60 protein-coding genes and 1 riboswitch (2 of these 61 only partly in view) are annotated in these 56,448 nt (G+C 71.0%); of the genes, 5 read left to right on the top strand and 55 right to left on the bottom strand.

Going from position 1 to position 56,448, the window contains the following annotated elements:
• The 5 genes from pheS to infC all read right to left on the bottom strand — a co-directional run.
• Positions 1–822, bottom strand: partial view of a phenylalanine--tRNA ligase subunit alpha gene (gene pheS, locus HZF19_RS06010; protein ID WP_307781151.1) — the 5' portion only. The gene continues 225 nt to the left of window position 1, outside the view; 822 of the gene's 1,047 nt are visible here — the first part of the coding sequence; the start codon lies at positions 820–822; its stop codon lies off the left edge, out of view.
• A 56-nt stretch (positions 823–878) separates the two neighbouring features.
• Positions 879–1,745, bottom strand: a complete 867-nt coding sequence (locus HZF19_RS06005; RefSeq protein WP_208027846.1) for a TrmH family RNA methyltransferase — start codon at positions 1,743–1,745, stop codon at positions 879–881.
• Between the two features lie 20 nt (positions 1,746–1,765).
• Complete coding sequence (gene rplT / locus HZF19_RS06000) at positions 1,766–2,128, bottom strand: 50S ribosomal protein L20 (RefSeq protein WP_208027845.1); 363 nt, start codon at positions 2,126–2,128, stop codon at positions 1,766–1,768.
• Positions 2,129–2,205: 77 nt separating this feature from the next.
• On the bottom strand, positions 2,206–2,400 hold the full coding sequence (gene rpmI / locus HZF19_RS05995; protein WP_208027844.1) for a 50S ribosomal protein L35: 195 nt from the start codon (positions 2,398–2,400) through the stop codon (positions 2,206–2,208).
• A 101-nt stretch (positions 2,401–2,501) separates the two neighbouring features.
• The gene (gene infC, locus HZF19_RS05990) at positions 2,502–3,113 is read right to left on the bottom strand and encodes a translation initiation factor IF-3 (RefSeq protein ID WP_208027868.1); all 612 of its coding nucleotides are present in this window, start codon (positions 3,111–3,113) and stop codon (positions 2,502–2,504) included.
• 371 nt (positions 3,114–3,484) lie between these two features.
• Between infC and HZF19_RS05985 the strand changes: the two genes are divergently transcribed.
• Positions 3,485–3,901: a hypothetical protein gene (locus HZF19_RS05985; protein WP_208027843.1), complete on the top strand. Its 417-nt coding sequence runs from the start codon at positions 3,485–3,487 to the stop codon at positions 3,899–3,901.
• A gap of 39 nt (positions 3,902–3,940) precedes the next feature.
• On the opposite strand, the gene HZF19_RS05980 is transcribed toward HZF19_RS05985, so the two are convergent.
• The 4 genes from HZF19_RS05980 to hisG are packed head-to-tail and all read right to left on the bottom strand — an operon-like array spanning position 3,941 to position 6,789.
• Positions 3,941–4,756, bottom strand: coding sequence for a DUF2705 family protein (locus HZF19_RS05980; protein ID WP_208027842.1), 816 nt, complete (start codon positions 4,754–4,756; stop codon positions 3,941–3,943).
• On the bottom strand, positions 4,756–5,679 hold the full coding sequence (locus HZF19_RS05975) for an ABC transporter ATP-binding protein (protein WP_208027841.1): 924 nt from the start codon (positions 5,677–5,679) through the stop codon (positions 4,756–4,758). Before HZF19_RS05975 ends, HZF19_RS05980 begins: the two co-directional genes overlap by 1 nt.
• Before the next feature lie 5 nt (positions 5,680–5,684).
• The gene (locus HZF19_RS05970; protein ID WP_208027840.1) at positions 5,685–5,912 is read right to left on the bottom strand and encodes a cold shock domain-containing protein; all 228 of its coding nucleotides are present in this window, start codon (positions 5,910–5,912) and stop codon (positions 5,685–5,687) included.
• 1 nt (position 5,913) lies between these two features.
• A complete protein-coding gene (hisG, locus tag HZF19_RS05965) occupies positions 5,914–6,789 on the bottom strand; it encodes an ATP phosphoribosyltransferase (RefSeq protein WP_208027839.1) in 876 nt (291 codons plus the stop codon).
• 59 nt (positions 6,790–6,848) lie between these two features.
• Here hisG and HZF19_RS05960 point away from each other — a divergent pair, with 59 nt between their 5' ends.
• On the top strand, positions 6,849–7,541 hold the full coding sequence (locus tag HZF19_RS05960) for a VIT1/CCC1 transporter family protein (protein WP_208027838.1): 693 nt from the start codon (positions 6,849–6,851) through the stop codon (positions 7,539–7,541).
• An 8-nt stretch (positions 7,542–7,549) separates the two neighbouring features.
• Here HZF19_RS05960 and ribH read toward each other — a convergent pair whose 3' ends face one another.
• From ribH to def, 8 genes are all read right to left on the bottom strand, one after another.
• Positions 7,550–8,038, bottom strand: coding sequence for a 6,7-dimethyl-8-ribityllumazine synthase (ribH, locus tag HZF19_RS05955; protein WP_208027837.1), 489 nt, complete (start codon positions 8,036–8,038; stop codon positions 7,550–7,552).
• On the bottom strand, positions 8,028–9,326 hold the full coding sequence (locus HZF19_RS05950; RefSeq protein WP_208027836.1) for a bifunctional 3,4-dihydroxy-2-butanone-4-phosphate synthase/GTP cyclohydrolase II: 1,299 nt from the start codon (positions 9,324–9,326) through the stop codon (positions 8,028–8,030). The genes ribH and HZF19_RS05950 overlap by 11 nt, the downstream gene beginning before the upstream one ends.
• Positions 9,323–9,961 carry a riboflavin synthase gene (locus HZF19_RS05945; RefSeq protein WP_208027835.1) on the bottom strand — a complete coding sequence of 213 codons (639 nt, stop codon included), beginning with the start codon at positions 9,959–9,961 and terminating at the stop codon, positions 9,323–9,325. The genes HZF19_RS05950 and HZF19_RS05945 overlap by 4 nt, the downstream gene beginning before the upstream one ends.
• Complete coding sequence (ribD, locus tag HZF19_RS05940; RefSeq protein ID WP_307781150.1) at positions 9,962–11,002, bottom strand: bifunctional diaminohydroxyphosphoribosylaminopyrimidine deaminase/5-amino-6-(5-phosphoribosylamino)uracil reductase RibD; 1,041 nt, start codon at positions 11,000–11,002, stop codon at positions 9,962–9,964.
• 61 nt (positions 11,003–11,063) lie between these two features.
• Positions 11,064–11,193: riboswitch (FMN riboswitch) on the bottom strand.
• 70 nt (positions 11,194–11,263) lie between these two features.
• A complete protein-coding gene (locus tag HZF19_RS05935) occupies positions 11,264–11,770 on the bottom strand; it encodes a MogA/MoaB family molybdenum cofactor biosynthesis protein (RefSeq protein WP_208027834.1) in 507 nt (168 codons plus the stop codon).
• A gap of 14 nt (positions 11,771–11,784) precedes the next feature.
• Positions 11,785–12,933 carry a transcription antitermination factor NusB gene (locus HZF19_RS05930; RefSeq protein WP_208027833.1) on the bottom strand — a complete coding sequence of 383 codons (1,149 nt, stop codon included), beginning with the start codon at positions 12,931–12,933 and terminating at the stop codon, positions 11,785–11,787.
• Complete coding sequence (locus tag HZF19_RS05925; RefSeq protein WP_208027832.1) at positions 12,933–13,868, bottom strand: methionyl-tRNA formyltransferase; 936 nt, start codon at positions 13,866–13,868, stop codon at positions 12,933–12,935. The genes HZF19_RS05930 and HZF19_RS05925 overlap by 1 nt, the downstream gene beginning before the upstream one ends.
• Positions 13,869–13,874: 6 nt before the next feature.
• Complete coding sequence (def, locus tag HZF19_RS05920) at positions 13,875–14,414, bottom strand: peptide deformylase (RefSeq protein ID WP_208027831.1); 540 nt, start codon at positions 14,412–14,414, stop codon at positions 13,875–13,877.
• A gap of 37 nt (positions 14,415–14,451) precedes the next feature.
• On the opposite strand from def, the gene HZF19_RS05915 reads away from it, so the two are divergent.
• Together HZF19_RS05915 and HZF19_RS05910 are read left to right on the top strand one after the other, a co-directional pair.
• Entirely contained in the window at positions 14,452–15,075 is a 624-nt protein-coding gene (locus HZF19_RS05915) for a class I SAM-dependent methyltransferase (RefSeq protein ID WP_208027830.1), read from the top strand.
• Positions 15,072–15,608 (top strand): TrmH family RNA methyltransferase, encoded by a 537-nt coding sequence (locus HZF19_RS05910; RefSeq protein WP_208027829.1) that lies wholly within the window; start codon positions 15,072–15,074, stop codon positions 15,606–15,608. The genes HZF19_RS05915 and HZF19_RS05910 overlap by 4 nt, the downstream gene beginning before the upstream one ends.
• 181 nt (positions 15,609–15,789) lie before the next feature.
• On the opposite strand, the gene HZF19_RS05905 is transcribed toward HZF19_RS05910, so the two are convergent.
• The 29 genes from HZF19_RS05905 to HZF19_RS05765 all read right to left on the bottom strand — a co-directional run bounded on the left by HZF19_RS05905 (position 15,790) and on the right by HZF19_RS05765 (position 44,775).
• Complete coding sequence (locus HZF19_RS05905; protein ID WP_208027828.1) at positions 15,790–17,520, bottom strand: primosomal protein N' family DNA-binding protein; 1,731 nt, start codon at positions 17,518–17,520, stop codon at positions 15,790–15,792.
• A 15-nt stretch (positions 17,521–17,535) separates the two neighbouring features.
• A complete protein-coding gene (gene metK / locus HZF19_RS05900; protein ID WP_208027827.1) occupies positions 17,536–18,729 on the bottom strand; it encodes a methionine adenosyltransferase in 1,194 nt (397 codons plus the stop codon).
• Positions 18,730–18,784: 55 nt separating this feature from the next.
• A complete protein-coding gene (gene coaBC, locus HZF19_RS05895; protein WP_208027826.1) occupies positions 18,785–19,999 on the bottom strand; it encodes a bifunctional phosphopantothenoylcysteine decarboxylase/phosphopantothenate--cysteine ligase CoaBC in 1,215 nt (404 codons plus the stop codon).
• Positions 20,000–20,024: 25 nt separating this feature from the next.
• Positions 20,025–20,312 carry a DNA-directed RNA polymerase subunit omega gene (gene rpoZ / locus HZF19_RS05890; protein ID WP_208027825.1) on the bottom strand — a complete coding sequence of 96 codons (288 nt, stop codon included), beginning with the start codon at positions 20,310–20,312 and terminating at the stop codon, positions 20,025–20,027.
• 90 nt (positions 20,313–20,402) lie between these two features.
• Positions 20,403–20,963, bottom strand: coding sequence for a guanylate kinase (locus HZF19_RS05885; RefSeq protein WP_208027824.1), 561 nt, complete (start codon positions 20,961–20,963; stop codon positions 20,403–20,405).
• Between the two features lie 17 nt (positions 20,964–20,980).
• A complete protein-coding gene (gene mihF / locus HZF19_RS05880; protein ID WP_208027823.1) occupies positions 20,981–21,298 on the bottom strand; it encodes an integration host factor, actinobacterial type in 318 nt (105 codons plus the stop codon).
• Positions 21,299–21,308: 10 nt separating this feature from the next.
• Entirely contained in the window at positions 21,309–22,043 is a 735-nt protein-coding gene (pyrF, locus tag HZF19_RS05875; RefSeq protein ID WP_208027822.1) for an orotidine-5'-phosphate decarboxylase, read from the bottom strand.
• Positions 22,033–22,971 (bottom strand): dihydroorotate dehydrogenase, encoded by a 939-nt coding sequence (locus HZF19_RS05870; protein WP_307781149.1) that lies wholly within the window; start codon positions 22,969–22,971, stop codon positions 22,033–22,035. The genes pyrF and HZF19_RS05870 overlap by 11 nt, the downstream gene beginning before the upstream one ends.
• 86 nt (positions 22,972–23,057) lie before the next feature.
• The gene (gene carB / locus HZF19_RS05865; RefSeq protein WP_208027820.1) at positions 23,058–26,351 is read right to left on the bottom strand and encodes a carbamoyl-phosphate synthase large subunit; all 3,294 of its coding nucleotides are present in this window, start codon (positions 26,349–26,351) and stop codon (positions 23,058–23,060) included.
• On the bottom strand, positions 26,351–27,454 hold the full coding sequence (gene carA / locus HZF19_RS05860) for a glutamine-hydrolyzing carbamoyl-phosphate synthase small subunit (RefSeq protein ID WP_208027819.1): 1,104 nt from the start codon (positions 27,452–27,454) through the stop codon (positions 26,351–26,353). Before carA ends, carB begins: the two co-directional genes overlap by 1 nt.
• Positions 27,451–28,743 (bottom strand): dihydroorotase, encoded by a 1,293-nt coding sequence (locus HZF19_RS05855; protein ID WP_208027818.1) that lies wholly within the window; start codon positions 28,741–28,743, stop codon positions 27,451–27,453. The genes carA and HZF19_RS05855 overlap by 4 nt, the downstream gene beginning before the upstream one ends.
• Positions 28,736–29,671 (bottom strand): aspartate carbamoyltransferase catalytic subunit, encoded by a 936-nt coding sequence (locus HZF19_RS05850; protein WP_208027817.1) that lies wholly within the window; start codon positions 29,669–29,671, stop codon positions 28,736–28,738. Before HZF19_RS05850 ends, HZF19_RS05855 begins: the two co-directional genes overlap by 8 nt.
• Complete coding sequence (pyrR, locus tag HZF19_RS05845; protein ID WP_208027866.1) at positions 29,668–30,168, bottom strand: bifunctional pyr operon transcriptional regulator/uracil phosphoribosyltransferase PyrR; 501 nt, start codon at positions 30,166–30,168, stop codon at positions 29,668–29,670. Before pyrR ends, HZF19_RS05850 begins: the two co-directional genes overlap by 4 nt.
• A 201-nt stretch (positions 30,169–30,369) precedes the next feature.
• On the bottom strand, positions 30,370–30,789 hold the full coding sequence (gene nusB, locus HZF19_RS05840; RefSeq protein ID WP_208027816.1) for a transcription antitermination factor NusB: 420 nt from the start codon (positions 30,787–30,789) through the stop codon (positions 30,370–30,372).
• The gene (gene efp / locus HZF19_RS05835) at positions 30,786–31,349 is read right to left on the bottom strand and encodes an elongation factor P (protein WP_208027815.1); all 564 of its coding nucleotides are present in this window, start codon (positions 31,347–31,349) and stop codon (positions 30,786–30,788) included. The genes nusB and efp overlap by 4 nt, the downstream gene beginning before the upstream one ends.
• A gap of 39 nt (positions 31,350–31,388) precedes the next feature.
• A complete protein-coding gene (locus HZF19_RS05830; RefSeq protein WP_208027814.1) occupies positions 31,389–32,468 on the bottom strand; it encodes a M24 family metallopeptidase in 1,080 nt (359 codons plus the stop codon).
• Between the two features lie 41 nt (positions 32,469–32,509).
• Positions 32,510–32,953, bottom strand: coding sequence for a type II 3-dehydroquinate dehydratase (locus tag HZF19_RS05825; RefSeq protein ID WP_208027813.1), 444 nt, complete (start codon positions 32,951–32,953; stop codon positions 32,510–32,512).
• Positions 32,950–33,972 (bottom strand): 3-dehydroquinate synthase family protein, encoded by a 1,023-nt coding sequence (locus HZF19_RS05820; protein ID WP_307781147.1) that lies wholly within the window; start codon positions 33,970–33,972, stop codon positions 32,950–32,952. The genes HZF19_RS05825 and HZF19_RS05820 overlap by 4 nt, the downstream gene beginning before the upstream one ends.
• On the bottom strand, positions 33,969–34,484 hold the full coding sequence (locus HZF19_RS05815) for a shikimate kinase (RefSeq protein ID WP_208027812.1): 516 nt from the start codon (positions 34,482–34,484) through the stop codon (positions 33,969–33,971). Before HZF19_RS05815 ends, HZF19_RS05820 begins: the two co-directional genes overlap by 4 nt.
• Positions 34,481–35,722, bottom strand: coding sequence for a chorismate synthase (aroC, locus tag HZF19_RS05810; RefSeq protein WP_307781146.1), 1,242 nt, complete (start codon positions 35,720–35,722; stop codon positions 34,481–34,483). The genes HZF19_RS05815 and aroC overlap by 4 nt, the downstream gene beginning before the upstream one ends.
• Before the next feature lie 48 nt (positions 35,723–35,770).
• Positions 35,771–36,457, bottom strand: a complete 687-nt coding sequence (locus tag HZF19_RS05805; protein WP_208027811.1) for a prepilin peptidase — start codon at positions 36,455–36,457, stop codon at positions 35,771–35,773.
• Positions 36,458–36,584: 127 nt separating this feature from the next.
• Complete coding sequence (locus tag HZF19_RS05800; RefSeq protein ID WP_208027810.1) at positions 36,585–37,628, bottom strand: DUF4388 domain-containing protein; 1,044 nt, start codon at positions 37,626–37,628, stop codon at positions 36,585–36,587.
• A 115-nt stretch (positions 37,629–37,743) separates the two neighbouring features.
• Entirely contained in the window at positions 37,744–38,586 is an 843-nt protein-coding gene (locus HZF19_RS05795; protein ID WP_208027809.1) for a shikimate dehydrogenase, read from the bottom strand.
• A complete protein-coding gene (gene mltG, locus HZF19_RS05790; protein WP_208027808.1) occupies positions 38,586–39,707 on the bottom strand; it encodes an endolytic transglycosylase MltG in 1,122 nt (373 codons plus the stop codon). Before mltG ends, HZF19_RS05795 begins: the two co-directional genes overlap by 1 nt.
• On the bottom strand, positions 39,704–40,135 hold the full coding sequence (ruvX, locus tag HZF19_RS05785; RefSeq protein WP_208027807.1) for a Holliday junction resolvase RuvX: 432 nt from the start codon (positions 40,133–40,135) through the stop codon (positions 39,704–39,706). The genes mltG and ruvX overlap by 4 nt, the downstream gene beginning before the upstream one ends.
• Positions 40,132–42,729 carry an alanine--tRNA ligase gene (alaS, locus tag HZF19_RS05780; protein ID WP_208027806.1) on the bottom strand — a complete coding sequence of 866 codons (2,598 nt, stop codon included), beginning with the start codon at positions 42,727–42,729 and terminating at the stop codon, positions 40,132–40,134. The genes ruvX and alaS overlap by 4 nt, the downstream gene beginning before the upstream one ends.
• Before the next feature lie 47 nt (positions 42,730–42,776).
• Positions 42,777–43,028 (bottom strand): hypothetical protein, encoded by a 252-nt coding sequence (locus HZF19_RS05775; protein ID WP_208027805.1) that lies wholly within the window; start codon positions 43,026–43,028, stop codon positions 42,777–42,779.
• A complete protein-coding gene (locus tag HZF19_RS05770; protein WP_208027804.1) occupies positions 43,025–43,441 on the bottom strand; it encodes a DUF948 domain-containing protein in 417 nt (138 codons plus the stop codon). Before HZF19_RS05770 ends, HZF19_RS05775 begins: the two co-directional genes overlap by 4 nt.
• Positions 43,438–44,775 (bottom strand): replication-associated recombination protein A, encoded by a 1,338-nt coding sequence (locus tag HZF19_RS05765; protein ID WP_208027803.1) that lies wholly within the window; start codon positions 44,773–44,775, stop codon positions 43,438–43,440. The genes HZF19_RS05770 and HZF19_RS05765 overlap by 4 nt, the downstream gene beginning before the upstream one ends.
• Positions 44,776–44,813: 38 nt before the next feature.
• Between HZF19_RS05765 and HZF19_RS05760 the strand changes: the two genes are divergently transcribed.
• Complete coding sequence (locus HZF19_RS05760) at positions 44,814–45,524, top strand: hypothetical protein (protein WP_208027802.1); 711 nt, start codon at positions 44,814–44,816, stop codon at positions 45,522–45,524.
• A 5-nt stretch (positions 45,525–45,529) separates the two neighbouring features.
• On the opposite strand, the gene aspS is transcribed toward HZF19_RS05760, so the two are convergent.
• The 9 genes from aspS to queA form a co-directional block, all read right to left on the bottom strand.
• Entirely contained in the window at positions 45,530–47,263 is a 1,734-nt protein-coding gene (gene aspS / locus HZF19_RS05755) for an aspartate--tRNA ligase (RefSeq protein WP_208027863.1), read from the bottom strand.
• 46 nt (positions 47,264–47,309) lie between these two features.
• Positions 47,310–48,605 (bottom strand): histidine--tRNA ligase, encoded by a 1,296-nt coding sequence (gene hisS, locus HZF19_RS05750; protein WP_208027801.1) that lies wholly within the window; start codon positions 48,603–48,605, stop codon positions 47,310–47,312.
• 47 nt (positions 48,606–48,652) lie between these two features.
• A complete protein-coding gene (locus HZF19_RS05745) occupies positions 48,653–48,928 on the bottom strand; it encodes a hypothetical protein (protein WP_208027800.1) in 276 nt (91 codons plus the stop codon).
• 44 nt (positions 48,929–48,972) lie between these two features.
• Positions 48,973–51,195: a RelA/SpoT family protein gene (locus HZF19_RS05740; protein ID WP_208027799.1), complete on the bottom strand. Its 2,223-nt coding sequence runs from the start codon at positions 51,193–51,195 to the stop codon at positions 48,973–48,975.
• 132 nt (positions 51,196–51,327) lie between these two features.
• The gene (gene secF / locus HZF19_RS05735; protein WP_208027798.1) at positions 51,328–52,449 is read right to left on the bottom strand and encodes a protein translocase subunit SecF; all 1,122 of its coding nucleotides are present in this window, start codon (positions 52,447–52,449) and stop codon (positions 51,328–51,330) included.
• Complete coding sequence (gene secD / locus HZF19_RS05730; RefSeq protein ID WP_208027797.1) at positions 52,446–54,281, bottom strand: protein translocase subunit SecD; 1,836 nt, start codon at positions 54,279–54,281, stop codon at positions 52,446–52,448. The genes secF and secD overlap by 4 nt, the downstream gene beginning before the upstream one ends.
• Before the next feature lie 4 nt (positions 54,282–54,285).
• On the bottom strand, positions 54,286–54,615 hold the full coding sequence (gene yajC, locus HZF19_RS05725) for a preprotein translocase subunit YajC (protein ID WP_208027796.1): 330 nt from the start codon (positions 54,613–54,615) through the stop codon (positions 54,286–54,288).
• Positions 54,616–54,708: 93 nt separating this feature from the next.
• Positions 54,709–55,815, bottom strand: a complete 1,107-nt coding sequence (gene tgt, locus HZF19_RS05720) for a tRNA guanosine(34) transglycosylase Tgt (RefSeq protein WP_208027795.1) — start codon at positions 55,813–55,815, stop codon at positions 54,709–54,711.
• Positions 55,812–56,448, bottom strand: partial view of a tRNA preQ1(34) S-adenosylmethionine ribosyltransferase-isomerase QueA gene (gene queA / locus HZF19_RS05715; RefSeq protein WP_208027794.1) — the 3' portion only. 404 nt of this gene lie beyond the right edge of the window; the window shows 637 of its 1,041 coding nt (coding positions 405–1,041); the start codon falls outside the window, past its right edge; it ends in the stop codon at positions 55,812–55,814. The genes tgt and queA overlap by 4 nt, the downstream gene beginning before the upstream one ends.

Genomic DNA, 56,448 nt, shown 5'->3' with positions numbered 1-56,448 from the left:
GATGATGCAGTTGATGTCGTACTCGGCGGAGGGCTCCGTGAACGGGAAGTAGGAGGGGCGCAGCCGCGAGTGGATCGCGCCACCGAAGTACGCGGTGGTGAAGGCCTCGAGCGTGCCCGCCAGGTCACCGAAGGTCACCTCGCGGTCGACGACCAGGCCTTCGATCTGATGGAACACGGGTAGGTGGCTGGCATCCGCCGTGTCGCGCCGGTAGACGCGTCCGGGCGCGACAACGGCGATCGGGGGTGACGCAGCCTGCATGACCCGGATCTGCACCGGCGAGGTGTGGGTGCGCAGCAGCACCGTCTCCGGCTCACCGAGGTCGACGTAGAGCGTGTCCCACATGCCCCGGGCCGGGTGGGCCGCGGGGATGTTGAGGGCCTCGAAGTTGTAGAAGTCGGTCTCGACCTCGGGCCCCTCGGCGACGGTGAACCCCATCCCCACGAACACGTCCTCGAGCCGGTCACGGGTCTGGGTCACCAGGTGGTGATGGCCCCGGCGAGCCGGGTCACGGCTCTCGGTGAGATCGAGGCGCTCCTGCTCCAGGCGCTCCGCCCGGGCGAGCGCGTCGAGCTCGGATCGACGGTCGGCGAGCGCGGCCTCCAACGCGCGGCGGGCCTCGTTGAGCGTCTGGCCGGCCACCCGGCGCTGGTCGGGGCCGAGCGCTCCCAGCGCCTTCTTCACGGTCGTGAGTCGGGCCTTCTTGCCCAGCACCTCGATCTCCACCGACCGCAGTTCGTCCAGCGTTCGGGCAGCGGTGATGCGAGCCACGCCATCTCGCGTGGTGTCCTCGATCTCGCTGATCAGGTCCCGGTCGCTCACGCCGTTCACCCTGCCGTCACGGGCTCGGCCCATCCAAATCCGTCGATCGCCGCAGGCTAGGTCAACGGGGTGGAGGTGCGAGCTGGAAATCGGGCCGAGTCGTAGCCCCAGGCGCTGCGCCGCCTCGCCCACTCGAAGCACAGCAGCGAGCCCGCCACCGCGACGTTCAGGCTCTCGACCTGTCCTGCCATCGGGATGCTCACCACCACGTCCGCGGGCCCGAGCAGGCCCGGCGGCAGACCCTGGGCCTCACCGCCCAGCACCAAGGCCACATCGTCGGGCCACGGGTAGCGGTCGAAGGGCCGGTCGCCTGACTGGGTGGCGCCGACGATCGTGAGACCCGCATCCCGCAGCACGGCGACGGCGGTGGCGGGATCGGGCGAGGTGGCGACCGGTACCCGGAACAGCGACCCTGCGGAGGAGCGGATGGTCTTCGGCGAGAGCGGGTCGACCGAGGCTCCGCCGAACACCACCCCGCTTGCACCGACCGCCTCCGCGGTGCGCACGAGGGTGCCCGCGTTGCCGGGATCGGCGACACCCGCCAGCACGAGCACCATCCCTCCACGAGCCTGCCCCACGAGCTCGTCGAGAGACATCGGCCGACCGGCCACGACGGCCATGGCCGGCTGTGGGGTGACCGCATCGGCGATCCGGCCGAGCACGCCCGGAGCCAGGTGTCGCACCGGCACTCCACGCTCCTCGGCGCGCATCACCACCTCGGCGAGCACACCGCCTCCCGGGGCTCCCGCGTCGAGGTAGACCTCGACCACCTCGACACCGCTGGCAAGGGCCTCGAGAACCAGCGTCGGCCCCTCGACGACGTACTGCCCGTGCTCCGAACGCGACCTGCGGCGCCCGAACAGGCGCCGCAGGTGCTGGACCGCCGGGTTCCGAGCCGACAGCGGGCTCGGTGCGGAGGGCACGGAGGGAGCCTCCCCGGCGCTCAGGCGCCGGCCGTCGCCTTCGAGGCCTTCTCGACCAGCGCCGCGAAGGCGGACGGATCCGAGACCGCCAGCTCAGCCAGGACCTTGCGATCCACGTCGACCCGAGCAGCCTTCAGACCGTTGATGAACTGGCTGTAGGTCGTGCCGTTCAGGCGGCAGGCCGCGTTGATCCGCTGGATCCACAAGCGGCGGAACTCGCCCTTGCGGGCCCGGCGATCGCGGTAGGCGTACTGCAGGGAGTGCATCACCTGCTCGTTGGCGGCTCGGTACGAACGGCTCTTGTTGCCGTAGTAGCCCTTGGCGCGCTCGAGCGTGGAGCGGCGATGTTTCTTGCTCGACACGGCTCGCTTCACTCTCGCCATCTGAGGCTCCTTTCGGGGGAAGGACGACGGGTCAGGGGCACGCGCCGCGGCGGGGCGCGGCGGCGGGGAGGATCGGCTCAGCCGCCGAGCTGCCGGCGAACGTGGCTCAGGTCACCAGGAGCCACCTCGGTGTGGCCGTGCAATCGCCGCTTCCGGCGGGGGCTCTTCTTCTCGAGGATGTGGTTCAGGTTCGCCTTCCGGCGCACGATCTTGCCGGTGCCCGTTCGCTTGAAGCGCTTGGCGGCACCACGGTGGGTCTTCATCTTCGGCATGGCTGTTCTCCGGTCGATGCTGGCGCACGAACGACTGACGGGGCGTTCACCCCCTCGCTCGGCGATGTCGGTCGGCGATGTCGGTCGGCGTCGGGCTCGGATCAGGTCGACGGCTCGCCTTCGGTGCCCGCGGGCTCGACCGCGGGCACCGCTGCGGAACCACCGTTGTCGGCCGGATCAGCCGGGACCGCTGCCCGCTTGCGTTCGGCCGCGGCCTGCGCCCGCTTGTCCGGGGCGAGCACCATGGTCATGTTGCGGCCGTCGAGCTTCGGGTAGACCTCCACCCGAGCCAGGTGAGCCACATGCTCGGCCACGTCGTCCAGGATCCGCTTGCCCAGCTCGGGGTGCTGCATCTCCCGCCCGCGGAACATGATGGTGACCTTCACCTTGTGACCCTCGGCGAGGAACCGCTCGATCTGCCGGGTCTTGGTCTCGAAGTCCGCGTGGCCGATCTTCGGCCGGTACTTCATCTCCTTGACCACGACGTTGGTGCTCTTGCGGCGTGACTCCTTGGCCCGCTGAGCCGCCTCGTACTTGTACTTGCCGTAGTCCATGATCCGGCAGACGGGCGGGGTCGCCTTGTCGGCCACCTCCACCAGGTCCAATCCGAGATCGCGGGCCATGGCCAGTGCCTCCGGCAGGGGCTTGATCCCCACCTGGCTCCCGTCGGGTGCGACGAGGCGCACCTCCCGGGCTCGGATGCGGTCGTTGATCCTGGGCTCGCTGCTGGCGGTCGCTATCGCCGTTCACTCCTCGTCAATGCGCGTCGTCTCCTTGCGCTCGGTCAATGGGTACGCCCGAAAATGACGAACGGGCGCCGGGAAGCCGACGCCCGAACCCGGGTGAGGCGCCGACGCCTCACCCATCGTGGGAATCGACCCGGCGCACTCGGCGAGCCGGTGGCCGGGTGGGGACACCTCGGTGAGGCACCCCGCTTTCCTTCGGTTGCAGCGCCCTAGAGTACCAGGGAGGTCTGGCGACGGCGACCTCCGGCAGGCGTCGTCGGGCCAACCGCACGCACCCACCCACCCGACCGTCGATCGGAGCTTCGATGAGCCTGTGGACCCCCGGTGGAGAAGTACCCGTGAACCGCGGCCGCGACGAGCAGCGCCGGCGGCCGCCCCAGGAGGGTCGCGGGGAGGGTGTCGCCGGGGTGGTGGGAGGGCCCGACCTCGACCACCTCAGCCCGGAGGAGCGGGCGAGGGCCGAGGAGATGATCGCCCAGATGGCCGAGGCACAGCGCCAGATCGTGGCCGCGCCGGCCGCGCAGGTCGTGGCCAACCACATCGCTGGTCTCTACGAGCTCGCGATGCTCCACCTCGGCCAGGAGCGACCGAAGTTCGAGGAGGCACAGCTGGCGATCGATGCCATGGCGGGTGTCCTCGACGCGGTCGGTGACCGGCTGGGCGAGAACGGCCCGGCGCTACGCCAGGCGCTCACCCAGGCCCAGATGGTCTTCGTGCAGGTCCGTCAGGAGGCCCCCGGCGGGACGCCGGCCTGACGCCGGACACGGCCACTGGTCCCGCCGGCCTGTCCGGCGTCATCCTCGCAGGTCCCGCCGCTCGAACGCCGCCACCGCCGCCCCCAGGAACAGCGCAGCCGAACCCACCAGCACCAGCACCCTCCACCAGGGCAGGCCGTTGGCCAGCGGGTTCTCCCCGGTGGCGAAGTAGAAGGGCGAGATCCACTTGAACGGCTCGAGCCACGACACCACCGGGGCCAGCGAGCCGAGCAGGTACGTGGCCGCAGCCGCGCCGGCGCCGACCCCGATGGCCAGCGCCCGTGACCCGGTCGCGGCCCCGGCGGCGAGCGCCAGCAAACCGAACAGCACCCCGAGCAGGACCTGCCCCAGGCCCGAGGCCGCCACCTCGGCCAGCGGCAGCGCGACGCCGAACGCCCGACCTACGCCGAAGGTGACCAGGTAGATGACCGCGGCCAGGACCACCACCTCGGCCACCAGCACCAGCGCCTTCTGCAGCACCACGCTGGCCCGGGTGACCGGGTAGGAGAGCACCAGGTCGAGCGTGCCCCGCTCCTCCTCCCCGGCGAGGGTGCCCGCCGCGAACCCGATGGCCAGGATGGTGAGCAGCAACGGCGCGACCAGGGCGAAGAGCTGGCTGTTCAGGTAGTCCGCGGCCGAAGCCAGGTCGAAGGTCGTCTCGCCCCCTGCGAAGAGCGCCAGCAACTCCGGCGGGTAGTCCTGGAGGATCCGGTTGATGTCCTGTTGCCCCTTCATCGACGGGAACGCCGCCACGATCGCCAGGCAGTAGAGCACCGAACCGAGCACCCACCAGAACCGGGCTCGGCGCCGGTCCCGGAAGGCCCGATGGGCCACGTCGAGTCGCGGCCCGGCCATCAGCGCTCCTCCCCCGGCTCCTGCCGGTAGTAGGCGAGGAAGATCTCCTCCAGATCGGCAGGCTGGCTCAGGAGGTCGACGACGGGGTGGCGGGCCGCCTCCTTGACGATCGCGTCCAGCCTCCCGTGCACGGAGAGCTTCACCACCGGTCCGTGCGCGGTCGCGTCCACCACCCCATCGAGCCGGCAGAAGGCGCCCGGGTCCACGGGCCGAGCGAAGGTGATCTCCACGTGCCGGACGGCGCGCCGGCGGAGCGTCTCCACCGACTCGACCGCGACCAGCCGGCCGTCGCGAACGATGCCCACCCGGTCGGCCACCCGTTGGACCTCGTCGAGGTCGTGGGAGGAGAGGAAGACCGTCCTGCCCGAGGCCGCGATCTCCTGCACCAGCCGGAGGAACTCGTCCTGGACCAGCGGGTCCAGCCCGGAGGTCGGCTCGTCGAACATCAGCAGGTCCGGTTCGTGCATCAGAGCCTGCACCAGCCCGATCTTCTGGCGGTTCCCTTTGGACAGATCACGGATGGGCCGGTCCAGCTCGACCCCGAAGCGCTCGGTGAGGGCACCGAGCGCACCAGGGTCGATGCCCCCTCGCAACCTGGCGAGCCACGCCAGGTGCTCCCGGCCCGTCAACCGCTCGTAGAGCGCCAGCTCGCCGGTCAGGTACCCGACCCGCCGCTTGATCGCCACCGAGTCTCGGCGGCTGTCCATCCCCAGCAGCGTGGCCCTACCGCTGGTCGGGCGCTGGAGATCGAGCAGGGTGCGGATGGTCGTGGTCTTCCCCGCTCCGTTCGGCCCGAGGAAGCCGAACACCTCCCCTCGCTCCACCCGCAGATCGATCGCCTCGATGCCCCGCACCCGGCCGTAGGCCTTCGTGAGCTGGAAGGTCTGGATCGCCGGCGCACCGGCAGCGGCGGTCTCGGACACCTCCGTCACCGCACCGGTGAGGCGGGTCCGCCCCCCACGGGTTCGACCCTGGTCGCTTCCCATTCGCCTCGGTGGCCGGCGACGACATCGAAGCAGACCGCGGCGCCGACCTCGATCGTTCGGCTGCCATCCGCGATGGCGGTGCAGTGGAAGAAGTGCTCACCGCCGGACTCGGCCCGGACCGTGCCCACACCGCGCTGCTCGTCGAAGGCGACGACCCGGCCGCGAGGCATGTCAGTGCACGATCTTCGAGATCGGGAGCTCGATGATGTCGGTGGCGCCAGCGTCGCGCAGCGCAGGGATCAACACGTTGATGGTGGCTTTGGGCACGACCGTCTCCACCGCGTAGCCCGCGCCCGCGTAGAGCTCGTTGACCGTCGGCGACTTCATGGCCGGGAGCAGGTCGATGACCCGGTCGAGCTGCTCCGCTCTCACGTTGAGCTTCACCAGCACCTTGCCCCTCGCCTCGAGCACCCCTTCGAGCAGGGTCTGCAGCTGCCGCATGGCGTGCTGCTTGTCGGGATCCTCGAAGGAGGCCGGGTTCGCGATCAGCTCCGTGTAGGACAGCAGGATGGTGTCGATGATCTTCAGCCCGGCCGCCCGCAGTGCACGACCGGTCTCGGTGATGTCGACGATGCAGTCGACGATGTCGGGCACCTTGGCCTCCGTGGCGCCGTAGGAGAGCCGGATATCGGCGTCGATGCCCTTCTCTTCGAAGAACCGCCGGGTGAGCTGCGGGTACTCGGTCGAGACCCGCACCCCCTGGGGCAGGTCGGCTACGTGCTCGTAGGGTGAGTCGGCCGGGACCGCCACCACGATCCGGACCGGGTTGTCCGTGGCCTTCGAGTAGTGCAGCTCACCGAGCGAGACCACCTCGCTGGCCGTCTCCTCCACCCAGTCACGACCGGTGATACCGAGGTCGAAGAGGCCCTCCGCCACGTAGCGCGGGATCTCCTGGGGCCGCAGGATGCGCACCTCGTCGATGCGCGGATCGACGATGTCGGCCCGGTAGGTGACGACCGAATCACGCCGGACACGCAGATCGGCCGCCTCGAACAGCTCGAGCGTGGCCTTCTCGAGCGAGCCCTTGGGCAGGACGAGCTTCAGCATGGCGCAACGGTACCGTCCCAGCATCAGCGGCTCGGCACGCATTCCCTAAGCTGGGCCGGATGCAGCACATCGAACGGCATCGCAGCCATCGCGCCGGCTGGCTGCGGGCGGCGGTGCTCGGCGCCAACGACGGCATCGTGTCGACCGCGAGCCTCGTGCTGGGGGTGGCGGCGGCCGACACGGAGCGGGCGCTCGTGCTCACGGCGGGCATGGCGGGCCTGGTCGCCGGCGCGCTCTCCATGGCCGTCGGCGAGTACGTGTCGGTCAGCTCGCAGCGCGACATGGAACGGGCGGACATCGCCAAGGAGATGCAGGAGCTGGCCACCACACCCGAGCGTGAGCTCGCGGAGCTCGTGGCCATCTATCGCCACAAAGGCCTCTCGCCGGGGCTCGCCCAGCAGGTGGCCGAGGAGCTCTCGAAAGGCGACGTGCTCGAGGTGCACCTGCGCGAGGAGCTGGGCATCACCGAGGAGACCCGGGCCCGCCCGCTGCAGGCGGCCACGGTGTCGGCCGGATCCTTCGCCGCCGGCGCCGCGCTCCCGGTGCTCGCCATCGCGGCCACGTCCGCGCCGACCCGGCTGGTCTTCACCCTCATCACCGCCCTGGTCGCGCTCGGCCTACTCGGTGCGCTCGGCGCGCGCATGGGCGGGGCGCCGCCGGGCCGGGCCACCGTCCGGGTGCTCGCCGGCGGAGCCGGCGCCATGGCCCTCACGATGCTGATCGGCCGGTCCTTCGGTGCCGCGGTGAGCTGAGCGCGCCCTCAGCCCTTGCGGAGCCGGCGCAGCAGGTCGACCATCTCGATCGCCGTCTTCGCGGCTTCCTCGCCCTTGTTGTCGTGCTCCCCGGACCGCTCGAGCGCCTGCTCGAGGTTCTCGGTGGTCAACACCCCGAACACGATCGGCACACCGGTCTCCAGCTGCGCCTGCTGGATGCCATACGCGCACGGTCCGGCCACGTAGTCGAAGTGAGCGGTGTCGCCACGGATCACCGCACCAAGGGCGATCACCGCGTCGTACTCGCCCGACACCGCCATCGTCTTCGCCGCGATCGGGATCTCGAACGCGCCCGGCACCCAGGCGACGGTGACATCCTGCTCGGAGACCCCGTGGACCGCGAGGCCGTTGCTGGCACCATCGAGCAGGCGAGTCGTGATGAGGTCGTTGAACCGCCCACACACCAACCCGATGCGCATCCCTCGGCCGTCGACGGCTCCCTCCACCGAGCTCCCGGCTCGGAAGTTAGAGGACATCGTCGAGCCCCTCGAGGAGGTGCCCCATGCGCTCCCGTTTGGTGCGCAGGTAGGCGATGTTCTCCGGGTTGGGTGCCGACTGCAGCGGGACCCGCTCGACGATCTCCAAGCCGAACCCCTCGATGCCCCCGTACTTGGCGGGGTTGTTGGTCATGTAGCGCATGGTGGTGATGCCGAGATCCACCAGGATCTGGGCGCCGATACCGTACTCGCGGCTGTCCACCGGCAGGCCCAGCTCGATGTTGGCGTCGACCGTGTCGCGCCCCTGGTCCTGCAAGCTGTAGGCGCGGATCTTGTGCCCGATGCCGATGCCCCGGCCTTCGTGGCCCCGGAGGTAGACCAGCACCCCGAGCCCCTCTTCTGCGATCTTGCGCATGGCCTGGTCGAGCTGGATGCCGCAGTCGCAGCGCAGCGAGCCGAACACGTCGCCGGTCAGGCACTCGCTGTGCACCCGGACCAGGACGTTGTCCTGACCCTGCACCGCACCTTTCACCAGGGCGACGTGCTGCTCCCCGTCGAGCACCGACTCGTACACGTAGCAGGTGAACTCGCCCCACTCGGTGGGGATGCGGGCCTCGGCGACGCGCTTGACCAGCTTCTCGTTCTGGCGCCGGTAACGGATCAACTCGGCGATCGAGATCATGAGCAGGCCGTGCTCCCGGCAGAACTCGACCAGGTCCGGCACCCGGGCCATGGTGCCGTCGTCGTTGACGATCTCACAGAGGACACCGGCGGGGTACAGGCCGGCCATCCGGGCCAGATCGACCGCCGCCTCCGTGTGGCCTGCTCGCTTGAGCGTCCCGCCTTCCGCGTACCGGAGGGGGAAGATGTGGCCCGGTCGGGCGAGGTCGCCGGGTCGGGTGGCGGGATCGATGAGGGCCTTGATGGTGGCGGCACGATCCGCGGCGGAGATGCCCGTCGAGGTCCCGTGCCGGTAGTCGACGCTGTAGGTGAACGCGGTGCGCTGCGCCTCCGTGTTCGAGTGATCGCGGACCATCAGCGGGATGTCCAGCTCGTCGAGGCGCTCGCCGGTCAGCGGTACGCAGATCACCCCCGAGGTGTGCCGCACGAAGAACGCGATCTTCTCCGGGGTGGCGAACTCGGCCGCCATGATCAGGTCGCCCTCGTTCTCCCGATCCTCGTCGTCGACCACGACGACGATCTCCCCCCGCGAGATGGCTGCCACCGCTTCGGGGATGGTGGCGAAGGCCTCGGTGTGCCCCGATCGGGATGTCACGGGAGGCCCTCCCCGGCCCTCAGCGGGCCCGTCGACCGGGTCGTGGATCATCGGCCCTCCTTCTCTGTGACCTCGTCGCTAGCCGTGACCTCGCCAGCGACCGCCGTCGCCCGAGCGGCGTCGAGCTGGGCGGCGAGGAGCCGTTCCGTGTACTTCGCGATCACGTCGACCTCCAGGTTGACCCGAGCCCCCGGGCCCTTGCGCCCCAGTGTGGTGACCGCCGCGGTGTGCGGGATGACCGCCACGGTGAACCCGTCGTCGAGCACCTGCACCACCGTGAGGCTCACGCCGTCCACGGTCACGGAGCCCTTCTCGACCACGTAGCGGAGCAGGTGGGCGGGCATCCGCACCCGGAGATCGGGCGCCGGCTCCACCACCTCGCCGACCGCATCGACGTGTCCTTGGACCAGGTGGCCGCCCAGGCGGTCCTGGAGGCGCACGGGACGTTCAAGGTTGACCGGATCGCCCTCCCGCAGCTCGCCGAGGTTGGTGCGCCGGTCGGTCTCCTCGCTGACCTCGGCCCGCCACCAGCCGTCGCCGATCTCGACCACGGTGAGGCAGCATCCGTTGACCGCGATGGAGTCACCGAGACCGGCCCCGGCGAGCACCTCCCGGGCCCGGATCCGCAGATCCGCACCGTTCCGGGCGATCACGGTGCCGAGCTCCTCGACGATGCCGGTGAACATTCAGCACCCTCCCACCTGGCCGATGGTCCCCTCCGCCGAGCCACGGCGGGGCTCGAGGTCGATCCGCAGGTCGTCGCCGAGCCGGCAGAGGTTCACGATGTCTCCCCGCCACAGGTACTCGATGCTCGCGGCAGCCGGACCACTGAACAGCCCTGGGGCGTCGTCGCCGCCCATGAGCGCGGGCGCCAGGTAGAAGACGTACCGGTCGACGAGACCAGCCGTGTGGAACTGATGGGCGACCTGCGCCCCGCCCTCGACGAGCAGCTGCAGCACGCCGCGGGCCCCCAGCTCGGCCAGGACCGCGTCGAGGTCGCCGCCGAGCTCCAGCGCGGGGTGCACCTTCGCCCCCGCCGGTGCCCGGCCGAGCACGACCCGCAGGGGCTCGACCCCGTCGGCCTCCCCGGCGGGCAGACGCACGGTGAGCGACGGGTCGTCCGCCCGGACTGTGCCTGCGCCCACCAGCACCGCGTCGCTGTCCGCCCGGAGGCGATGGGCATCCTCCCGAGCCGTCGGCCCCGTGATCCACTGGCTGGAGCCATCCGGTGCCGCTGTGCGGCCGTCGATCGTCGCCGCCAGCTTCAGGATCACGAACGGCCTCCCGGTGCGCCGATGGTGCAGGTACGGGCGGAGCTGCTCGCGGACAAAGGCCTCGCCGACGCCGACCTGCACCTCGATGCCGGCATCGGCCAGCCGGGCCAGGCCCCGGCCGGACACGTGCGGGTCGGGATCCTCGATGGCGACGACGACCCGGCTGATCCCCGCCGCGATCACCGCGTCCGCGCACGGGGGAGTGCGGCCGTGGTGCGAGCATGGCTCGAGGGTGCAGAACAGCGTGGCCCCCTTCGCCGCGCTCCCGGCGGCCCGCAGGGCCACGATCTCGGCGTGGGGTCCTTCTCGGCCGTCGGTCGCCCCGACGATGCCCGGCCCGTCGGGGTCATCCGCAGGGACCACCACCGCGCCGACCCAGGGACGGGGAGCGACCCGGCGCCGGACACCGGCAGCCGCATCGAAGGCTTGGCGCATGCGCTCCTCGTCGGTCACACCCAACCTTGCAGACTCCGTGTCGATACGGCTCCTGGCCCGGGCGCGCGCGACGAGCGCCGCGCCCTCGCTCCCATCCGGACTCTCACCGTCGGCCCCGGGATTCCACCGGGTCGGCCCGGCTGCTTGGACAACCGGGTTCGCGGGCTCTCACCGCCGGTCGGGACTTTCACCCGACCCCGCGAGGGGCATGCGCCACTGTAGGCCAGGTGCTGGTCGCGGACAACAACGATCGGCGCGGCAATCGACCAGGGCGCGGACTCAGTGGCCAGCACGCTGCCCGGCCAGCAGGCGGAGGGCGTGCGGGAGCACGTCCAGGAGCGCCTCCAGGCACTCGAGCGCCCCAGCCGCTGACCCGGGCAGGTTGAGGATCAGCGCCCGGCCGCGGGTGCCCGCTCGGCCGCGGGAGAGCCGGCCGAGCGGGTTGGCAGCGCGCATGGCCTCGGCCAGGCCCGGTGCCTCCCGCTCGAGCACCACCAGCGTGCCCTCCGGCGTGAGATCCCGGGGCCCGAAGCCGGTTCCACCGCTGGTGACGATGAGCCCGGCGAAGCCCTCCGCCAGCTCGACCAGGGCCTCCGCCACCTCCTCACGGCCGTCCGGGACCACCCGATGCTCGAGCACCTGGTAGCCCGCGGCACGGAGGCGCTCCACGAGCGCTGGGCCCGACCGATCTTCACGGGAGCCGGCGACCACGCCGTCGCTGACCGTGAGCACCTTGGCCTCCAAGGTGTTGCGGTGATTCTCGCCCTCGCTCGCTGACTGGCCCATGGCGCCAGAGCATGTCAGAGGGGCACCCGCACGCGGAGCAGGAACATGCCATCGGTGCCCGCGGCCTGTGGGAGGACCATCGACCCGCGACCATGCGGGACCCACGGGCCTCCCGGGGGTGGCAGCGCCGCGAGCCGGGGATGGGCCGTGCGGAGATGCTCGTCGACGCCGATGGTCTCGGCCCGGGTGAGGGTGCACACGCTGTAGACCAGCAGACCGCCGGGTCGCAGCAGCGGCACCGCGGCGTCGACGAGCTGCCGCTGGAGGGCCGCCAGCTCCTGGACCTGCTCCGGCCGGATCCGCCATCGGGCGTCGGGCCGTCGGCGTAGCGTCCCCAACCCGCTGCAGGGAGCATCGATCAGGATGCGGTCGAACGGCGAGCCGGCGAAGGGAGGGCGACGGCCGTCGGCGACGGCCACCAGGGCGTGGCGGTCCAGACGCAGATCCGTCGCGTTCCGGGCCACCAGCGCAGCCCGACCGAACCTCGAGTCCACCGCCACCACGAACGCGCCGGTCCGGGCCATCGCCGTGGCCTTGCCACCGGGTGCGGCCGCGACGTCGAGCACCCGCTCACCCGGCGCGGCTTCCACCGCCTCGGCCACCCACTGTGAAGCGAGGTCCTGCACGTAGCCGTCGGCCCGCCTGGTCACGGTGGCCGCTTGGTTCATCGCAGCCAGCGCGGCGTCGGCCCGCTCGGGACGGAGGTCGGCCCGGAGCCGCTCGACGATCCAGTCCGGGTAGCTGAGGCGGGTCGCGTCGTCCGGCCAGGAGACCGGCGTGCCCGCCACTCGACGCAACACCGCGTTGAGCAGGCCCCGGAGCTTGCGCGGCGCAGCCCCCACGGTCGCGGCCACGGCCGCGTGAGGGGGTGTGCCGAGGAACACGAGCTGGTAGGCACCGAGCCGGAGCCAGGCGCGCGCGTCGGGATCCGGATCCCGAGCCAGGAAGCGGTCCACCAGCCAGTCACAGGCCCGCCGCATCCGGGTGACTCCGTACACCAGCTCGGTGACGAAGCGGCGGTCGCGCCCGTCGAGGTCACTCCGCTCGAGCAGCGACGGGAGGAGGAGGTTCGCATAGGCGCCGCCCTCCTCGATGCGGCGGAGCGCCTCGACTGCCAGCCTCCGAGCCGCCACGCCCGGGGAGGCCCCCGTTCTCCCGACCATCAAGTCTCGTCGCCGAGGCGTTCACCCGGCCGGGGGCGGGCACCGTTGCGCCAGCTGCGGGCGTCGATCCGGGCCCGGCCCTCCGGCTGCACCTCCACCAGCTCGAGCAGGCCCCGGCCGGTCACCACCGCGCTCCCCACCAGCTCGCCCGGCCGGAGCCCGGCTCCCCCCGGGTTCCCTCCCGGCAGACCGGCCGAGGCGTCGAGCAGGCGGGTGCGCCAGACCTTCAGCCGCTTCCCCCGGAAGGAGGTGTACGCCCCGCCGACCCGCACGATGCGATGCAGCTCGGCAGCGGAGCGGGTCCAGTCCAGACGCAGCTCTTCCGGCCGGAGCTTCTCCGCGTAGGTGGGCTCCCCCACCTGCGGCACCGGCTCGCCCAGGCCCGTCACCAAGGAGTCGAGCAGCATCGCGACGCCTGCGGCCACCAGCCGATCCTGCAGCTCGGCCGCGGTGTCGTCAGGACCGATGGGCACCTCCGTGCGGGTGTACACCCCGCCGGTGTCGAGCCCCTCCTCCACCCGCATGAGGCACACCCCGGTGACCTCGTCGCCGGCCAGGATCGCCCGCTCGACCGGCGCGGCACCGCGCCATCGGGGCAAGAGCGAGAAGTGCAGGTTCACCATCGGCAGGCGTTCGAGCAGGCTGGTGGGGATCAGCCGCCCGTAGGCCACCACCACGCCGAGGTCGGCGCCCACTCCCAGGGCCTCTTCGAGGCGATCAGTCACGGGGAGGCCGAGATCGAGAGCCGCGGCCTTCACCGGGCTGGGGTGGAGCCCGCCACCGCGGCCACGGCGCTTGTCAGCCCGGGACACCACCAGGGCGATCTCGTGTCCCGCGTCGTGCAGGGCTCGCAGGGGCGGTACTGCCAGGGCAGGCGTGCCGAGATAGACCAGCCGGCGCGGATGGCGGGGAGCAGGCGCAAGCACGGGCCGCACCGGCCCTCAGGGAAGGGTCAGCCCACCGGCTACTGGCCCGCGCGCGCCTGACGGCTGCGGTTCGCGCAATCGCAGCTCGCGGATCGCTCGCTTGGCCTCCTTGCGCTGGTCGGCATCGAGGTGCTCGGTCATCAGCACCCCGTCGAGGTGGTCGAGTTCGTGCTGGAACAGCCGCGCCTGGAGCTCATCGGCTTCGATGTGGACCTCGTTGCCATGCAGATCGAGACCGACGAGCAGGATCTCCTTCGGGCGGACGATGTCGAAGTAGAGGCCGGGGATCGACAGGCAGCCCTCCTGGAAGACCCACTCCCCGCTCGACTCCCTGATCTCCGGGTTGATCAGCACCCCCGGCTCGCCGTCGTGGTCGTAGACGAAGAGTCGCTTCTGCACGCCGACCTGAGGCGCAGCGAGACCGATGCCCGGCGCCTCGTACATGGTCTCCAGCATGTCCTCGGCCAGCCGCGCGATCTTGCCGTCGATGTCGTCGACCTCTGCCGCCCGCTGGGTGAGCACGGGGTCGCCGATGACCCGGATCGGATACGTCACGTCCCCAGGCTACCGCCGGACCGCTACCGTCGACGCGGTGCAGGGCACACCCCGTGGCCACTACTTCGACCCCCGACCAGCTGCTCGCCACCAGCGGCGCACGGTGTCGTTGATCCTGCCGGACGGGAGCGTCGAGCTGGTGACGGACCGGGGTCTGTTCTCCCCGGACCGGATCGATCCGGGCACCAGCTTCCTGCTCTCCGACGGGCCACCCATTCCTGTCCGGACGACCGACCTGCTCGACCTCGGCTGCGGCTACGGACCCATCGCGACGACCCTCGCCCGGCGAGCCCCGGGCGCGACGGTCTGGGCCGTGGACGTCAACGAGCGGGCACGCCAGCTCTGCCGGGAGAACGCGGAGCGCCTCGGACTGCCCAACGTCCGGGTCATCGAACCGGAGGAGGTGCCTGCCGATGTGTGCTTCGACGCGGTTTGGTCCAATCCCCCGATCCGGATCGGCAAGCAGGCCCTCCACGAGCTGCTGCTCGGGTGGCTGGCACGTATCCGGGCCGACGGGGAACTGGTGCTGGTGGTCCACAAGCACCTCGGTGCGGACTCGTTGCAGCGTTGGCTGGCGGAGCATGGCCATCCCACCGAGCGGCTGGGGTCGCGTGGCGGCTACCGGCTCCTGCGAACCGTCGTCGGCAGAGCTCGACCGTGAGCCGGAACCTCTCGCCCACGGAGCTCAAACGCCTCCACCGGTCGTGGCGGCACCGCACGACCGCGAGGTTGGCGCTGGTGCTCGACGGTGTGCAGAACCCGTTCAACGTCGGTGGCATCCTGCGGTCCGCCGCCGCGTACGGGGTCGACCACCTCTGGTTGGCGGGGCCGTCAGCCCAGCCCGATCACCCCAAGGTGCACAAGACCGCCCTCGGCTCCCAGCGTTACCTGCGATGGTGCTCCGCGGTCGACGGGCAGGAGGCGATCCGGGCCGCCCGCGCCGATGGCTACCACGTGGTCGGGCTCGAGCTCGCCGAGGGAGCATCACCCTTGTACACGGTCCCGCTCGAGGGCGACGTGTGCTTCGTGGTCGGCCATGAGGACCGCGGGCTCAGCCACGCCGCCTCGGAAGCCTGCGATCGTCTGGCCTACCTGCCGCTGGTTGGCAAGATCGCTTCCCTGAACGTGGGCACTGCCGCGACCATCGCCCTCTACGAGGCCCGCCGCCAGCACTGGACCGTGGCACCGTCCTGAACCCACTTCTCCTGCAACCGGCGTGTCCGGCGGGTGCCGGAACACGCACCACCACACCCAACCGGCAGCGAAAACGCGTGCCAGAGCACGCGCTCGACCTGCCAGAACGCACCACCACACCCAACCGGCAGCGAAAACGCGTGCCAGAGCACGCGCTCGACCTGCCAGAACGCTCGTGGGGTCAGAGGCGCAGGGGGTCGACCTCGATCCGCAGACGCCCGGCGGGACGGGGGGTGGCCGCCAGCGCATCGAGCAGCGGCCCGTGATCCGGCGCCCGGAGCAGCCAGCGCCCGTCGCTCGGGCCGAGGATCTCGACCCCGAGCGGCTGGCCGAACGCCTCCATGAACGCGGGCGCGCTCGGCCCCGACACGACCGCCATCGCGCTGACGGGCGGGAAGCCGAGTGCCCGCCGGCGGGCGGCCTCGGCCTCCGACACCCGGGTGGGATCGCCGTGCAGAGCGGCCTCGATCACCTCGTGGCGGGGCATTCGGGTCTGCACCAGGACCCGCCCCCCGGATCCCCGCCCGCCGACCAGGCGGGCTGCCAGCACGAGCAGCGACAGTGCTTCCTCGGCGGCCCGATAGCGCGGAGCGAGCAGCTCCTGGTCGAAATCGAGGAAGGCCACCAGCACGGCGGTGTCGATCCGGTGCAGCACGGCTTCGGTGCCCACGAAGAACCTGGCGTCCGGCAGGCTACGGCCAGCCGTCGACGCGGTCACGTCCACCACCGGTTCACGCACCAGTGCCTCGAGCTCCTCGCGGACCCGGGACACGCCAGCCCGGAGGTTCCTGAACGCCCCGGCACCGCAGGACAGGCACACTGCAGGCCGGCGGGACCCACACTGGCCGCAGACCAGCTCTCCCGAATCGTCCTGCACGACTGCTGCCCGGCACCGCTCGCAGGTCGCGATCGCGCCGCACGAGGCGCATGCCAGCAGGCGGGAGCGTCCCTTGCGGTTCACGACGCACACCACCCGGCCCGTATCCGGCAGGACTCGCACGAAGCGCTCGGAGAACAGGCTGCGCCGGGCCGGATCGTCTCCGCGCCGATCGACCACGTCGAGCACCGGCCAACCGGCGCGCTCGGTGGCCCGGGACGGGCGCAGCACGCTTCCCATCGCCTGCGCTTCCAGCGTGGGGGTGGGCGACACGACCACGCATGGGACGCCAGCTCGACGGGCCCGCTCGACCGCCACGTCCCGGGCGTGCCAAGTCGGCGCCTGCTCCTGCTGCCAGCTCTCATCGTGCTCGTCCACCACCACGACCGCCGACAGGTCGACGACCGGCGCCCACGCGGCGGCCCGGGTGCCCACCACCGTTGCGCCGTCCCGAGCTCGGGCCCACTCGTGAGGCATCACCGCCACCGACGCACCTGCTCGCCGGAGGCGCAGCCCGAGATGGCGGGCACTCGACGCGCCGGGCACGAGGATCAGGGCGTGGCCGGTGCCCGCGGCGGCCAGGGCCACCGGATAGAGGTCGGTGGCCGGTGGCAGGCGCAGCACCGTCACCCCTCGCCCAGCCCGCAGCGCCTCAGCGACCAGTTCGTCGGTGACCGCCGGCAGCGGGTGACCGGCCGGGTGGGATGCCGGCAGGTGCGGCACCGCCCGCTCCGGCGACGCGGTACGCAGGAACGACGCCAGGCGGCCTGCCCATCGCCAGGCGGCCCAGCGGGCGAGCTCGATCACCTCAGGCTGCGGGCCCCAGCCCGTGACCTTCGCGAGCGGTTTCAGCGCCAGCCCCGGGGGAGGCTCGACGTCGTCGGCAACCACCCAGCCACCGACCCGGCGCCCGTGCAGTGCGATCCGCACCATCGTGCCGACGCGCACCTGGTCCTCGACCGTCTCGGGGACCAGGTAGTCGAAGGTCTTGTCGATCGCCGGGACGTCGGGCAGCACCCGTACCACCCGGGCCACGGCTGAGGGCGGTGGTCAGAGACCGAGCGCCGACTGCAGGTCGCTCACCCGGTTCGTCTGCTCCCAGGTGAACTCCTCCCCCGTCCGGCCGAAGTGCCCGTAGGCCGCGGTCCGGCGGAAGATGGGGCGACGCAGGTCGAGGTCGCGGATGATGGCGGCAGGCCGCAGGTCGAACACCTCCTGCACCGCGTCGCTGATCTTGGCCGGGTCGACGGCTTCGGTCCCGAAGGTCTCGACCATGACCGAGATGGGTCGGGCCATCCCGATCGCGTACGCCACCTGGATCTCGCAGCGGCGGGCCGCGCCGGAGGCCACGACGTTCTTCGCCACCCACCGGGCCGCGTACGCCGCCGACCGGTCGACCTTCGACGGGTCCTTGCCCGAGAACGCGCCGCCACCATGGCGAGCCATGCCACCGTAGGTGTCGACGATGATCTTGCGACCGGTGAGGCCGGCGTCGCCCACCGGGCCACCGATGACGAAGCGGCCGGTCGGGTTGACGTGGACCGCATAGTCGTCGTCGGCGAACTGCGGGGGGATCACCGGGCGGATCACGTGCTCGATGAGATCGGGCTTGATCACCTCGTCGCGGTCGACGCCGTCGTTGTGCTGGGTCGAGATGAGCACGGTCTGCAAGCGCGTGGGCTTGCCGTCGACGTACTCGAAGGTGACCTGGGTCTTGCCGTCCGGACGCAGGTAGGGGACGGTGCCGGCCTTGCGAACCTCCGCCAGGCGCTCCGCCATGCGGTGCGCGAGGTGGATGGGCAGGGGCATCAGCACGTCGGTCTCGTCGCAGGCATAGCCGAACATCATCCCCTGGTCGCCTGCCCCCTGCTTGTTGAGGAGGTCCTCGCCGCTGATCCCGCTGCGGACCTCCTCGGAGTCGTCGACGCCCTGCGCGATGTCGGGCGACTGCTCGTCGAGGGCGACCATCACCCCGACCGTCGAGCCGTCGTAGCCGTAGGACTCCCGGTTGTAGCCGATGTCGTTGATGGTCGAGCGCACGATGCCGGGGATGTCGACCCATGCCTTGGTGGTGATCTCGCCCGCCACGATGGCCAGCCCGGTGGTCACCAGCGTCTCGCAGGCCACCCGGCTCTGCGGATCCTCCGCCAGCAGCGCGTCGAGGATGGAGTCCGAGATCTGGTCGGCCATCTTGTCGGGGTGGCCCTCGGTGACGGACTCCGAGGTGAAGGTCCAGCTGGTCACGAAACGCTCCTGTTCTGGGCCGACGCCAACGACAGGCGGCGGCGGTGTATCACGGTCAAGGGCTCTCCGAGGGCCGGGGCGGGCGGGCCACCCGCGCCGCCACGACCGCGTCGAGCACGGCTCGGGCGACCGAGCGCTTGTCGGTCAGCGCTCCATCATGCTCGATCCCGGCAGCCGAGAGGATCACCACCTGGTTGGTGTCGTGCTCGAAGCCTGCTCCCGGCGCAGAGACGTCGTTGGCCACGATGAGATCGAGGCCCTTTCGCACCAGCTTGTTCCGGGCGTTGGCCAGTACGTCGTCGGTCTCCGCGGCGAACCCAACCAGGATCTGGCCCTCCGGCTTGCGCTGGCCGAGGTCGACCAGGAAGTCGTGGGTGGGCTCGAGCACGATCCGTGGCGGCTCCGCCCCCTTCTTGATCTTGCGCGGGGCGATCTCGGCGGGCCGGAAGTCGGCCACCGCGGCAGCCATAACGATCACGTCCTGGTCGGCGGCTCGGGGCATGACCGCGGCCTGCATGTCGGCTGCGCTCGAGACCCTGACCACCTCCGCCCCGGGGGGTGCAGGCCGGTCGGTGGTGGTGACGAGGGTGACCTTGGCCCCCCGGGCGGCCGCTTCCGCGGCGATGGCATGGCCCTGCTTGCCCGACGAGCGGTTGGTGATCACCCGCACCGGATCGATGGCCTCGCGGGTCCCGCCGGCGGTGACCAGCACCCGCCAGCCTTCCATGTCCTTCGGCGCCAGCACCCGCTCGACCACATCCACGATCACTTCGGGCTCCGCCAGCCGCCCCACCCCGACGTCGCCGCCCGCCAGCCGACCCTCCCCGGGCGGCACGATGGTGACCCCCCGCTGCGCGAGCACGGCGAGGTTGTGCTGGACCGCGGCGTGCTCCCACATCTCGGTGTGCATCGCCGGGCACACCACCACGGGGGCCCGGGTGGCGAGCAGCGTGGCGGTCAGCAGGTCGTCGGAGATGCCGGCCGCGTAGGCACCGATCAGCCGGGCGGTGGCCGGGCAGACGAGGACGAGATCCGCCATCTGACCCAGACGGGTGTGCGGGATGGGGTCGCGCTCGTCCCACAGGGAGGTTTGGGCGGGCTCGGACGCCAGCGCGGAGAAGCTGGTCTCACCGATGAACCGGGTCGCTCCCTCGGTGAGCACGGGGGCGACGTGCGCGCCCGCGTCGACCAGCCGACGGCAGACCTCGAGAGCCTTGTAGGCCGCGATGCCGCCGGTGACACCGAGGACGATGGTGCGCCCGGCCAGCATGTCGGGACCAGGAGGGCGGGCCCGCCTACTCGGCGGGTGCGGCCTCGGTGTCGGCCTCGGTCTCGTCCGGCAGGGGCTCGGCCGTGATCTTGTCCGCGGCGATCTCCTCGAAGGCGATGGAAAGCGGCTTCCGGGCGACCGAGGTGACCTGCGGAGGAATGCTCGCGCCGAGCCCCTCACCCAGTTGACCGAAGTACGAGTTGATCTGCCGAGCGCGCAACGCCGCCAGGGTGACGAGCTTGAACTTCGAGTCGACCTTGGACATGAGGTCCTCGATGCGAGGGGTCATCATGGAGTCGTGGACCTGCGCCATGGCGTCTCCCGTTCGTGCAGGCGGGCGTAGAGCGACTGATGATCCTAGCAGCAGGCGCCCCACCAGGGCTCCGTGCCCCGGAGGCCGTGATCACGGTGCCAGGCCCGGCCGGCCACCCGCCCGGGCCTGGCGGATCAGTTCTTCGAGCCGGGCCACGGTGTCCTCGAGGCGGTCGTTGACCACCTCGATCGCCCCCAGGCGACGGGCGACGGCGATCTCCTCGCCGGCCTTGGCCAGCCGGCGCTCGACCTGATCGGGCGAGTCGCCACGCCCGATCAGCCGAGCTGCCTGCTCCTCGGGGGAAGGGGCGACCAGCAGCACCAGCAGGGCCTCGGGCGAGCGGGCCCGCACCTGCTCCGCCCCCTGCACGTCGATCTCGAGCACCAGGTCGTGGCCCGCAGGCAGCTCATCGGGCACCGGCGTGCCGTAGAGATGGCCGAGGAACTCGGCATGCTCGAGGAACCCGCCCTCGGCCACCCGGCGGCGGAAGGTGGGCTCGTCCACGAAGACGTAGGCATCCGCGGGCTCGCCGGGCCGGCGGGGCCGGGTCGTCCAGGACCGGCTCAACCACAGCGCAGGGTCGCGCTCGACGAGCTTGCGCACCACGGTGCCCTTGCCGACGCCGCCGGGGCCCGAGACGACGATGATCATGACGCGGCGGCGACGGATCAGGCGCCGAAGGCTTCGATCAGCGCCTCGCGTTGCTTGTCACCCAGGCCACGCACGCGGCGGGACTCGTCGATGCCGATGTGCTCCATCGTCCGACGTGCCTTGACCTTCCCCACCCCGGGGAGCGACTCCAGGACCGCGAGCACCTTCATCCTCCCGATCGTCTCGTCGTGTTCCCCCTGCGCGAGCACGTCGCGGAGGGTGATCGAGCCCATCTTGAGCTTCTCCTTGAGCTCGGCCCGGGCCCGGCGCACTTCAGCTGCCTTGGCCAGCGCGGCCTGCCGTTGTTCATCGGAGAGTGACGGTGGGAGCGGCATGGGAGCGACCCTAGCGCGACGCACCCAGCACCTCCGCGGCGACCGCCGCCGCGGTCGCGGGCGGATCGTCCGCCTGGGTCACGGCCCGTCCGATCACGAGGAGGTCGGCGCCGGCGGCGATCGCCCCGGCGGGCGTGGCCGAGCGAACCTGGTCGTGCGCGGGCGTGCCGGCAAGGCGGATCCCGGGAACGACCGCCTTCAGGCGCGGGGCCAGCTCCTTGGCGTCACGGACGTCGCTGGCCGCGCAGACGATCCCCCCGCAGCCCGATTCGACCGCCAGCGCGATGCGGTGCGGGACCACGTGCGGTGGGGCCGAGTCGTCACTGGTCAGCACCGTCACGGCCAGCGCGTCCGGGGCCGGCAGGCCCGCGGCGGCAGCTCCTTCGTGCAGGCCTTCGACCCCGGCGCGCAGCATGGGGACGTCGCCCCGGGCATGCAGGGTCAGGTAGCGGGCGCCGAGGGATCCGAGCACCCGGGCCGCCTTGTGGACGGTGGTCGGGATGTCGAGCAGCTTGAGGTCGACGAAGACCTCGAACCCTGCATCCGCCAGGCTCCCGATGGCCTCCGGTCCCGCGGCGCTGTACAGCTCGAGGCCGATCTTGGCCACGCCGAACCAGGGCCGTAGGAGCTGACCGAGGCGCTGGGCCTCGACCAGGTCGTCGACGTCGAGGGCCAGGGCGAGGCGTGCCCGCACCTGGTCGTCCGCACCGTCGGGCATCCACTCGGGGTTCGGGTCAGCTCCCATGTGCTCCTCCGATCAACTCTCGTACCGCGCTCACCCCGCGCTGCTCGCACCACGCCACCAGCTCCGCCAGGACCGCTCCCGGCGCTCGCGGATCGGCGAACGTCGAGGTGCCCACCTGCACCGCCGAGGCGCCAGCCAGGAGCAGCTCGACGGCATCCGTGCCCGTCGCCACGCCACCCACACCGACGATCGGCAGGTCCGGAATCGCGGCATGCACGTCGAAGACGGCACGCACGGCCACGGGGTGGATGGCTGGCCCCGAGAGCCCTCCCCCGCCACCGCCCAACCGGGGGCGCCGCGTCTCGGGATCGATGCTCATGGCGGGCAGGGTGTTGATGAGCGTCACCGCCTCGGCGCCGGCTTCGCGAACCGACGCCGCGATCGGCACGAGGCTGGTCACGCTGGCGGTGAGCTTGGCCCACCGCGGACGGCCGCACGCCCTGCTGGCCCGGACCGCGGCCGCGGCCGCCGAAGCGCTCTGGGCGAACATCTCGGTCCCAGCTGACGGAGCCCCGTCCGGGTGGTGGTGCAGGTTCGGGCAGGACAGGTTGACCTCCACGGCCACCACCTCGGGCGGTGCGTCCGCCAAGGCCTCTGCTGCCGCCGCGTAGTCCTCGACCGTGCGCCCCCAGATGCTGACCACCACGTCGGCACCGGTGGCGAGCAACGGCGGCAGCTCGCACGCCAGCCACTGCGCCACGCCGGGGCCCTGGAGACCCACGCTGTTGATCATCCCCGCCGTGGTCTCGTGCACCCGCGGCGGGGGGTTGCCGGGCCAGGGGTCGGCCGACAGCGACTTCACCACCACCGCCCCCAGCGTCGCCAGGTCGACGTAGCTCGCCAGCTCGTCGCCGTGGCCGGCCGTGCCCGATGCGGTCATCACCGGGTTGCGCAGCGCCACCGACCCCACCGTGGTGGACAGATCCACCGGCCGGACGCCGGTCTCCCGACCCGAACGGGCTCGTCTCTGCCGGCCGGGGAGGCTCGCGGAACCTCGGTGGCGATGAGTCGGGGTCATAGGGGCAGGCTCAGCTGGTCGTCCGCCGAGCCTCGGTGGTACTCCTGCAGGCTGTGAACCCGCACCTCGTGGTGAGCCCAGTCCGCGATGCCGTTGGCCGCCGCCAGGCCCGCTGCGCCGGTGGTCAGCAGCGGCACCCCGTGCGCCCCCGCCGCGGCCCGGATGTGGGCACCGTCGGCGCGGGGCCCGCGACCGCGGGGGCTGTTGATCACCAGGTCCACCTTGCCGCTGGCGATCAGCTCGACGGCGTCGTGACCGTTCGGGTCGCCGAGCTTCGCCACCACCGTGGCGACCTCGATGCCGTGCTCCTCCAAGAACGCCGCGGTGCCCGACGTGGCCGCGATCGAGAAGCCCATCTCGACGAAGCGCTCCGCGGCACGCACCCCGACGGGTTTGTCGCGGTCGGCGAGCGAGAGGAACACCGTGCCGCCCTCGGGCAACCGGGTACCGGCCGCGAGCTGGCTCTTGACGAAGGCCAGACCGAACGTGGCGTCGATGCCCATGACCTCCCCGGTCGAGCGCATCTCCGGCCCGAGCACGGCGTCGACCTCCGGGAATCGGCTCCAGGGGAGCACCGCCTCCTTGACCGCGAAGTGACCTCCCGGAGCGGGATCGACGAGCAGGCCCTCCCGCCGCAGCTCGGCCAGTGTGGTACCGAGCATGACCCTGGCGGCGATCTTGGCCAGTGGCACACCGGTGGCCTTGGCCACGAACGGCACGGTGCGCGACGCCCTGGGGTTGGCCTCGATGACGAACACCTGGTTGGCCTTCACCGCGTACTGGACGTTGATGAGGCCGCGAACGTCGAGCGCGTCGGCGATCCGCGCGGTGTAGTCCTCGAGGACCGCGAGGGTCTCGGCCGACAGCGAGTGCGGGGGCATCGTGCAGGCGCTGTCACCGCTGTGGACGCCAGCTTCCTCCACGTGCTCCATCACCCCGCCGATGAGGAAGCCGCCGGCGTGGTCCCGGACGGCGTCGACGTCGACCTCGGTGGCGTCTTCGAGGAAGCGGTCGACGAGCACGGGTCGCTCGGCCGACAGGCCACCCTCCCGGCCAAGGCTGCCGAAGCCCGCCAGCTCCTCCATCGCCCGCCGCAGGCCCTCGTCGTCGTAGACGATCTCCATGGCCCGGCCCCCCAGCACGTAGGAGGGCCGGACCAGCACCGGGTAGCCCACCCGCTCGACGACCGCGAGCGCCTGGTCGAAGGACGTGGCCGTCCCACCCGCCGGCTGGGGGATCTCGAGCTGAGCGCACAGGGCGTTCCAGCGCTCCCGGTCCTCCGCCACGTCGATGGACGCCGGGCTGGTGCCACGAACGAGCTCAGGCGGCAGGGTGTTCGCCAGCTTGAGCGGGGTCTGCCCACCGAGGCTCACCACCACCCCCACCGGCCGCTCGGCCTCGATCACGTTCATGACGTCCTCGTGGGTGAGCGGCTCGAAGTACAAGCGGTCGCTGCTGTCGTAATCGGTGGAGACCGTCTCGGGATTGCAGTTCACCATGATGGTCTCGTAGCCGGCGTCGCGGAGGGCGAAGCTGGCGTGCACGCAGCAGTAGTCGAACTCGATGCCCTGACCGATGCGGTTGGGACCGGACCCGAGGATCATCACCTTGGGCCGGTCGCTCTCGCGAACCTCGTCTTCGTCCTCATAGGTGGAGTAGTGGTACGGGGTGTCGGCAGCGAACTCCGCACCGCAGGTATCGACGGTCTTGAACGTCGGTGCAACCCCGAGGGCGAGGCGGCGGGCCCGCACCTGTGCCTCCTCCACGCCCCACAGGTAGGCGAGCTGCGCGTCGGAGAACCCGAGCCGCTTCGCTCGGCGCCAGTCCGCCTTCGTCAGGGCCTCGAACCCCACCTGCGCGAGGTGGGCTCGCTCCTCCACGATGAGCAGCATCTGGTCGAGGAACCAAGGGTCGACCTTGGTGGCCTCGTGCACCCGCTCGACGCTGACCCCCCGGCGTAACAGCGCCTCGAGCTGGAAGGGCCGGTCGGGGGTGGCGATCGCCGCCTGCTCGAGCAGCTCCGCCTCGCTGAGCGCGTCGAGGAGCCGCTCTGCCGGGTCGCAGTTCAGTCCGAAGCGCCCCTGCTCGAGCGAGCGCAGCCCCTTCTGGAGGGACTCGGGGAAGGTGCGGCCGATCGCCATGGCTTCACCCACGGACTGCATCTGCGTGCCCAGCACGCCTGGGGTGTCGGGGAACTTCTCGAACGCCCAGCGCGGGATCTTCGTGACCACGTAGTCGATGGTGGGCTCGAAGCTGGCGGGTGTCTTGCGGGTGATGTCGTTGGGGATCTCGTCGAGCGTGTAGCCCACCGCCAGCCGGGCGGCGATCTTGGCGATCGGGAAGCCGGTGGCCTTGGAGGCCAGCGCCGAGGACCGGCTCACCCTAGGGTTCATCTCGATGATGACCATGTCGCCGTTGGAGGGGTCGAGGGCGAACTGCACGTTCGAACCGCCGGTCTCCACACCCACCCGACGGATGCAGGCGAACGCCGCGTCGCGCATGGCCTGGTACTCCACGTCGGAGAGCGTCTGAGCGGGCGCGACGGTGATCGAGTCACCGGTGTGCACGCCCATCGGATCGAGGTTCTCGATCGAGCAGACGATCACGCAGTTGTCCGCCCGATCGCGCATCACCTCCAGCTCGTATTCCTTCCAGCCGGCGATGGACTTCTCGATCAGGATCTCCGAGATCGGGCTCGCCTCCAGACCCCGCCGGGCGATGGTGCGGAACTGCTCCGGGGTGCCCGCGATGCCCGTACCCCTCCCGCCCAGGATGAACGCCGGTCGCACCACCACCGGCAGGCCGATGCGCTCGACCACCTCCATCGCCTCGTCGAGGGTGTGGGCGATGCCCGATGCCGGCGTGGCGAGGCCGATCTCCCCCATCGCGACCTTGAACCGCTCGCGGTCCTCCGCGGTTTCGATGGCCTCGGCGTTCGCACCGATCAGCTCGACGCCGAAGTCGTCGAGCACGCCGCCCTGGGCGAGCTCCATGGCCAGGTTCAGCGCCGTCTGGCCCCCGAGCGTCGGCAGCACGGCGTCCGGGCGCTCGCGCTCGATGATCCTGGCCAGGATGCCCGCGTCGAGTGGCTCGACGTACGTGGCGTCCGCGAAGTCGGGGTCGGTCATGATCGTCGCCGGGTTCGAGTTGGCGAGCACCACCCGGTAGCCCTCGTCCCGGAGCACCCGGCAGGCCTGCGTCCCCGAGTAGTCGAACTCGCAGGCCTGGCCGATCACGATCGGTCCCGAGCCGATCACCATGATGGTCTCGAGGTCATCCCGGCGCGGCACTAGCGGTGCTCCTCCATCAGCTCGTCGAACAGCGCGAACAGGTACCTGGCGTCGTGCGGGCCCGGACCGGCTTCCGGGTGGTACTGCACCCCGAACGCCGGCACGTCCCGGACCCGGATGCCCTCCACGACGCCATCGTTGAGGTTCCGGTGGGTGACGTCCGCCACCGATGCGATCGAGTCCTCGTCGACCGCGTAGTTGTGGTTCTGGCTCGTGATCTCCACCGCACCCGTACGCAGCCGGCGAACCGGGTGGTTCCCGCCGTGGTGGCCGAAGGGCAACTTGTAGGTGCGACCACCGATCGCGGTGGCGAGCAACTGGTGGCCCAGGCAGATCCCGAAGATCGGCAGCTTCCCGAGAAGCTCGCCCACACTGCCGGCCACACCGGCCACGGCCGAGGGGTCACCCGGACCGTTCGAGAGGAACACCCCGTCCGGGGCGCGCTCGAGCACCGCCTCGGCCGGGGTGGAGGCGGGGACCACCTCGACCGTGGCGATCTCCCCGAGGTGCCGCAGGATCGTGGTCTTGATGCCGAGGTCGTAGGCAACGACCCGCTTCGACCGGCTCCCCCGGGCGGCGCTCGGCGATGAGAAGGTGTACGGCTCCGCACAGGTGACCTCGCGCACGAGGTCCCGCCCGTCGGTGCCCGGCTCCTCCGCCGCCGCCCGGGCCAGGGTAGCCTGGTCCGCGGTGCCGAAGGCACCGGGCATCGCGCCCGCCTCGCGGATGTGGCGAGTGAGCCGCCGGGTGTCGATCCCGGCGATCCCGGCGATCCCGTTCCGGCGGAGGAAGCCGTCGAGATCGTCATCGCTGCGCCAGTTGCTGCGACGGCGAGCCAGGTCCCGGATGACCACGCCTCGGCAGTGCGGGCGGCGGGACTCGTTGTCGTGCTCGGCCACGCCGTAGTTGCCGATGTGGGGGTAGGTGAAGGTGATGATCTGCCCGGCGTAGGACGGGTCGGTGATCACCTCCTGGTAGCCCGTGAGCACGGTGTTGAACACCACCTCCCCGCCGGTGACACCGGATGGTGGTTGGGCCCCGATAGCTTCGCCTTCGAAGGTCGTGCCGTCCGCGAGCACCAGGAGCGCCTCCTGCACGGTCATCGTTGTGCCTCCCCCTCCACCACGACCGGCTCGCCCCACAGCACGGTGTGGCGCACCTTCCCGGTGAGGGTGCGGCCGGCATACGGGTTGTTGCGGCTCCGGGAGGCGCTGCGAGCGGGATCGACCACCCACGATGCCCCGGTGTCGATCACGCAGAGGTTCGCCGGCCGGCCCACCGCGACCGGCCCGCCGTGGGAGTCGGCGATGCCGGCGATGGCCGCTGGTTGCCATGACAGGAGCGCGAGCACCCGCTCGATCGGCAGCTCCAGCTCGGTCAGCGCCAGCGCGAGCGCCGTCTCGAGGCCGACCATGCCGCAGGGAGCTTCGTCGAAGGGAGCTTCCTTCGTCTCCTGCGTGTGGGGCGCGTGGTCGGTGGCGATGGCGTCGATCGTCCCGTCGCCGAGGCCCCGCTTGACCGCGGCCACATCGCCGTCGGTACGCAGGGGTGGGTTGACCTTGAAGACCGGGTCGTAGCCCGCGAGCGCGGCGTGGGTGAGGGTGAAGTGATGGGGGCATGCCTCGGCGGTGACGGGTAGGCCCTTGGCCTTCGCAGCGCGCACGAGCTCCACCGATCCCGCGGTCGAGAGGTGCTGGAAGTGCATCCGGGCACCGGTCAGCTCGACCAGGGCCAGATCGCGGCTCACCATCAGCTCCTCGGCCTGAGCGGGGATGCCCGGGATCCCGAGCCGCGACGACCACGCGCCTTCGTGCATGTGGCCGCCTCGGGAGAGTGACTCGACCTCGCAGTGCTGGGCCAGCGTCACGTCGAGACCGCTCGCGTACTCGAGCGCCCTGCGCATCAGGCGCTCGTCCTGCACCCCGCGCCCGTCGTCGGTGAACAGGCGCACCCCGAGCGCGGCCATCTCCCCCATCGGCGCCAGTTGCTCCCCCTCGCGGCCCACCGTGATGGCCCCGGCGGTGAACACCTCGCACAGGCCCCGCTTGCCGAGATCGAGCACCTGGGAGACGACCGCAGCGTTGTCGACCGTGGGCTCGGTGTTGGGCATGGCCACCACGGCGGTGAATCCGCCGAGAGCGGCCGCCCGGGAGCCGGACTCGACCGTCTCGGCCTCCTCCCTGCCCGGCTCCCGCAGGTGCGTGTGGAGATCAACCAGCCCGGGGGCCACGACGCACCCGGTGGCGTCGAGCACCTGGGCTCCGCCGGGCTCGATGCTCGGGTCCACGGCCAGGATCCGCCCGTCGGCGCCCACGGCGATGTCGGCCGGTCGCTCGCCCTCCCGATCGACCACCCGACCGCCGGTGACCACCAGCACAGCCGCCTCAGCCACGATCGACTCCTTCCAGCTGGGTGCCCGAGCCGAGCAGCAGGAACAGCACGGCCATGCGCACGGCCACGCCGTTGCGGACCTGATCCACCATCACCGCGTTGGGTAGGTCGGCGACCTCGGCCGCGATCTCCACCCCGCGGTTCATGGGCCCCGGATGCATGACGATGGCGTCCGCGCCCAGGTGCTCGGCTCGCCGGGGGGTGAGCCCGTAGCGGGCGGTGTACTCGCGCAGTGACGGGAGCAAGGCCTCTCGCTGGCGCTCGAGCTGCATGCGAAGCAGGTAGACGACGTCGACCTTGGAGAGCGTCTCGTCGAGATCGTGTTCGACGGTCACCGGCCATCCCTCGAGGCTCGGTGGTAACAACGTGGGGGGCGCCACCAGGACCACCTCGGCGCCGAGCATCGTGAACGCGAGCACGTCGCTGCGCGCCACCCGGCTGTGCTTGATGTCGCCGACGATCGCGATGCGCCGCCCCTGGAGGGAGCCGAGCCGCCGGCGGATCGTGTAGCAGTCGAGTAGGGCCTGGGTCGGGTGCTCGTGCCATCCGTCGCCGGCGTTGACGATCACCGAGGACGCCCACCGGGCGATCTGCCACGGGACGCCCGCACTGGCGTGCCGCACGACGATGGCGTCCACCCCCATGGCTTCGATCGTCTGCACGGTGTCGCGCACGGACTCGCCCTTCTTCACCGACGACGTGCCCACGCTGAAGGTCATCGTGTCCGCGCCCAGACGCTTCGCCGCGGTCTCGAACGACAGCCGGGTTCGGGTCGAGTCCTCGTAGAAAAGTGAGACCACCGTCTTGCCTCGCAGCGCCGGGACCTTCGGGATCGCCCGCTCGCTGACCTCGACGAAGGAATCGGTGAGCCGCAGGATCTCCTCGATGCCCTGGGCCCCCAGATCGGCCACCGAGAGCAGGTGGCTCACTTCACCATCTCCCCGAGCTCGACCGAGTCGGCTCCCACGTCGACGACCTCATCGCGCCGGGTGGGCAGGTTCTTGCCGACGAAGTCCGGGCGGATGGGCAACTCCCGATGACCCCGGTCCACCATCACCGCCAGCTGGACCGCGCGGGCTCGGCCGTAGTCGGTCAGCGCGTCGAGCGCGGCGCGGATCGTCCGGCCGGTGAAGAGCACGTCGTCGACCAGCACCACGATCAGCCCGGTGAGGTCGAACGGGATGTCGGTCACCGCCTCGGGCAGCACGGGCCGCAGCCCGATGTCGTCCCGGTAGAAGGCCACGTCGAGGGTGCCGACCGGTACCTCGACGTCCTCGATCCGCTGGAGCGCTCCGGCCAGACGACGAGCGAGCGGCACGCCGCCGGTCTGCAGACCGACGAGCACCACGTCGCCCAGCCCGTGGTTCCGCTCGACGATCTCGTGGGCCATCCGCCAGACCGCCCGCTGGACGTCATCGGCGTCCATGACCTGTTTCCGGGCAACGAAAACGCCCCCGAACGGGGGCGTCAGACGGCGTTCGCGCTCAGCCACACGCGGGCTCCTCCTGTCCGTTCGGGCCTCACCGGACCCGCTTCACGGTCAGGCCGTCATCCTAGCACCGCTTCGGCGCGCCCCGGCACCCCACCGGGCTGTCCGGGTGCCCGAGGGCGCCAGCTCGCGCCACCGTCACGCCGGGCGGGCGTCGGCGGCGATCGTGGCGAGCACCCCGTTCACGAACCGGCCTGACTCCTCGGTGGAGAACCGCTTCGCCAGCTCGACCGCCTCCGAGATCACCGCACCGGTCGGCACGTCGGGCCGGTGGAGCAACTCGAACACGCCGAGACGCAGGACCGCCCGGTCGAGCGCCGGCATCCTGGCGACCGCCCAGCCTCGGGCGTAGGAGGCGATGACCTCGTCCAGCTCGGCCAGATGGTCTCCGACACCCCTCACCAGCTCGGCCGTGAACGCCTCCGGCGGGACCGGCAGCGCCTGCAGCACCACCGCGGGTGGCTGGCCTTTGGACTCGGCTTCGTAGAGCAGCTCGAGTGCCCGCTCGCGCGCCTCGCGGCGGCTCCCGACGCCCCCGCGGTAGGGCGGCTCGCTCACGCCCGGGTGAGGTAATCGCCGGTGCGGGTGTCGACCTTGACCCGGTCGCCGGGGTTCACGAACAGCGGCACCTGCACGACCAGCCCGGTCTCGAGAGTGGCGGGCTTGCGTGCACCGGAGACCCGGTCGCCCTGGATGCCGGGCTCCGTCTCGGCGACGGTGAGCTCCACCGCCGCCGGCAGGTCGACCCCGACGATCTCGCCTCCGTAGAGGTTGAGGATGGCCGCCGAGCCTTCGACCAGGTAGTTCGTGGCGTCGCCGAGAGCGGCCGTGCCCACGTTCATCTGCTCGTAGGTGGTGTTGTCCATGAAGACGTAGTCGTCGCCTTCGCGGTAGAGGAACTGCATCTCCCGCTTGTCGATGATCGCCCGCTCGACCTTCTCCCCGGCCCGGAACGTCCGCTCGAGCACGGCACCGGATCGGACGTTCTTCAGGGTCGTGCGCACGAACGCCCCGCCCTTGCCGGGCTTGACGTGCTGGAACTCGACGACGTCGAACAGCCCGTCATCGAGGTCGAGGGTCATCCCGTTCTTGAGGTCGTTGGTCGTGATGGTGGCCATGGCGTTCCTCGCTACCCGAAGGTGATCGGTCCGTGCGCGTCACACGCTGGTGTGCTTCGGCGAGTGGGTCAGGGGTCGGCAGCCGTCCTCGAGCACCACGACGGTGTCCTCGACGCGGACCCCACCGTGCTCCGGGAGGTACACGCCCGGCTCGACGGTGACGACGTTCGCTGCGTCGAGCGTAGCATCGCTCGTCGCCGCCACCCGGGGTCGCTCGTGGATCTCCAGACCCACCCCGTGCCCGGTGCCGTGCAGGAAGGCATCCGCCCATCCAGCAGCGGAGATCACCGACCGGCAGGCCGCGTCGACCTCGTTGGCGGCCGCCCCGGCCCGCACGGCGTCGACGCCCCGCTGCTGGGCCTCTGTGACTACCTCGAGCATCCGCTGCTGCGTCTCGGAGGGATCGCCCACCGCAACGGTCCGGGTCATGTCGGAGTGGTAGCCGTCGACCAGCGCGCCGAAGTCGAGGACCACCAGGTCACCTTCGGAGATGACCCGATCGGACGGGCGGGCGTGCGGCTTCGCCCCGTTCGGGCCCGAGGCCACGATGGTCTCGAAGGACGGGCCGTCGGCGCCGAGCCGGCGCATCTGGAACTCGAGCTCCGAGGCGAACTCTCGCTCGGTCGGCGCCTCCCCCAGGCGCGCCCGGACGGTCGCCAAGGCCTGATCCGCGATCGCTGCAGCCCGTGAGAGCCTCGCCACCTCCCCGCCGTCCTTGACCGCCCGTAGCTCTTCGACGAGCCCCTCGGTCGGCACCAGCTCCGTGCCCGGGAACCACTCTTGTGCGAAGGCCCGCTGCTGTGCCCAGGTCACGTGGTCGGCTTGCAGGCCGAGCCGGCGCAGGCCGCGGGCCGCACCGGCCATCACCTCCCGCTGCCCGGTACCGGTGACCTCCAGGCGCGCCTCGACCGACGCGGCCCGGAGCTGCTCGGCTGCCTGCTCGCCGTAACGACCGTCGGTCACGACCACCAGCTCATCGCCGGTCACGAGCACCAGCCCGGCCGAGCCCGTGAAGCCGGTCAGGTAGCGCACGTCCACGAGGTTGGTGACCAGCAAGCCGTCACAGCCCAGCTGCTCGAGCCGGGACCGCAGCCGCTCCGAGCGGGACGCGACATCCATGGGAGGCAGCCCGCCCGTCGGGGTCGACTCCGGGAGACTCATCACCGGCCCAGCATGCGGACCATCGCCTCGATGGCCAGCACGTACCCGTCGTCCTTGAACCCCGCGATGGTGCCCACCGCCACCGGGGCGACCACCGAGACGTGCCGCCAGGGCTCCCTGGCGTACGGGTTGGACAGGTGCAGCTCGATCACCGGCCCGTCGAAGGCGGCCAGCGCGTCGTGGATCCCCCAGGCGTAGTGGGTGAACGCCCCGGCGTTGATGACGATGCCGGCACAGCGGCCGCGGGCCCGCTGGATGGCGTCGATGAGATCGCCCTCGTGGTTGGACTGGAGGTGCTCGAGCTCGTAGCCGTGGCGGTCCGCGCACTGCCGAGCCAGGCCGACCAGGGTGTCGAGGGTGGCGGTGCCGTAGTGCCGTGGATCGCGCTCACCCAGCAGGTTCAGGTTGGGTCCGGACAGGAGCAGGATCGTGGGGCGGCTCACGCCGGTTCCTCCCGTCGCTCGCGGATCGCTTCGAACGCCCGGTCCAGCACGGGGCGATCGATGCCGGTGACCGGTTCGACCCCCCTCGGCCCGTCGAGCACGAAGGTCAGCCCCGAGACCGCCTTCTTGTCACGGGCCATCAGCTCGACCAGCTCATCGAGGTCGACTCCCGGTGGCAGCATGCTCGGCAACCCGTACGCGCTCACCACCCGCCGATGCTCGGCCACCCGCTCGTCGTCGATACGGTCCAGAGCCCGGGCCAGTTCGGCCGCGTAGACCAGCCCGATGGCCACCGCTTCGCCGTGCCGGAGGTCGTAATGCCCGGCGGTCTCCAGCGCGTGGGCGAGGGTGTGGCCGTAGTTGAGGACCGCCCGCCTCCCCCCCTCCCGCTCGTCGCTGCCGACCACCTCGGCCTTGATCCGCACGCACGACGCCACCCGCTCGTCGAGCGGAAGCTCGTCGAGGCGGCCACCGCCGAGGAAGTGGTACTTCGCCAGCTCACCCAATCCGCTGCGGTACTCGCGCTCGGGCAGGGTGGCCAGCACCTCGGTGTCGCACAGCACGGCGTGCGGTTGCCAGAACGCGCCGACCAGGTTCTTGCCCTCCGGCAGGTTCACCCCCGTCTTCCCGCCGACCGCGGCGTCGATCTGCGCCAAGAGCGTGGTGGGCACGTGTACCACCGCCACGCCCCGGTGGTACACGGCGGCCGCGAAGCCCGCGGTGTCGGTGACCAGGCCTCCGCCCAGCGCGACCACCGTGTCGGCGCGGGTGAGGCCCCAGCGGCTGAACTCGCGGCACAGCTGCTCGACGGTGGCGAGCGACTTCGCCTCCTCGCCCTGACCCATGAGGAAGACCCGGTGCTCACGACCGGGGTCGACCGCGACCGGGAGCTCGGGCTGGGTGACGATGGCCACCCGACGGCTGCGCTCCGGGATGACCGACGCCAGCGAGGACCGCACGCCCGGACCGACGAGCACCTCGTAGCTGCGGTCGCCCAGCGCCACGGGGACGACGATCACCGCGCGCCCTCCTCCACCGCGGCGATCACCTGCTCGGCCACCTCGTCTGCATCGAGCTGGTCGACGTCGACCACCACATGGGCGGTCTGCTGGTACAGGCCGGAACGCTCTCCGGCCAGCCTGGCCACCATGCCGGCCGGGTCCTCGGCCACGAGGGGGCGGTGATCGCCCGTGCGCGCCCGCTCGGCGAGCAGCGCGGGCTCGGCGCGCAGCCAGACGACCGTGCCGGCGTCCCGCAGCGCGGCCCGGCTGCCGGCGTCGAGCACGGTGCCTCCCGCCGCGGCGATCACCGCCGGCTCCTCGGTGGCGAGCAGGTCGCGCAGCACCTCCGCCTCCACGGCCCGGAACGCCGGCTCGCCGCCTTCGGCGAAGAGCTCGGCGATCGTTCGGCCCGTGCGCGCCTCGACCGCCTCGTCACTGTCGTGGAACGGTCGACCCAGACGCCGCGCCACCAGGCGCCCCACCGTGGTCTTGCCCGCTCCCATCATGCCGATGAGCACCACATGGCTCACGAGCCTGGCTCCGGGAAGGCCTCCCGCTCATCCCAGTTGAGCGGCTCCCCGCCTGCCGCGACGTCGACGACCCGCTCGGTCGCCAGGCGAACCTGTTCGCGGTAGCCGGCCACGTTGCGCTCCAGCTCGCCCAGGCTGTCGCCCCCGAACTTGCGAGTCACCTCGTTCGCCAGGACCAGCGCGGTCATCGTCTCCGCCACCACTCCCATCGCGGGCACGGCGGTCACGTCGGTGCGCTCCTTGAACGACACCGTTTCCGCCTTGGTCGCAGTATCGACGGTCTGCAAGGTGGGGCGGTTCAAGGTGGCCAACGGCTTCATCGCCGCTCGCGCCACGATCAGCTCGCCCGTCGACATGCCGCCCTCGATGCCACCGGCCCTGGTGGTCTGCCGCACGTACGTTCCCGCCTCGCCGTCCCAGGTGATCGCGTCGTGGGCCTCACTGCCCCGCCGGCGAGCGACGTCGAAGCCCTCGCCGATCTCCACCCCCTTCACCGCCTGGATGCTCAGCAGGGCCTGTCCGAGCAGCCCGTCGAGCTTGCGATCCCAGTGGACGTGGCTGCCGAGCCCCACCGGCACGCCGTAGGCGAGGACCTCCACCACTCCGCCGAGGGAGTCGCCGTCGCGCTGGGCGGCTTCGATCGCGGCGATCATCTCCGCCTCAGCTGCCGGGTCGAAGCAGCGCAGGGGCGACGCGTCGACCCGTTCCAGGTCGCCGGGGCCGGGGCGGGCACCCTGGGCGGTCACCGGCCCGAGCTGGATGACGTGTGAGAGGATCTCGATCCCCAGGTGACGCAGGAGCGCCTTGGCCAGGGCCCCTGCGGCGACGCGCGCCGCGGTTTCGCGCGCCGACGCCCGCTCCAGGACGTTGCGGGCGTCGACGAAGTCGTACTTCTGCATGCCGGCGAGATCGGCATGGCCGGGCCGGGGACGGGTGAGCGGCTGGGTGGCGCGGCCGGGCGCGGGCGACATCTCCTCGGTCCACTTGCGCTCCCACTCGCTGTTCGCGATCTCGACGGCCACCGGCGAGCCCAGGGTGAGGCCGTGGCGGATCCCCGCCAGGATGACCAGCTCGTCCTGCTCGAAGCGCATCCTGGGGCCCCGACCGAAGCCCAGCCGGCGGCGTGCCAACTCCGAGGCGATCTCTTCGGCCGTGATGGGCAGGCCCGCCGGGAGACCCTCGACCACCACCACGAGGGCGCGACCGTGGGACTCACCGGCGGTCAGGAAGCGGAGCACCCGCTCAATCTACCGGTGGCCCACCACCCGCTCGAAGCCCGTTGCCCGCTACGCGGGCGAGACCAGTGAGCTGCTCGCCAGCACGGCGATGATGGCGCCCAGCGCGAGGAAGGGCCCGAACGGGATGGGCTGGCTCCTGCGCCGGACGGCCAGCATGACCACGCCGACGATCGCACCGCCGATGAAGCCGAGCAACATGGCCCACAGCACCAGCCCGATCGCCGTCATGGTGCTGCTGCCGAGCCACCCCACGTACAGGCCCATCACCGCGGCCAGCTTCACATCGCCGAAACCCATCCCGCGCGGGTACACGAGGTGCGCGAGCAGCAGGAAGCCGAAGTACATCGCCGCCCCCACCAGCGCGTACCGGATCTGCTCCGCCGCTCCGTCCACGATCGACACCACCGCGACGAGCAGCACCGAGACCGCCAGCGTGGGCAGCACGATGAGGTCGGGCAGCCGGTAGAGCTCGATGTCGATGACCGACACGGTCAACAAGACCGCGAACAGCAGGAGGTAGCCGGCGAGGACGCCTGGCGATGCGTCCTCGAACCGCACGGCCGCCAGGACGAACAGCCCGATCATCAGGACGTGGACCCACAGGTATTTGCCGGTCAGCCGAACGGTCGGGAGCGGGGTGAGCGGGAGCCGGTCCGGCACGCGGTCGATGAGCACGCCGGCGAACCATCCAGCCGGGAGCGCGGCGAGCACGCAGAGCACGAGCCGGGCGATCACGGGCGCTCACCGTACCGGCCACCCACCAGCGGATCGGGGGATCGGTCAGTGCGTGGCCGGGACGGGCGCGCCGGCAGTGAGGAAAGCTGCTCCGGGCGGTCGGCGCGGAGCGAGCGGGATGGGAGGCTCAACCGTTGACCGAACCCAGGAACTTGATGAGCAGTTCGCGGTTGATCGGGTCTTCCTCGTCGTCGACCTCGGCGAGCGCCCGCTCACGCTCTTCCTGGGTGGTCGCCTTCGCGGCCGCGGCGACCGCTTTGGCCGCTCGGGGGCTCAGGTTGGCGAGTTGCCGGGCGATCTCGGCCGCGTCGCCGGGATCGGAGATCCCGTCGCTGCCCACGGTCGTGGGGCTACCGGTGGATTCCTCGGCCGGCTCCGAGTCGGGCGGAGTGGGACCGGCGCCGACGAGGGGCTCGCGCTCGATAACCAGCGCGTCCGGGTCGAAGGGGGTGAACTCCTCGGCTCCGGCCGGCTCCGCCGATGCCAGTCGGTCATCGACCGATCCGATCGCGTCCTCGATCACGACCGTCTCTTCCACCGAAGCGGCGAGCAGGGTCGGAGGCACGCCGACCTCGGCGCCCTCCGGCGCCTCCCCGACGGTCACCAACCCGTCCTCGACGAGTTGCTTGACCGTCCGGCAGGCATCGAGGTCGCTCAACTCGAGTGCTTCAGCCAGGCCGCCGACGGTCGTGCCGCCCCCGACGGCCACGATGGTCGCCCATCGCTCCCGGTCCAGCGTGACCGAATCACCCGGGAGTAGCGCGGCGAGCGAGACCCAGGCGTCGAGGGAGGGCACGACAGCCTCGATCGCCCGCCACTCCTCCAGCATCTTCTCCGCCTCGGCGAGGGTGGCTTCGACCTCTACGGGGTCGGACCGCTCGGCGGGTGCCTCGTCGGCGTCGAAGACGAAGCTGCCGTCCTGGAACCGCAGCAGCTCGAACATCACCTCGACGGCATTCCCGGCGCGAGGGGCGCCGGTGGCGGTGCCGCTCACGATCTGCCCCCCGTCGACCCACACGCTCCCCTCGCCGCGGCTGCCCTCGACCCGGAGACGACCGGTCTTCTTGGTCGACGCCAGCAGGCGCATCACATCAGGAAGGGCAAAGGTCTCGATCGTGCCCTGCAGTGCCACGGTGACCTCCGGGTCGGCGGTTCGGAATCGTTCTCCCATCGGCAGCCGAGCCTTGCGAGTGAAGGGTTCGGCCCGGATCCGCCGGCCGGGCGACCTTAGCGAACCGGGCCACCGAGGGGAACAGGCGACCTGGCCGGCGGGTCGCCAGGAAGCCTCACCCGGCCGCCAGGCGGTCGCGCACCGCAGCGCGCATCGCCTCGAGCGGCGGCGGCTGCCCCGTGAACTGCTCGAACTGCAACGCCGCCTGGTGCACCAGCATGCCGACGCCGTTGACCGCCACCAGGCCCCTGTTCCGGGCCTCGCGCAGCAGCGGCGTCTCCGCTGGCACGTAGATCAGGTCCGCCACCACCTGACCGGGGCGGAGCAGCCCGGTGTCCAGCGGCAGCCCCTGCTGGTCTGCCATCCCCACCGGGGTGGCGTTGACGATCAGGTCCGCGCCGGCCAGCGCAGGTTGATCGGCCGGCACCCCGGCCTCCCCCGCAAGGGCTGCCGCCGCCTGCCCCCGCTCCGCGCTGCGGTTGACGACCAGGACCTTCGCCGCCCCCGCTCGGGCCAGCGCCAGCACCACCGCCCGCGCCGCGCCACCGGCGCCGAGCACCGCGCACACCCGACCGGCAGGCTCGAAGCCCGCCTCCGCTTCGAGGGCCTGCACGAACCCGGCGCCGTCGGTGTTGTGGCCCACCAGCTCCGCCCCGTCGCGGGTCACGCAGTTCACCGCACCGAGGGCCGCCGCCTCGGCGCTGAGCCGGTCGACACAGCCCGCGACCGCCGTCTTGTGGGGCATCGTCACCGACAACCCGTCGATGCCCAGCGCGCGCACCCCGTCGAGAGCCCGGCGATGGTCGCCTCGGGCCACCTCGAAGGCCACGAACACCCAGTCGAGTGCCAGCGCACGGAAGGCCGCGTTGAAGATCACGGGGGACAGCGAGTGCCGGACCGGGTCGCCGATCACCGCAGCCACCCGAGTGGTACCGCTCGGCGACACCTCGACCGGCATCAGAGCAGGCCTCGGGCCCGAGCATCGCGCTGGGCCCGCAGGAAGTCGTCGTAGTCGTCCGTGAAGTAGTGGTGGCCCTCCTCGTCGGTGAGGACGTAGTAGAGCCACGGACCCTCCGCGGGGTTGAGCGCAGCCTCAAGCGACTCCCGGCCGGGAGAGGCGATCGGGGTGGGCGGCAGACCGGGGAACCGCCGGGTGTTGTAGGGGGAGTCGATCTGCAGGTCCGAGCGGGTGAGCTGTTCCTTGTGCTCGCCCAGCGCGTAGAGCACCGTGGCGTCGATGCCGAGCGGCATGCCGGCAGCCAGGCGGTTGTAGATCACCCGGGCGATCTTCGGCTTGTCCTCGGGGACCTTCGCCTCCTCCTCGACCATCGACGCCACGATCACCACCTCGTAGGGTGTGAGCTGCCTGGCACCCGCCACGCCCTCCAGCTTCTGCGTCGCCTGGTCGAGCCCGAGCTCGGAGGCGACCTCCTCGAAGGTCGAGACCATCTGGCGGACCAACTTCTGCTCGTCGAGCTCGTCGCCCTCCTCCACCCGGTAGGTGGCGGGGAACAGCAAGCCCTCGAGGGAGGCTGACGGCGGCTGGTACCTGGAGCGGATATCGGCCAGCGCGACGTCGAGTTCGGCCGCGCTCATCTGGGGGAAGGTCTCGAGGATGCGGGCCCGGATCTCCTGGAGCCAGAAGCCCTCCGGGATGGGGAGCTCGGTGTACTTCGGTGGCAGCGGTCCCGCCTCCAGCCGGCTCACCACGTCACCCATCGCCGATCGCTTCCGCAAACCGTCGTAGAGGCCAGCCCGGAAGGGCCCGGCATCCTTCCATCGCACGTAGTAGCGGAAGACGGTGGCGTTCGTGACGACACCCTCCCGCTCGAGGAGGCTGGCGATCTGCGAGGTCGTGCTGCCTTTCGGGATGGAGATGGTGACCTCCTCACCCGCACCGGCAGGGTCGATCTGGCGCATCAGCCAGATGCCCCCGACCAGCAGCACCAACACAGCGAACGCGCCGATCCCACCGAGTACCCAGGCCACCTTGCGGGCCCGGCTGCTCTCGGGCGGGATCACCACGTACTCGTCGTCGTGCTCGGCCCCGGAGGGCGGGTCGGTCGTCAGGTCGGTCATGTCGAGCGCTCCACCCCGGGTCGCCCGTCGAGCCAGGCCTGCAGGAGCACCGTCGCCGCAGCCTTGTCAACCACCCGCCGGCGGGCCTCGGCTCGCAGGCCTCGCTCGCTCAGCGCACGATCAGCGGTCACCGTGGTCAAGCGTTCATCGTAGGTCTCCACCGGCACCCCGAGCGCCGCGGCCAGCTCGTCGACCTCCTCGAGCACCGCCGCGGCCGCGGGCCCGACCGAGCCGTCGAGCGACAAGGGCAGCCCGACCACGACCCGCTCGGCGCCCGTGTCGGCCACCAGCTGCCCGATCCGCCGGTGATCGCGTGCTCGGTCGCCGGAGCGGGTCAGCACCTCGAGCGGTGAAGCCAGCGTGCCGGTCGGGTCACTCACCGCGACACCGATCCGCTTGGTCCCGAGATCGAGGGCGAGCACCCTCACGGCACGGTGGGCAGCCCGGCCGCGGCGCGGACCTGGGCCAGCGCGGCGTCGAGCGCGGACGGGTCCTTGCCCCCGGCGACCGCCAGCTCCGCGTGCTTGCCGGCACCGCCCTTGATGGTACGGGCCGCCTCGGCGATGAGCTCCGAGGCGTGCAACCCCGAATCGGGTCGCACTGCGGAGACCATCGCCACCCCGCCGCCCTCCGGCGCGCTCCCGAGAACCACGCCTCGGATGCCGGGCTGGTCCCGCACGGCGAGGGCCAGGTCGCGCACCGCGTCGCGGTCGAGCCCGTCGACGCGGGCCACCACGATCCCGTCGACCGCGGTCGCTGCGAGCTCCCCGGCACGTCCCGTCGCCGCCTGGCGTTTGAGAGCCTTGAGCTCGTCCCGGAGCGCCTTGACCTCCGCCACCCGCCGCTCGACGGCCTCGACCAAGTCGTCCGCGGCGACGCCCAGGAGCTGCGCGGCCCGGTTGATGCACGCCTCCTCCCGGCGGAGCCGATCGATGGGGCCGAAGCCGGAGATTGCCTCGATCCGACGGATGTTCGAGCCGATCGAACCCTCCGAGACGATCTTGATCGGTCCGATGTCACCGAGCGCCCGTACGTGGGTGCCGCCACAGAGCTCGGTGGAGTGAGGGCCCGCCTCGAGCACACGCACGATGTCGCCGTACTTCTCACCGAAGAACGCTATGGCACCGACCTGCTCGGCATGCTCCCTGGTCGTCTCGTAGTGGCGGACCGGGTGGTTGGCCAGCACCTCGCGGTTCACGAGGTCCTCCACCCGAGCGATCTCCTCGGCGGAGAGCGCCTCGTAGTGCGAGAAGTCGAACCGGAGCCGATCGGGCGCGACCAACGAGCCCTGCTGCTTGACGTGGTCGCCGAGCACCTCCCGCAGCGCCCAGTGCAGCAGATGGGTGGCGGTGTGGTTGCGGCGGATGGCATCGCGCCGATCGCCGTCGATCGACGCCGTAACCTCCTGTCCCGGGTCGAGCTTCCCCTCGACCACCCGGGCGCGATGGCGGACCAGCCCCGGCGCCCCGTACACGGTGTCGAAAACCTCCGCCCGACCGGTCTCGGAGACGATGGTGCCGGTGTCACCCACCTGGCCACCGGCCTCGGCATAGAAGGGGGTGCGATCGAGAACGATGCTCACCGCTCCGTCGGCGTCATCGAGCACCGCCAGGACCCGGGCCTTGCTCTCGTACTCCTCCCGACCGGTGAACTCGGTCGGACCGAACTGCTCCAGCAGCTCGCTGAACCGCTCCGCCAGCTCGTCGGCGCCCTCCGCCTTGCGAGCCTCCTTCGCCCGGCGGCGCTGCTCGGCCATCTCGGCCGCGAAGCCCTCCTCGTCGACCGTCACACCCCGCTCGGCGGCGATCTCCTGGGTGAGCTCGAGTGGGAAGCCGTGGGTGTCGTGGAGCACGAACGCCACCGAGCCCGGCAGCACGTCGCCCTCACCCAGCTGATCGAGCTGAGCGTCGAGGATCGTGGTGCCTTGCTCGAGGGTCCGGCGAAAGCGCTCCTCCTCGTGCACCACCACGTCGCGCACGAACCCCTGGTTCTTCACCAGCTCTGGGTACGCCTCGCCCATGACCTCAACGGTCGTGTCGACCAGGTCGGGGGCGACGAGCCCCTCGACGCCGAGCAGGTAGGCATGGCGCACGGCACGCCTGATGATGCGACGCAGGACGTATCCACGACCCTCGTTGGACGGGAACACCCCGTCGCTCACCAGGAAGGTGATCGTGCGGGCATGGTCGGCCATGATCCGCAAGCTCACGTCGGCGCGCTCGTCGCTGGCGTACCGATGGCCGGTGAGACGCTCGGCGCACGCCAGCAGTGGCCGCAGCACGTCGGTCTCGAAGACGGTGTCGACCCCCTGCAACAACGCGAGGTTGCGGTCGAAACCCGCGCCGGTGTCGACGTTGCGACTCGGCAGGTCGGTGAGCGACCCGTCGGGTTGCCGGTTGTACTGCATGAACACGAGGTTCCAGAACTCGAGGTACCGCTCCTCGCCGCCGTTGGCCGGACCGCCCTCCGGGCCGTACTCGGGGCCACGGTCGTAGTAGAGCTCGGTGTTCGGCCCGCATGGACCGGGCTGGCCCTTCTGCATCTCCCAGAAGTTGTCAGCCTCGCCGAGGCGCTGTACCCGCTCGGCTGGCAGGCCGATCGTGTGGTGCCAGATCTCCTCGGCCTCGTCGTCGTCGAGGTACACCGTGGCCCAGATGCGGTCACCGTCGAACCCGAGCACCTCGGTCGACAGTTCCCAGGCCAGCTTGATGGCCCCTTCCTTGAAGTAGTCGCCGAAGCTGAAGTTGCCCAGCATCTCGAAGAAGGTGAGGTGCCGGGTCGTGGTTCCGACGATCTCGATGTCGCCCGTGCGCACGCATTTCTGCACCGAGGCCGCCCGGCGATAGGGGGGTGTCTCCTCGCCGAGGAAGTACGGCACGAACTGGTTCATCCCCGCGTTGGTGAACAGCGGCGCGGTCGGGTGGTGCGGGATCAGCCCCGACGACGGCACCGCGGTGTGACCGCGCTCCTCGAAGAAGTCGAGCCAGGCCCGCCGAAGCTGGTTCGCGGTCATGCGGTTCATGATCCGACCAGCGTACTGAGTGCGAACCCCACGGCGTGTCCGGCGGTTCAGCGTCGGTCGAGCTCTGCTCGGATGCGTCGCTCCGCGTCGTGCATCGCCTCCCGACCTTCGGCGAGCGCCTCACGGACCGTGCCCTGGACCGTCCGGGCCGTGCCGAGCACCGCATCGGCAAGGGTGCCCGCCACCCGGTCGGCGGCCAGGCGGCCCCGCACCTCTCGCACCCGGGCATACGCGTACACCGCGCCGCCGAAGCCCGACGCTGCACCGGCGACGAACCAGAACACCCGCTTGGGGATCACGCCGCCCTCCGGTGGTCGCGGCCCGTCCGGGAGCGTGATCGGCGGGCCCCGCGAGCGCTGGGCCGGCGCACGAGCCGGCGGGCGAACCGACCGAGCCCCTTGAAGAACGCCACGAATCGGATGAGCGGGGCGCGGAAGACCAGGTAACCCAGTCGTGACGCGGAATCGACGGTGGCAGCGATGCTCTCGGCGGCCTCGAGAAGCTGGTCGACCCGCTCGACCTCCGCTCCGGCCTCACGCACCGTGCCACGGAGCTCTTCCAGCAAGGGAACCGTCTCCCGATGCAGGAGCTCGACCGACGCCCGCAGGTCGCGCATCGCCCGCAGTAGTGACTGCGCGGCGTAGAGCAGCACGACCAGCGCGGCGAACACGCCCACGGCGACCAGCACGGCCGCCAGATCACCCGCGCTCACCTGGCCCCACCCTGCGACCGGGGGCCGCGTAGACGGCGCAGCCGTTCGGCGACCGCAACCTCGAAGCCGTGCGTGGAAGGCTCGTAGTAGACGCGCGCTGCCACCGGGGCAGGACGGTACTCCTGCTCGATCCATCCCTCCGGAGCGTCGTGCGGATAGCGGTAGCCCTCGCCGTGCCCGAGCGAGCGCGCGCCCCGGTAGCTGGCGTCGCGGAGGTGCTTCGGGACCTCCGAACCTCCCCGCTCCCGCACATCGGCGGCAGCCCGGCCAAGGGCCTCGACGACCGTGTTCGACTTCGGCGCGGTGGCGAGGTAGAGCACGGCGTGCGCCAGGTTGAGCTGGGCTTCGGGCAGGCCCACGAACTCCACCGCCCGCGCCGCGGCGTCGGCCACCACGAGCGCCATCGGATCGGCCATCCCCACGTCCTCCGACGCGAGGATCACCAACCGGCGGGCGATGAAACGGGCATCCTCCCCGGCTTCGAGCATGTGCGCCAGCCAGTACAGACCGGCGTCGGGGTCGGAGCCCCGGATGCTCTTGATGAAGGCGCTCACCACGTCGTAGTGATCGTCGCGGCCGTATCGCAGAGCTTTCGAACCAAGGGCCGCCTCGACGTCGGCGACGCTCACCTGCGGCGGCCATCCCCGCTGCGCGGCGAGCGCTACGGCCACCTCGAGGCTGGTGAGCGCGTGTCGGCCGTCACCGGCGGCCCGCTCGACGAGCAGGGCCCGAGCCTCGTCGTCGATCTGCGCGCCCTCGGCTCGCAGACCTCGCTCCACGAGGACGCCCACCGCCTCCGCCGAGAGCGGTTCGAGCCGGAACAGGGTAGAGCGGGACAGCAAGGGCGGGTTCACCTCGAAGTAGGGGTTCTCGGTCGTGGCCCCGATGAGCACCAGCAGGCCCGACTCCACCGCGGGCAGCAGCGCGTCCTGCTGGGCCTTGTTGAAGCGGTGGACCTCGTCGAGGAACAGGATGGTGCCCTGACCATGCTGACCGAGCCGGTCCTGTGCCCGCTCGATCGCCTCCCGCACATCCTTGACCGAGGCGGACACCGCCGAGAGCTGCTCGAAGGCCTTCGCGGTCGTCTTCGCCGTGAGCTGGGCGATGGTGGTCTTGCCGGTACCGGGTGGTCCCCACAGGATCACCGAGGACAGCCGGTCAGCCTCCACCAGGGTGCGGAGCGGCTTGCCCGCGCCGAGCAGGTGCTCCTGACCCACCACCTCGTCGAGGGTCGCCGGGCGGAGCCTGGCCGCCAGCGGCGCCTGGCGGGCGAGCTGATCCTCGGCTGCGGCAGCGAACAAGTCGTCGGCTCCCCCACGGGCCGGCTTCGGCATCGCTGCGAGGCTAGCCCCGCCTGTGGGAGCATCAGCGGGTGCGAGAGGTCCTCGTCGTGGTCTTCTGGCTGTGGCTGCTCACCTCGCTGACGGTCTATGCCTACCGCATCTTCCGCCGCCTCACCGGGGGCAAGCCCGCCGCCGAGCGCCCTGCGACCCCGGTCGCCACACCCGCTCCCGGAGCGCCACTCGAGCCCGGTTCCACACTGCCGCCGCTCATCTCCTCCTCACCGGTCACCGACGACCGGGCCGCAGGGCCCGAGCCGGGCGGCGGGAAGCTGGTCCCGCCCGCTCCCGCTGCTCCAGGCCCGGGCCCCGCCGCCTCGAGCCCCGAGCCCGGGACTGCGGGGGTCCTAGGGCGGGCTCCCTCGACCGGCCGGAGCGGACTCTTCGCACCCTCGACCGATGCCACCGTCGACGAGCCCGCAGCAGCCACGGGCGCCTCGATCACGGTCGCGGAAGCCGTGCGGGGCATCCAGATGCCCTGCGACCTGGCTCCCCTCGTCGGCTCATCGCCAGCGGTCGACCCTCACCGGGTCGTTTTCTCCACCACCACCGCCACCGCGGAGCGAGTGGGCGGCGCGCTGGCGGACGAGCTGGAACGACTGGGCTTCAGCCTCCGCTCCGTCGCCGACAACCAGGCTGTGGCCACCAAACCCGGCGCCGCGGTCACCGTGACCATTCACACCGACCTCAGCGCCTTCCCGACCGCGCCCGCGGGGAGCGTGGTCGTGACCCTCGCCACCTGAGAAGCTCAGGTCACCTTCCGGGGCAGCAGCCGCAGACCCAGCTCCTCGAGCTGCGCCGGGTCGATCGCCGATGGCGCACCGGTGAGGGGGTCGACTCCCGACTGGGTCTTGGGGAAGGCGATCACCTCCCGGATGTTCTCCTCGCCGGCGAGCAGCGCTACCAGCCGGTCGATGCCGAAGGCGAACCCGGCATGGGGCGGAGCGCCGAATCGGAACGCGTCCAGCAAGAACCCGAATCGCCGGGTGGCCTCGGCGTCGTCGATGCCGAGGAGGGAGAAGACCGTGCGCTGCACGTCCGCACGGTGGATCCGGACGCTGCCCGAGCCGAGCTCCCATCCGTTGAGCACCAGGTCGTACGCCTGGGACCGCACCGCGAGCAGCCGGGCCGGGTCGTCCTCGTCCAGCAAAGCCAGGTCGTCCGGATGCGGCATGGTGAAGGGATGGTGAGCGGGGATCGGCCTGCCGTGCTCGTCGAGGCCTTCGAACAGCGGGAAGTCGACCACCCACAGGAAGTTGAGGCCGCCCTCGTCCACGGGTGGACGGCCGAGCTCGAGCCGGAGCAGGCCGAGGACGCGCTGGACCGCCGCCCGCTCGTCGGCGACCAGCAGGAGCAGGTCCCCGGGTGAGGGGTCGAAGCGCTCTACGAGCGCTTGCAGCTCAGCCTCGCTCAGGAACTTGGCCACGGGCGAGGTGAGCGAACGGTCGTCCTCGACCTTCATCCACACCAGGCCCTTCGCTCCCCAGCGCTTGGCCTGCTCAGTCAACTCGTCGAGCTGCTTACGGGTCCGCGACGCGCCACCCTCGACCCGAATGCCCTTCACGCAGTCGGCTCGGAAGGCGTTGAACGCCGTGCCGGCGAAGACCTCGGTGAGCTCGACCAGCTCCATGCCGAAGCGCACGTCGGGCTTGTCGGAACCGAACCGCTCCATCGCCTCGTGCCAGCTGATGCGCGGGAAGGGCGCGGGGCGGGTCCCGGTGACCGCTTCCACTGCCTCGGACACCGCCTCGGAGATGAACTCGAGGACCTCCTCCTGGGAGACGAAGCTGGCCTCGGCATCGAGCTGCATGAACTCGAACTGCCGGTCAGCCCGGAGATCCTCGTCGCGCAGGCAGCGGGCGATCTGGTAGTAGCGGTCCACCCCCCCGACCATGCAGAGCTGCTTGAACAGCTGGGGGCTCTGCGGGAGGGCGTAGAAGCTGCCCGGGGAGAGCCGTGAAGGCACGACGAAGTCCCGTGCCCCCTCCGGCGTGGAGGCGATGAGCATCGGGGTCTCGATCTCCACGAAACCCTGCCGTTCCATGGCCTGGCGCAGCGCACTGTTGACCCGGGCCCGGATCCGCAGGTTGCGCTGCATGCGGTCGGTACGCAGGTCGAGGTACCGGTGCCGTAGGCGCAGGACCTCGTCGACCTCACCCCGCTCGTCGAGCGGGAACGGCGGCGGCTCCGCCGGGTTGAGCACCTCCACGTGGCAGTCGCCGATCTCGATCGCGCCCGTGGCCAGGTTGGCGTTCTCGGTGCCCTCGGGACGGGACCGCACCAGCCCGGTCACCCGCACGACGTACTCCGATCGCAGGTCGTGGGCCCCGTCGACGACACACTGTACGACACCGGTGTGGTCCCGCAGGTCCACGAAGGCCAGATGCTCGCCGTGTTCCCGCCGGCGGGCTACCCAGCCGCAGACCGCGACAGCCCGCCCCACATCGGCCGGCCCGAGCTGGCCGCAGTAGTCCGTCCGCATGGAATCGACGTGGGTCACCGATCTCTCCCGCTTCGGTCGTCGAGGCTCAGAGCAGCTTGTGGAGGCGATCGAGCAGCTCGGTGCGGGCCAACCGCTCCTGACCGTGCTCGCCGCGGAGGTCTCGTAGGATCACCGTGCCGGTGGCTGCCTCATCGTCGCCGATGATGACCGCCCAGACCGCACCCGAGCGGTCGGCAGATTTCATCTGTGACTTCATCGAGCGGCGATCGAAGCCCCGGTCGGCGCGGATGCCGGCGCGGCGCAACTCAAGGGTGATGGCCCGGGCGTGCTCGCCACCGGCCACGTCGACCACGAACACGTCGATCCCGGCGGGGGGCACGTCGAAGACGCCCTCCGCGTCGCAGGTCAGCAACACCCGCTCGATGCCCGACCCGAACCCGATACCCGGCGTGGGTGGGCCTCCCAGTGCCTCCACCAACCCGTCGTAGCGGCCGCCACCGCCGATGGTGTTCTGCGCCGCGTCGAGCGCGCCGCTGCGAAACTCGAAGGTGGTGTGGGTGTAGTAGTCGAGTCCCCGTACGAGTCGGGGCTCGACCCGGTACCCGATCCCGATGCTGTCGAGGCCGGACCGGACCCGGTCGAAGTGGGCGACCGCCTCGTCCGAGAGGCCGTCGAGGATGCTCGGCGCGTCGGCTACCGCAGCCACGGTCTGAGCCCGCTTGCTGTCGAGCACCCGCATCGGATGGGCCTCGACCTTCTCCCGATCCTCCGGGGCCAGCTCGCCGAGCCGGTCCACGAGGAAGCTGCGGAGCCGCTCGACGTACGCCCGGCGGTCGGCGGGCGTCCCCATCGAGTTGATGACCAGCTCCACCTGCCGCAGGCCCAGCGCGACGTAGAAGTCCGACAGCAGCGCGATGACCTCCACGTCGAGATCGGGATCGGCCGAGCCGATCGCCTCGACGCCCACCTGGTGATGCTGGCGATACCGGCCGGCCTGGGGGCGCTCGTAGCGGAAGCTGGGCGTCGCATACCAGGTCTTCCACGGTGTGGGTGGGCGGTGCTGCACGAACGCCCGCACCACCGATGCCGTGCCCTCGGGCCGGAGGGCCAGGTGCCGGTTGCCCTTGTCGAGGAAGTCGTACATCTCCTTGCGGACCACGTCAGTGCCCTCACCCATCCGCCGGAAGACGCCGATCTCCTCGAACATCGGGCTGTGGATGAGGCCGTAGCCGGCGCGAGTCGCGTGCTCGGCGAACAGGGACACGAACGCCACCCACCGCCCCGACTCCGGCGGGAGGACGTCGCGAGTGCCGGTGGGCGCCTTGAACGGGCTGCCGTGAAGGGCTGCCTGCTCGGTCTCACCGCTCGCGCTCTCGGTCACCCGGGCAGGTTACCGACGGCCGCCCAACACCCCGAAACCCGTCGCGGTCACACCCGTTCCTGCCGGCTGCGGGCACCTCCGGAGTACGAGCCGATGTCGAGCAGGAACCCGAAGAGCACGAACAGCCACCCGATGCCCTCAACGCCCCGCAACGGGGCGTAGGCCAAGACGTAGAACGCCGTAGTCCACGGCAGCAGGAAGAAGCCCAGGACGGGTAGTACCCAGCTGTCGAACGCGAGCGCCAGGCGGTCGGTGAACAGCCAGAGCAGGAACAGGCCGATCCGCGGCGCGCCCGCGAGCAGCACGAGCACGACGCAGCACATGGGGTCACGGTAGCCCTCTCCGGTGACCGGTGCCGGCTCGTGCGCTACGCGCCCTTGCCGGGCAGCACGCGGTAGGCGTCGTAGATGCTGTCGATCTGCTTGATCGAGCTGATCAACGAGTCGAGGTGCGACGGGTCGGCCAGCTCGAAGTCGAACCGCATCTTCGAGATGCGGTCCGAGCCGGTGACCGTGTTGCAGGCGATGATGTTCACGTGGTGGTCGGCCAGCGCGGCGCTCACGTCCCGGAGCAGCCGAGAGCGATCGAGCGCCTTCACCTCGATCGAAGCCACGAACGTGCCTGCCGTCTCGTTGTCCCACTCGACGTCGATCAGTCGGTCCGCCTGGCCCATCGAGAGCGAGATGGCGTTGGCACAGTCGGTGCGGTGCACCGACACGCCCCGACCGCGGGTGACGAACCCCATGATCTCGTCGCCCGGCACAGGTGTACAGCAGCGCGACAGCCTTACCATGAGGTCGTCGAGGCCCTCCACGTGCACGCCCGAACGAACTCCGGTGCTGCGTCGCCGCCGAGACTCGCGCACGGTGACCGGCAGCTGCTCCTCGCGGGTCGGGTCGACATCCTGTAGGAGCCTCCGCACCCGCTCGGCCACCGACTTGGCCGAGACGTGGTTCTCGCCGATGGCGGCCTTCAGCGCGGAGAGATCCGCGTAGTTCAACGAGGCAGCCACCTCGTCGAGCACCCTGGACTGGAGGATCTTCTGCACCGGCAGCCCCTCCCGGCGCATGGCGCGGATCAGATCCTCGTGGCCGCTCTCGATGGCATCCTCGCGGCGCTCACGCGAGTACCACTGGCGGATCTTGTTCGCCGCCCGGTGGGTGGCGACGAACTTCAGCCAGTCGCGCGACGGGCCTGCACCCTCGACCTTGGAGGTGAAGATCTCCACCGTGTCGCCGGACTGCAGCTCCGAGTCGAGGGGTGAGAGCCGGCCGTTGACGCGGGCGCCGATGCAACTGTGACCGACCTCGGTGTGGATGGCGTACGCGAAATCCACCGGGGTGGCCCCCTTGGGCAGCGTGATCACCCGGCCCTTCGGGGTGAAGACGAACACCTCGTCCTGCTCGAGGTCGACCTTCAGGTTGGCCATGAACTCGCCCGGATCTTCGGTTTCGCGCTGCCAGTCGACGATCCGGTTCAGCCAGGCCAGGTCCGCGGTCGAGGCGTGGTTGTCCTTGTAGTTCCAGTGAGCCGCCACCCCGTACTCGGCCCGGCTGTGCATCTCCCTGGTGCGGATCTGCACCTCGAGCGGCTTGCCCTGCGGACCGACGACCGTCGTGTGCAACGACTGGTAGAGGTTGAACTTGGGCATGGCGATGTAGTCCTTGAACCGGCCCTGCACCGGTTTCCACGTCGCGTGGATCGAACCCAGCGCGGCGTAACAGTCCTTCACCGTGTCGACCAGCACCCGTATGCCGACCAGGTCGAAGATGTCGTCGAACTCCTTGCCCTTCACAACCATCTTCTCGTAGATCGACCAGTAGTGCTTCGGCCTGCCGGTCACCTCGGCGGTGATGCGCAGCTCCTTCAACCGCTCCCGCACCTCGTCCACGACCTGGAACAGGTAGATCTCCCGCTCAGGGGTGCGAGTGGCGACCATGTGGTCGATCTCGGCATAGCGCTTCGGGTGCAGGGCGGCGAAGGCCAGGTCCTCGAGCTGCTGCTTCATGTCCTGCATCCCGAGCCGGTGCGCGAGCGGGGCGTAGATGTCGAGCGTCTCCTGTGCGGTGCGTTCCTGCTTCCACGCCGGCATGGCCGCGATGGTGCGCATGTTGTGCAGGCGGTCGGCGAGCTTGATGATCAGGACCCGGAGGTCCTTGGCCATCGCCACGAGCATCTTGCGCATCGTGGCGGCCTGCTGGGCCTCCTTCGAGTCGAACTTGATGCGGTCCAGCTTGGTGACCCCGTCGACGATGGCGGCCACTTCCTCGCCGAAGTCGGACTCGATCGCGGCGAGGGTCATGCCCGTGTCCTCGACCGCGTCGTGGAGCAGCGCAGCGGCGATCGTCACGTCGTCGAGGCCCAACTCGGCGACGATCTTGGCCACCGCCACCGGGTGGGTGACGTACGGCTCGCCCGACTTGCGGGTCTGGCCACGGTGCGCTGCCGCGGCCGCCTCGTAGGCCCGGGCGATGGTCGCGGTGGAGGCCCGGGGGTGGTGCTCGCGGTAGGCGGCGACGAGCGGGGCGACCTCCTCCGACGGGGGCGCGCTGTGGCGGCGCCACGGGAGCACCCGATCGACGGTGGCCACTCGCGCGCTACCTCCTCCTGCGTACCAGCGCTACCAACACCATGGTAGGGCCCGAAGCCCCCGGCACCGCAGACCCGCTCCGCCGGTCTCCGGCCAGGGTCGCACCGACGCGGTCGACCAGGCCGCCGCTGCTCAGCGACGCTTGCCCTTCTTGCGAGGCCGGGGTGGGATCGCACCGCTGTAGGTGACCGCGCTGGCCCCGGCAGGACGGCCGGGCGAAGACGGTGCGCGGGTCGCGGTGGACGCCGCCTCCGGCGCGGCTGGCGGCTCCCCCTCGACGGGGCTCCGGGAGGACGCCCGGCTGGCGAGCACCCGCTCGCGGATCGAGCGGTACCGCTGCTGGCGCTCCTTGATGGCCACCAGTGTGGGCGCGGCGACGAAGATCGACGAGTAAGCACCGGCCAGCAGCCCCACGAACAGCGCCAGACCGAACTCCTGCAGGGTCACCGCGCCTAGCCACCAGGCACCCACCACCAGGATCGAGATCACCGGCATGATCGAGGTGATGGTCGTGTTCAGCGAACGAGGCATGACCTGGTTCATGGAGAGGCTGACCATCTCCGTGTAGGTCATCCGCCCCGACAGGCCGACGCGACCCTCGTTCTCCTTCACCTTGTCGAAAACGACGATGGTGTCGTAGATCGAGTAGCCGAGGATGGTCAGGAAAGCGATCACCGTTGCCGGGGTGAGCTCGAACTGGAAGATCGAATACACCCCGACGCTCACCAGCACGTCGTGGGTCACCGCGGCCAGCGCTCCCAGCGCCATCGGCCACTCCAACCGCAGCGACAGGTAGACGAGGATCGCGACCAGGAAGATCACCAGCGCCCGCATCGCGGACCGGGTGATCTCGTCCCCCCACGAGGGGCCGACCTCGCTGACGTTCACCTCGCTCGGGTTCACCCCGGCGAGGTCCGCGAGGACCTGCCGGGTCTCGGCGGACTTCTCCGGCGACTCCGTCGGCCCCTGCACCCGCAGCGTTCCGTCCCCGACGACCTGGATCTTGGCCCCTGCCTGCCCGACGCCGTCCAGCGCGTCCCTGGCCGCGGCCACCGACACCCCGGGGGCGGGCAGCTCGAACGACACCCCACCCTTGAAGTCGATGCCCAGGTTCAGCCCACGGGTGAGCAGGGAGCCGAGGCTGGCCACCAGCAGAACCGCGGAGAACACCAGGCCGCGAGCCCACCACCGCCGGAAGTCGATCTGGGTCTCCCCCCGCATGAGGCGAGCGAGGCCACCTCCGGCGCCGCTCATGTCCCCACCGTCGCCTTCTCCCGCGGTGGCACGGCGGGGGTCGCGCCCGGCTCGGCCTCCGGCGCCGGGAGACCGAACCAGCGTGGCTTGCGGGCAGCCACGCCGCTACGGGTGACGTAGCCGACCGCGGGGCGCATGTAGAAGTAGGACGCGATCAGGTCGAGCAGGGTGGAGAGTCCCAGGTAGAAGGCGAAGCCCCGTACCGGCCCCACGGTGAGCCACCAGAGCAGCCCTGCGGCGATCAGCGAGGAGACGTCGGCCTTGACGATCGTGCTCCACGCGGAGACGAAAGACTTGTCGGTCGCCGAGCGCACGGTGCGCCCGTGGCGGACGTCTTCCTTCATGTGCTCGTAGTAGACGACGTTCGAGTCGACCGAGATGCCGATGGAGACGATCAGGCCGGTGACGCCGGCCAAGGTCAGCGCCAACCCGTTGTTCTCCCCGAGGTAGGAGATGATCGACCACAGCAACGCGGCCTCCAGGCTGAGCTTGACGATCGCCAGCACGCCGAGCAGCCGATAGGACGCCACCATGTAGAGGGTGACCAGGGCGAACCCGACCAGGCCTGCCCACAGCCCGGCGGTGAGGGCGTCTCGGCCGAGGGTGGCGGAGACGATCTGGACCTGCTGGCGCTCCAGCTCGACGGGTAGCGCGCCGTACTTGAGCACCGTGGCCAGGTCCCGGGCGGTGCGCTCGTTGAAGTCCCCCGAGATCTCGATCTGGTCGCGGCTGAACGAGGGCTCGTTGATCGAGGGAGCGGACACCACCCGCCCGTCCAGCACGATCGCCAACCGGCCCTTGCCCCCGCCCTGAGCTGGGCAGGTGGTGCCGCCGCTGTAGCACTGGCTGGCCGCGGCGTTGAACTTGTCGATGCCATCGGCGCCCGGCTTGAACACCGGGTTGACCACCCACTTGCCCTGCGAGCTGAGGGTGGCCCGGGCCGTCTCCAGCGCGTCGCCGGTGAGGAGGGTGGGGCCGAGCAGGTACACCGCCACCAGCTCGCCCGTGCGGGGATCGCACTGCGGGAGCACGACCTGCTGATCGGGCAGGTCCTGGTCGCTCGGTACCCCGGTGCGGCAGACGTCGGGAGGCAGGGAGGGCAGCCCGGGCGCGGACGTGGCACCGGCCTCGCCAGTGCTGACCGTGCCGGAACCGTCGGTGGCCACCGCTCCGTCGCCCACCACGGTGCTCGGGCTGGAGTCGGTCGGCACACCGGTGTCGGTGAGCCCGTCGCCAGGTTGGCGCCCGAACGCCTGCTCGCCCGGCGCGGCGCCGCGGACGCCGAGGCCGGCCTCGGTCGAGCTCGGCGCGGGCGCGCTGACCGACGAGTCGGTGGTGGCCGGCTGATCAGACGACCCTGAGGATCCGTCGCCCTGCTGGCCGGCGGAGCCCGGATCGGCCGGAGTGGTGGTGGTGGAGTCGGTCGGGACGGTCGAGTCGGATGGCACCGTACCGCCGTCCTCGCTCGCCGGTGGGGTCGGGGCGTACTGGGCAAGGACCGGCCGGAACCGCAGCTCGGCGGTCTGTCCCACGAGCTCGATCGCCCGGTCCTTGTCCTTGACCCCGGGGATCTGGACCAGGACGGTGTTGCCCTGGCGGGTGATCTCCGGCTCGGCGACGCCGAGGGCATCGACCCGCTGGCGGATCACCTTGATGGTCTGGTCCAGGGCGTCGCTGTCGACTTGCTCCTTCGGCTGGAGCACGACCGACACCCCGCCTTGCAGGTCCAGACCGAGCAGGGGGCTGTTGCCGACCGCGAGCGTGTAGCCGAGCGCGCCGAGCGCCACGGCCACGAACACGATGAGGGAGGCGAGACCACGCCGGCGCCGCACGGGGCTACCGTCCCGTGGAGTCGTTGCGCTTGACGGGGTCGTCGGTCATGTCGAACTGCGCCTCGTCGGCGGCAGCCAGCTCACCGAAACCCTCGACCTTCGCCGCGATCGCACGCTTGGCCACCTTGATCTCCACCCCGGGGGCGACCTCGAGCCGGGCGAGGTCGTCCTCGAGGTCGGTGATGGTGCCGTACACGCCCGATCCCAGCATCACCTCGTCCCCCTCGGCGAGCTGGGTCATCAGCGCCTGGTGGCGCTTCAACTCGCGTTGGCGGGGAACGATCAGCACCGCCCACATCAAGATGAAGAGGACCAGGAAGATGATGGTGGCCATGAGGATCCGGGGGGATGGGCGAACTCGGGCGTGGAGCAGGTTAGCCCAGCCCGTCCTGCAGGCCACTTCGGCCCCGTCCCCCGGGCTCCTCGATCACCCCCAGTGGTCGGCGACCCGGTCGCGAAGCGCCTCGAGGGTGCCCATGGCGATGGCTCGGCGACACTCGTCGATCAGCGCAAAGGTCCACGACAGGTTGTGGATGGTGAGCAACCGGGGGGCGGTGGGCTCCTGGACCCGCAGCAGGTGCCGGAGGTAGGCGCGCGAATAGCGGGCACAGACCTCGCACCCGCACTCAGGGTCGAGCGGGGCCGGGTCGCGGGCGTAGCGCTCGTTGCGCAGGTTCATCCGACCGGTCCAGGTGAGGACCGATCCGTGCCGGGCCAGCCGGGTGGGCAGCACGCAGTCGAAGAGGTCGACACCGAGACGGATGGCCTCGATCATGCCCAGCGGGTCACCCACGCCCATCAGGTAGCGCACCTGCCCCATGGGCAGGTGCGTCAACGTGGCCTCGAGCGCCTCGAGCATCTCCGCCCGGCTCTCCCCCACCGACAGCCCGCCGATCCCGTAGCCGTCGAAGCCGACCTCGACGGTGCGGATCGCGCTCTCCTTGCGCAGCGCGGGATCGACCCCTCCCTGGACGATGCCGAACAGCGCCTGGGGCGAGCCGCACTCACGGAACGGCGCGAACGCGGCTTTGGCCCGGACAGCCCACGCCGTGGTGCGATCGACGGCCACGCGCAGCACCTCGGGTGGGGAGGGCAGCGGCGGGCAGACGTCGAGCACCATCTGGATGTCCGCTCCGAGCTGCTGCTGGATCCGCACTGCGCCTTCAGGGGTCAGCCGGTGGGTACTGCCGTCGTAAGTGGAGCGGAACGTCACCCCGCCCTCGTCCACCTTCGGCCCGAGGGAGAACACCTGGTAGCCGCCGGAGTCGGTGAGCACGTGGCCCGGCCAGGCGGCGAAGCCGTGGATGCCGCCGAGCTCGGCGACCACGGCGGCGCCGGGGCGGAGCATGAGGTGGTAGGTGTTGGCGAGCATCACCTGCGTACCGAGCCCTTCGAGGTCGGTCGCGGCGAGCGTGCGGACCGCTCCTCGGGTGCCCACCGGCATGAAGCACGGCGTCCGGAAGCGGCCCCGCGACGTCGCCACCCACCCGGTGCGCGCCGGGCCGTCGGTGGCCTCGACGATGAGCTCCGTCATGCCCCCGGGACCCAGCGGTCGTGGCGGGTGAGGAGCATGGCGTCGCCGAAGGAGAGGAATCGATAGCCGTGGCCGAGGGCGTGGTCGTACAGCGCCCGCCAGCGTGAGCCGACGAAGGCGTCGATCATCACCAGCAGGGACGACCGCGGCTGGTGGAAGTTGGTCATCAGCCGATCCACGACCGCGAACGGGTAGTCACCGTGGATGAACAGCTCGGTGCGCCCTTCGAGCTGGCCGGTCACCGCCGCGCTCTCCAGCGCCCGCACGGTGGTGGTGCCGATGGCCACCACCCGCGAGGCCCGCTCCAGTCGGGCCCAGGTGGCCTCGGGTATGCGGTAGTGCTCCGCGTGCATGACGTGGTCCTCGACCTTGCCCGCGCTGAGGGGCCGGAAGGTGCCGATCCCCACCGCGAGCTCGAGCGACACCACCTGGATGCCGCGCCGTGACAGCTCGTCGAGCACCCGCTCGGTGAGGTGGAGGCCTGCGGTGGGCGCGGCCACGGACTCGCCGAGCGAGCCGCCTCCCGCCGAGAAGATGGTCTGGTACCGCTCGGGATCCGCGAGGGGGCGGTGGATGTAGGGCGGGAGGGGCACCTCGCCCACCGCGTCCAGGGTGTCCAGCACCGACCGGCCG

The sequence above is a fragment of the Rhabdothermincola sediminis genome (assembly GCF_014805525.1).
In the GTDB taxonomy this organism is placed as follows: Bacteria; Actinomycetota; Acidimicrobiia; order Acidimicrobiales; family Acidimicrobilacustridaceae; genus Rhabdothermincola; species Rhabdothermincola sediminis.
This window is presented reverse-complemented; position numbering and strand designations above follow the sequence as displayed.

What these genes read in the sequence shown, in the direction of transcription:
- pyrR (WP_208027866.1), bottom strand. Translation starts at nt 30,168, where the DNA reads ATGGACGCCGATGACGTCCAGCGGGCGGTCTGGCGGATGGCCCACGAG.
- mihF (WP_208027823.1), bottom strand. Translation starts at nt 21,298, where the DNA reads ATGCCGCTCCCACCGTCACTCTCCGATGAACAACGGCAGGCCGCGCTG.
- HZF19_RS05765 (WP_208027803.1), bottom strand. Translation starts at nt 44,775, where the DNA reads ATGCCGAAGCCGGCCCGTGGGGGAGCCGACGACTTGTTCGCTGCCGCA.
- pyrF (WP_208027822.1), bottom strand. Translation starts at nt 22,043, where the DNA reads ATGGGAGCTGACCCGAACCCCGAGTGGATGCCCGACGGTGCGGACGAC.
- rpoZ (WP_208027825.1), bottom strand. Translation starts at nt 20,312, where the DNA reads ATGGCGCAGGTCCACGACTCCATGATGACCCCTCGCATCGAGGACCTC.
- HZF19_RS05885 (WP_208027824.1), bottom strand. Translation starts at nt 20,963, where the DNA reads ATGATCATCGTCGTCTCGGGCCCCGGCGGCGTCGGCAAGGGCACCGTG.
- coaBC (WP_208027826.1), bottom strand. Translation starts at nt 19,999, where the DNA reads ATGCTGGCCGGGCGCACCATCGTCCTCGGTGTCACCGGCGGCATCGCG.
- mltG (WP_208027808.1), bottom strand. Translation starts at nt 39,707, where the DNA reads ATGACCGACCTGACGACCGACCCGCCCTCCGGGGCCGAGCACGACGAC.
- carA (WP_208027819.1), bottom strand. Translation starts at nt 27,454, where the DNA reads ATGACCGTGCAGGAGGCGCTCCTGGTGCTCGCGGACGGCACGACCTTC.
- HZF19_RS05830 (WP_208027814.1), bottom strand. Translation starts at nt 32,468, where the DNA reads ATGGATGTCGCGTCCCGCTCGGAGCGGCTGCGGTCCCGGCTCGAGCAG.
- hisG (WP_208027839.1), bottom strand. Translation starts at nt 6,789, where the DNA reads ATGCTGAAGCTCGTCCTGCCCAAGGGCTCGCTCGAGAAGGCCACGCTC.
- yajC (WP_208027796.1), bottom strand. Translation starts at nt 54,615, where the DNA reads ATGGCCACCATCATCTTCCTGGTCCTCTTCATCTTGATGTGGGCGGTG.
- HZF19_RS05745 (WP_208027800.1), bottom strand. Translation starts at nt 48,928, where the DNA reads ATGTGCTGCGTCGTGCTCGTGCTGCTCGCGGGCGCGCCGCGGATCGGC.
- HZF19_RS05970 (WP_208027840.1), bottom strand. Translation starts at nt 5,912, where the DNA reads ATGCCTCGCGGCCGGGTCGTCGCCTTCGACGAGCAGCGCGGTGTGGGC.
- efp (WP_208027815.1), bottom strand. Translation starts at nt 31,349, where the DNA reads ATGGCCACCATCACGACCAACGACCTCAAGAACGGGATGACCCTCGAC.
- secF (WP_208027798.1), bottom strand. Translation starts at nt 52,449, where the DNA reads ATGAGCGGCGCCGGAGGTGGCCTCGCTCGCCTCATGCGGGGGGAGACC.
- aspS (WP_208027863.1), bottom strand. Translation starts at nt 47,263, where the DNA reads ATGCGGACGGACTACTGCGGCCAGCTCGGGCCGGCCGATGTGGGGCGG.
- rplT (WP_208027845.1), bottom strand. Translation starts at nt 2,128, where the DNA reads ATGGCGAGAGTGAAGCGAGCCGTGTCGAGCAAGAAACATCGCCGCTCC.
- HZF19_RS05795 (WP_208027809.1), bottom strand. Translation starts at nt 38,586, where the DNA reads ATGCCGGTCGAGGTGTCGCCGAGCGGTACCACTCGGGTGGCTGCGGTG.
- alaS (WP_208027806.1), bottom strand. Translation starts at nt 42,729, where the DNA reads ATGAACCGCATGACCGCGAACCAGCTTCGGCGGGCCTGGCTCGACTTC.
- rpmI (WP_208027844.1), bottom strand. Translation starts at nt 2,400, where the DNA reads ATGCCGAAGATGAAGACCCACCGTGGTGCCGCCAAGCGCTTCAAGCGA.
- HZF19_RS05945 (WP_208027835.1), bottom strand. Translation starts at nt 9,961, where the DNA reads ATGTTCACCGGCATCGTCGAGGAGCTCGGCACCGTGATCGCCCGGAAC.
- HZF19_RS05935 (WP_208027834.1), bottom strand. Translation starts at nt 11,770, where the DNA reads ATGGGCCAGTCAGCGAGCGAGGGCGAGAATCACCGCAACACCTTGGAG.
- HZF19_RS05950 (WP_208027836.1), bottom strand. Translation starts at nt 9,326, where the DNA reads ATGATCCACGACCCGGTCGACGGGCCCGCTGAGGGCCGGGGAGGGCCT.
- HZF19_RS05980 (WP_208027842.1), bottom strand. Translation starts at nt 4,756, where the DNA reads ATGGCCGGGCCGCGACTCGACGTGGCCCATCGGGCCTTCCGGGACCGG.
- HZF19_RS05960 (WP_208027838.1), top strand. Translation starts at nt 6,849, where the DNA reads ATGCAGCACATCGAACGGCATCGCAGCCATCGCGCCGGCTGGCTGCGG.
- tgt (WP_208027795.1), bottom strand. Translation starts at nt 55,815, where the DNA reads ATGACGGAGCTCATCGTCGAGGCCACCGACGGCCCGGCGCGCACCGGG.
- HZF19_RS05800 (WP_208027810.1), bottom strand. Translation starts at nt 37,628, where the DNA reads ATGGGAGAACGATTCCGAACCGCCGACCCGGAGGTCACCGTGGCACTG.
- HZF19_RS05930 (WP_208027833.1), bottom strand. Translation starts at nt 12,933, where the DNA reads ATGGTCGGGAGAACGGGGGCCTCCCCGGGCGTGGCGGCTCGGAGGCTG.
- ribH (WP_208027837.1), bottom strand. Translation starts at nt 8,038, where the DNA reads ATGTCCTCTAACTTCCGAGCCGGGAGCTCGGTGGAGGGAGCCGTCGAC.